The sequence below is a fragment of the Pseudomonas sp. TCU-HL1 genome, from assembly GCF_001708505.1.
Classification (GTDB): domain Bacteria; phylum Pseudomonadota; class Gammaproteobacteria; order Pseudomonadales; family Pseudomonadaceae; genus Metapseudomonas.
Genome location: NZ_CP015992.1, coordinates 6,173,715 through 6,230,583 on the forward strand (window position 1 = coordinate 6,173,715; position 56,869 = coordinate 6,230,583).

General features: G+C 64.4%; 50 protein-coding genes (2 of these 50 only partly in view). 21 read left to right on the top strand and 29 right to left on the bottom strand.

What is annotated here, in order from left to right; all coding sequences use genetic code 11:
• Positions 1-1,675 carry the 5' portion of a sodium-extruding oxaloacetate decarboxylase subunit alpha gene (oadA, locus tag THL1_RS28185; protein WP_069086312.1) on the bottom strand. It extends 131 nt beyond the left edge of the window, so the window shows 1,675 of its 1,806 coding nt (coding positions 1-1,675); the start codon lies at positions 1,673-1,675; its stop codon lies off the left edge, out of view.
• 16 nt (positions 1,676-1,691) lie between these two features.
• Complete coding sequence (locus tag THL1_RS28190; protein WP_069086313.1) at positions 1,692-3,107, bottom strand: acetyl-CoA carboxylase biotin carboxylase subunit; 1,416 nt, start codon at positions 3,105-3,107, stop codon at positions 1,692-1,694.
• 202 nt (positions 3,108-3,309) lie between these two features.
• On the opposite strand from THL1_RS28190, the gene THL1_RS28195 reads away from it, so the two are divergent.
• Complete coding sequence (locus THL1_RS28195; protein WP_162493756.1) at positions 3,310-4,257, top strand: LysR family transcriptional regulator; 948 nt, start codon at positions 3,310-3,312, stop codon at positions 4,255-4,257.
• On the opposite strand, the gene THL1_RS29390 is transcribed toward THL1_RS28195, so the two are convergent.
• Positions 4,199-4,420: a PA3496 family putative envelope integrity protein gene (locus THL1_RS29390; RefSeq protein WP_083246032.1), complete on the bottom strand. Its 222-nt coding sequence runs from the start codon at positions 4,418-4,420 to the stop codon at positions 4,199-4,201. The two genes, THL1_RS28195 and THL1_RS29390, sit on opposite strands and share 59 nt — an antisense overlap.
• 191 nt (positions 4,421-4,611) lie before the next feature.
• Between THL1_RS29390 and THL1_RS28200 the strand changes: the two genes are divergently transcribed.
• On the top strand, positions 4,612-4,986 hold the full coding sequence (locus tag THL1_RS28200) for a thioredoxin family protein (protein WP_069086315.1): 375 nt from the start codon (positions 4,612-4,614) through the stop codon (positions 4,984-4,986).
• Positions 4,987-5,003: 17 nt separating this feature from the next.
• On the opposite strand, the gene THL1_RS28205 is transcribed toward THL1_RS28200, so the two are convergent.
• Genes THL1_RS28205 through THL1_RS28220 form a run of 4 tightly spaced genes read right to left on the bottom strand, consistent with a single transcriptional unit; the run spans position 5,004 to position 8,502 of the window.
• The gene (locus THL1_RS28205) at positions 5,004-6,290 is read right to left on the bottom strand and encodes an NAD(P)/FAD-dependent oxidoreductase (protein WP_069086316.1); all 1,287 of its coding nucleotides are present in this window, start codon (positions 6,288-6,290) and stop codon (positions 5,004-5,006) included.
• Positions 6,287-7,030 carry an amino acid ABC transporter ATP-binding protein gene (locus tag THL1_RS28210; RefSeq protein WP_069086317.1) on the bottom strand — a complete coding sequence of 248 codons (744 nt, stop codon included), beginning with the start codon at positions 7,028-7,030 and terminating at the stop codon, positions 6,287-6,289. The genes THL1_RS28205 and THL1_RS28210 overlap by 4 nt, the downstream gene beginning before the upstream one ends.
• Entirely contained in the window at positions 7,027-7,683 is a 657-nt protein-coding gene (locus tag THL1_RS28215; protein WP_069086318.1) for an amino acid ABC transporter permease, read from the bottom strand. The genes THL1_RS28210 and THL1_RS28215 overlap by 4 nt, the downstream gene beginning before the upstream one ends.
• Positions 7,684-7,743: 60 nt before the next feature.
• A complete protein-coding gene (locus THL1_RS28220) occupies positions 7,744-8,502 on the bottom strand; it encodes an ABC transporter substrate-binding protein (RefSeq protein ID WP_069086319.1) in 759 nt (252 codons plus the stop codon).
• A 172-nt stretch (positions 8,503-8,674) separates the two neighbouring features.
• Here THL1_RS28220 and THL1_RS28225 point away from each other — a divergent pair, with 172 nt between their 5' ends.
• The gene (locus tag THL1_RS28225) at positions 8,675-9,451 is read left to right on the top strand and encodes an IclR family transcriptional regulator (protein ID WP_069086320.1); all 777 of its coding nucleotides are present in this window, start codon (positions 8,675-8,677) and stop codon (positions 9,449-9,451) included.
• Position 9,452: 1 nt separating this feature from the next.
• Here the strand turns inward: THL1_RS28225 and hexR are convergent, their stop codons facing one another.
• The gene (gene hexR / locus THL1_RS28230) at positions 9,453-10,319 is read right to left on the bottom strand and encodes a transcriptional regulator HexR (protein ID WP_069086321.1); all 867 of its coding nucleotides are present in this window, start codon (positions 10,317-10,319) and stop codon (positions 9,453-9,455) included.
• Positions 10,320-10,515: 196 nt separating this feature from the next.
• Here hexR and zwf point away from each other — a divergent pair, with 196 nt between their 5' ends.
• Positions 10,516-11,940: a glucose-6-phosphate dehydrogenase gene (zwf, locus tag THL1_RS28235; RefSeq protein WP_237234853.1), complete on the top strand. Its 1,425-nt coding sequence runs from the start codon at positions 10,516-10,518 to the stop codon at positions 11,938-11,940.
• A gap of 206 nt (positions 11,941-12,146) precedes the next feature.
• Complete coding sequence (gene yegQ / locus THL1_RS28240) at positions 12,147-13,472, top strand: tRNA 5-hydroxyuridine modification protein YegQ (RefSeq protein ID WP_069086323.1); 1,326 nt, start codon at positions 12,147-12,149, stop codon at positions 13,470-13,472.
• Positions 13,473-13,591: 119 nt separating this feature from the next.
• Here yegQ and THL1_RS28245 read toward each other — a convergent pair whose 3' ends face one another.
• Together THL1_RS28245 and THL1_RS28250 are read right to left on the bottom strand one after the other, a co-directional pair.
• Positions 13,592-14,731, bottom strand: a complete 1,140-nt coding sequence (locus tag THL1_RS28245; protein ID WP_069081451.1) for an IS481 family transposase — start codon at positions 14,729-14,731, stop codon at positions 13,592-13,594.
• 200 nt (positions 14,732-14,931) lie between these two features.
• The gene (locus tag THL1_RS28250; RefSeq protein WP_414703772.1) at positions 14,932-17,802 is read right to left on the bottom strand and encodes an EAL domain-containing protein; all 2,871 of its coding nucleotides are present in this window, start codon (positions 17,800-17,802) and stop codon (positions 14,932-14,934) included.
• Positions 17,803-18,017: 215 nt separating this feature from the next.
• On the opposite strand from THL1_RS28250, the gene uvrD reads away from it, so the two are divergent.
• The 3 genes from uvrD to THL1_RS28265 all read left to right on the top strand — a co-directional run bounded on the left by uvrD (position 18,018) and on the right by THL1_RS28265 (position 21,912).
• The gene (gene uvrD / locus THL1_RS28255; protein ID WP_069086325.1) at positions 18,018-20,198 is read left to right on the top strand and encodes a DNA helicase II; all 2,181 of its coding nucleotides are present in this window, start codon (positions 18,018-18,020) and stop codon (positions 20,196-20,198) included.
• Between the two features lie 153 nt (positions 20,199-20,351).
• Positions 20,352-20,927 (top strand): TetR/AcrR family transcriptional regulator, encoded by a 576-nt coding sequence (locus THL1_RS28260; protein ID WP_069086326.1) that lies wholly within the window; start codon positions 20,352-20,354, stop codon positions 20,925-20,927.
• Between the two features lie 124 nt (positions 20,928-21,051).
• Positions 21,052-21,912 carry a Tim44 domain-containing protein gene (locus THL1_RS28265; protein ID WP_069086327.1) on the top strand — a complete coding sequence of 287 codons (861 nt, stop codon included), beginning with the start codon at positions 21,052-21,054 and terminating at the stop codon, positions 21,910-21,912.
• 181 nt (positions 21,913-22,093) lie between these two features.
• On the opposite strand, the gene THL1_RS28270 is transcribed toward THL1_RS28265, so the two are convergent.
• The gene (locus THL1_RS28270) at positions 22,094-22,558 is read right to left on the bottom strand and encodes an aminoacyl-tRNA deacylase (RefSeq protein WP_069086328.1); all 465 of its coding nucleotides are present in this window, start codon (positions 22,556-22,558) and stop codon (positions 22,094-22,096) included.
• 281 nt (positions 22,559-22,839) lie between these two features.
• On the opposite strand from THL1_RS28270, the gene THL1_RS28275 reads away from it, so the two are divergent.
• Both THL1_RS28275 and THL1_RS28280 read left to right on the top strand, forming a co-directional pair.
• Complete coding sequence (locus tag THL1_RS28275) at positions 22,840-23,247, top strand: SMI1/KNR4 family protein (protein WP_069086329.1); 408 nt, start codon at positions 22,840-22,842, stop codon at positions 23,245-23,247.
• A gap of 137 nt (positions 23,248-23,384) precedes the next feature.
• Positions 23,385-24,524 carry an IS481 family transposase gene (locus THL1_RS28280; protein ID WP_069081451.1) on the top strand — a complete coding sequence of 380 codons (1,140 nt, stop codon included), beginning with the start codon at positions 23,385-23,387 and terminating at the stop codon, positions 24,522-24,524.
• A 160-nt stretch (positions 24,525-24,684) separates the two neighbouring features.
• Here the strand turns inward: THL1_RS28280 and THL1_RS28285 are convergent, their stop codons facing one another.
• Entirely contained in the window at positions 24,685-26,445 is a 1,761-nt protein-coding gene (locus tag THL1_RS28285; RefSeq protein ID WP_069086657.1) for a cation:proton antiporter, read from the bottom strand.
• 219 nt (positions 26,446-26,664) lie between these two features.
• Positions 26,665-27,327 carry a GntR family transcriptional regulator gene (locus THL1_RS28290; protein ID WP_069086330.1) on the bottom strand — a complete coding sequence of 221 codons (663 nt, stop codon included), beginning with the start codon at positions 27,325-27,327 and terminating at the stop codon, positions 26,665-26,667.
• Positions 27,328-27,592: 265 nt separating this feature from the next.
• Between THL1_RS28290 and THL1_RS28295 the strand changes: the two genes are divergently transcribed.
• The 4 genes from THL1_RS28295 (at position 27,593) to THL1_RS28310 (ending at position 31,908) form a co-directional block, all read left to right on the top strand.
• Entirely contained in the window at positions 27,593-28,984 is a 1,392-nt protein-coding gene (locus THL1_RS28295) for an aspartate aminotransferase family protein (RefSeq protein WP_069086331.1), read from the top strand.
• A gap of 71 nt (positions 28,985-29,055) precedes the next feature.
• Positions 29,056-30,423: a glutamine synthetase family protein gene (locus THL1_RS28300; RefSeq protein ID WP_069086332.1), complete on the top strand. Its 1,368-nt coding sequence runs from the start codon at positions 29,056-29,058 to the stop codon at positions 30,421-30,423.
• 103 nt (positions 30,424-30,526) lie between these two features.
• Positions 30,527-31,321 carry a substrate-binding periplasmic protein gene (locus THL1_RS28305; RefSeq protein WP_069086333.1) on the top strand — a complete coding sequence of 265 codons (795 nt, stop codon included), beginning with the start codon at positions 30,527-30,529 and terminating at the stop codon, positions 31,319-31,321.
• Between the two features lie 104 nt (positions 31,322-31,425).
• A complete protein-coding gene (locus THL1_RS28310; protein WP_069086334.1) occupies positions 31,426-31,908 on the top strand; it encodes an acyl-CoA thioesterase in 483 nt (160 codons plus the stop codon).
• Between the two features lie 1,010 nt (positions 31,909-32,918).
• Here THL1_RS28310 and THL1_RS28320 read toward each other — a convergent pair.
• From THL1_RS28320 to THL1_RS28330, 3 genes are all read right to left on the bottom strand, one after another.
• Positions 32,919-33,389, bottom strand: a complete 471-nt coding sequence (locus THL1_RS28320) for a copper chaperone PCu(A)C (RefSeq protein WP_069086336.1) — start codon at positions 33,387-33,389, stop codon at positions 32,919-32,921.
• A 101-nt stretch (positions 33,390-33,490) separates the two neighbouring features.
• The gene (locus tag THL1_RS28325; protein ID WP_069086337.1) at positions 33,491-34,864 is read right to left on the bottom strand and encodes a PepSY-associated TM helix domain-containing protein; all 1,374 of its coding nucleotides are present in this window, start codon (positions 34,862-34,864) and stop codon (positions 33,491-33,493) included.
• An 87-nt stretch (positions 34,865-34,951) separates the two neighbouring features.
• Positions 34,952-35,335, bottom strand: a complete 384-nt coding sequence (locus THL1_RS28330) for a DUF2946 domain-containing protein (protein ID WP_069086338.1) — start codon at positions 35,333-35,335, stop codon at positions 34,952-34,954.
• Positions 35,336-35,592: 257 nt separating this feature from the next.
• Between THL1_RS28330 and THL1_RS28335 the strand changes: the two genes are divergently transcribed.
• Positions 35,593-36,003 (top strand): DUF3301 domain-containing protein, encoded by a 411-nt coding sequence (locus THL1_RS28335; protein WP_069086339.1) that lies wholly within the window; start codon positions 35,593-35,595, stop codon positions 36,001-36,003.
• A gap of 120 nt (positions 36,004-36,123) precedes the next feature.
• Here THL1_RS28335 and THL1_RS28340 read toward each other — a convergent pair whose 3' ends face one another.
• A complete protein-coding gene (locus THL1_RS28340; RefSeq protein WP_069086340.1) occupies positions 36,124-36,999 on the bottom strand; it encodes an alpha/beta fold hydrolase in 876 nt (291 codons plus the stop codon).
• 113 nt (positions 37,000-37,112) lie between these two features.
• On the opposite strand from THL1_RS28340, the gene THL1_RS28345 reads away from it, so the two are divergent.
• The 4 genes from THL1_RS28345 (at position 37,113) to THL1_RS28360 (ending at position 43,328) form a co-directional block, all read left to right on the top strand.
• Positions 37,113-38,873, top strand: coding sequence for an ATP-binding protein (locus THL1_RS28345; RefSeq protein WP_069086341.1), 1,761 nt, complete (start codon positions 37,113-37,115; stop codon positions 38,871-38,873).
• The gene (locus THL1_RS28350; RefSeq protein WP_069086342.1) at positions 38,870-40,210 is read left to right on the top strand and encodes a sigma-54-dependent transcriptional regulator; all 1,341 of its coding nucleotides are present in this window, start codon (positions 38,870-38,872) and stop codon (positions 40,208-40,210) included. Before THL1_RS28345 ends, THL1_RS28350 begins: the two co-directional genes overlap by 4 nt.
• A gap of 75 nt (positions 40,211-40,285) precedes the next feature.
• Positions 40,286-41,431: an IS110 family transposase gene (locus THL1_RS28355; protein ID WP_069082015.1), complete on the top strand. Its 1,146-nt coding sequence runs from the start codon at positions 40,286-40,288 to the stop codon at positions 41,429-41,431.
• A gap of 589 nt (positions 41,432-42,020) precedes the next feature.
• Complete coding sequence (locus tag THL1_RS28360) at positions 42,021-43,328, top strand: MFS transporter (protein ID WP_069086343.1); 1,308 nt, start codon at positions 42,021-42,023, stop codon at positions 43,326-43,328.
• 207 nt (positions 43,329-43,535) lie between these two features.
• Here the strand turns inward: THL1_RS28360 and THL1_RS28365 are convergent, their stop codons facing one another.
• Positions 43,536-44,510: a CobW family GTP-binding protein gene (locus THL1_RS28365; RefSeq protein ID WP_069086344.1), complete on the bottom strand. Its 975-nt coding sequence runs from the start codon at positions 44,508-44,510 to the stop codon at positions 43,536-43,538.
• A 79-nt stretch (positions 44,511-44,589) separates the two neighbouring features.
• On the opposite strand from THL1_RS28365, the gene THL1_RS28370 reads away from it, so the two are divergent.
• Positions 44,590-44,949, top strand: coding sequence for an NADH:ubiquinone oxidoreductase (locus tag THL1_RS28370; RefSeq protein WP_069086345.1), 360 nt, complete (start codon positions 44,590-44,592; stop codon positions 44,947-44,949).
• Between the two features lie 30 nt (positions 44,950-44,979).
• On the opposite strand, the gene THL1_RS28375 is transcribed toward THL1_RS28370, so the two are convergent.
• Genes THL1_RS28375 through dksA form a run of 3 tightly spaced genes read right to left on the bottom strand, consistent with a single transcriptional unit; the run spans position 44,980 to position 47,265 of the window.
• A complete protein-coding gene (locus tag THL1_RS28375) occupies positions 44,980-45,624 on the bottom strand; it encodes a DUF1826 domain-containing protein (protein ID WP_069086346.1) in 645 nt (214 codons plus the stop codon).
• On the bottom strand, positions 45,624-46,832 hold the full coding sequence (zigA, locus tag THL1_RS28380) for a zinc metallochaperone GTPase ZigA (protein WP_069086347.1): 1,209 nt from the start codon (positions 46,830-46,832) through the stop codon (positions 45,624-45,626). Before zigA ends, THL1_RS28375 begins: the two co-directional genes overlap by 1 nt.
• 13 nt (positions 46,833-46,845) lie before the next feature.
• Positions 46,846-47,265 carry an RNA polymerase-binding protein DksA gene (dksA, locus tag THL1_RS28385; protein ID WP_069086658.1) on the bottom strand — a complete coding sequence of 140 codons (420 nt, stop codon included), beginning with the start codon at positions 47,263-47,265 and terminating at the stop codon, positions 46,846-46,848.
• Between the two features lie 67 nt (positions 47,266-47,332).
• Here dksA and folE2 point away from each other — a divergent pair, with 67 nt between their 5' ends.
• Complete coding sequence (gene folE2 / locus THL1_RS28390; RefSeq protein WP_069086348.1) at positions 47,333-48,226, top strand: GTP cyclohydrolase FolE2; 894 nt, start codon at positions 47,333-47,335, stop codon at positions 48,224-48,226.
• Here the strand turns inward: folE2 and cfaB are convergent.
• The 8 genes from cfaB to atpA all read right to left on the bottom strand — a co-directional run.
• The gene (gene cfaB / locus THL1_RS28395) at positions 48,211-49,401 is read right to left on the bottom strand and encodes a C17 cyclopropane fatty acid synthase CfaB (RefSeq protein WP_069086349.1); all 1,191 of its coding nucleotides are present in this window, start codon (positions 49,399-49,401) and stop codon (positions 48,211-48,213) included. The two genes, folE2 and cfaB, sit on opposite strands and share 16 nt — an antisense overlap.
• A 137-nt stretch (positions 49,402-49,538) precedes the next feature.
• Positions 49,539-51,389, bottom strand: coding sequence for a glutamine--fructose-6-phosphate transaminase (isomerizing) (glmS, locus tag THL1_RS28400; protein ID WP_069086350.1), 1,851 nt, complete (start codon positions 51,387-51,389; stop codon positions 49,539-49,541).
• 15 nt (positions 51,390-51,404) lie between these two features.
• Positions 51,405-52,175: a DeoR/GlpR family DNA-binding transcription regulator gene (locus THL1_RS28405; RefSeq protein ID WP_145928407.1), complete on the bottom strand. Its 771-nt coding sequence runs from the start codon at positions 52,173-52,175 to the stop codon at positions 51,405-51,407.
• Between the two features lie 142 nt (positions 52,176-52,317).
• Entirely contained in the window at positions 52,318-53,682 is a 1,365-nt protein-coding gene (gene glmU, locus THL1_RS28410; RefSeq protein WP_069086352.1) for a bifunctional UDP-N-acetylglucosamine diphosphorylase/glucosamine-1-phosphate N-acetyltransferase GlmU, read from the bottom strand.
• A gap of 105 nt (positions 53,683-53,787) precedes the next feature.
• Positions 53,788-54,213 (bottom strand): F0F1 ATP synthase subunit epsilon, encoded by a 426-nt coding sequence (locus tag THL1_RS28415; protein WP_069086353.1) that lies wholly within the window; start codon positions 54,211-54,213, stop codon positions 53,788-53,790.
• Positions 54,214-54,256: 43 nt separating this feature from the next.
• The gene (gene atpD, locus THL1_RS28420; protein WP_069086354.1) at positions 54,257-55,633 is read right to left on the bottom strand and encodes a F0F1 ATP synthase subunit beta; all 1,377 of its coding nucleotides are present in this window, start codon (positions 55,631-55,633) and stop codon (positions 54,257-54,259) included.
• Positions 55,634-55,663: 30 nt separating this feature from the next.
• A complete protein-coding gene (atpG, locus tag THL1_RS28425) occupies positions 55,664-56,524 on the bottom strand; it encodes a F0F1 ATP synthase subunit gamma (RefSeq protein WP_069086355.1) in 861 nt (286 codons plus the stop codon).
• A gap of 52 nt (positions 56,525-56,576) precedes the next feature.
• Positions 56,577-56,869 carry the 3' portion of a F0F1 ATP synthase subunit alpha gene (atpA, locus tag THL1_RS28430; RefSeq protein WP_069086356.1) on the bottom strand. It continues 1,252 nt past the right edge of the window, so 293 of the gene's 1,545 nt are visible here — the last part of the coding sequence; its start codon lies beyond the right edge, outside the window — the gene reads right to left on this strand; it ends in the stop codon at positions 56,577-56,579.

Here is a 56,869-nt window from a genome sequence, read left to right on the forward strand (position 1 = left end):
CCTGACCAGCCTTGACCACGTCGCCTTCCTTAACCAGCACGTCGACGATGTTGCCCGGCATGGTGGTGCTGACGTCGCCCGGCGCGCTGGCGCTCTTGCGCTTGTTGCCGGCGCCGCCGATGAACTCGTTCAGCGGCTCGAACACCACCTCTTCCGGCATGCCGTCGATGGCGAGGTAGAAGTGACGCTTGCCGTCGCTCTTCACGCCAACGCCGGTGATGTCGATGCGGTAGCTCTCGCCATGCACGTCAACCACGAACTCGGTCGGCACGCCTTCACCACCGACCGGGGCCGCGCCCTGGCCGTTCGGGATGGGCAGCAGCTCCTCGGGCTTGAGGGTGCCGGCGGCACGCTCTTCGAGGAACTTGCGGCCGATGTCCGGGAACATGGCGAAGGTCAGCACGTCCTCTTCGGACTTGGCCAGGCTGCCGATGTCGGCGCGCAGCTTGTCCAGCTCGGGCTTGATCAGGTCGGCCGGGCGCACGTCGATGACTTCTTCGTTGCCGATGGCCTGACGGCGCAGCTGCTCGTTGATCTCGCCCGGCGCCTTGCCGTAGCGGCCCTGCAGGTAGAGCTTCACTTCGTTGGTGATGGTCTTGTAGCGCTCGCCGGCCAGCACGTTGAAGAAGGCCTGGGTACCGACGATCTGCGAGGTCGGGGTCACCAGGGGCGGGAAGCCGAGGTCGGCACGCACGCGCGGGATTTCTTCCAGCACTTCGGCCATGCGGTTGAGCGCGCCCTGCTCCTTCAGCTGGTTGGCCAGGTTGGAGATCATGCCGCCCGGCACCTGGTTGACCTGCACACGGGTATCCACGCCGGTGAATTCGCTTTCGAACTGGTGGTACTTCTTGCGCACGGCGTGGAAGTACATGCCGATTTCCTGGATCAGTTCCAGATCCAGGCCAGTGTCATAGGGGGTGTTGCGCAGGGCCGCGACCATGGACTCGGTGCCCGGGTGGCTGGTGCCCCAGGCCATGCTGGAGATGGCAGTGTCGATGCGGTCGGCGCCGTTCTCCACAGCCTTCAGCTGGCACATGCTGGCCACGCCGGCGGTGTCGTGCGAGTGCACCACCACTTCCAGCGGCAGGGCGTCCTTCAGGGCTTTCACCAGCTCGCCAGTGGCGTAAGGGGTGAGCAGGCCGGCCATGTCCTTGATGGCGATGGAGTCCACGCCCATGGCGGCCATGGTCTTAGCCTGGTTCACGAAGGCGTCGATGGTGTGCACCGGACTGGTGGTGTAGCAGATTGTGCCCTGGGCGTGCTTGCCGGCAGCCTTCACCGCTTCGATGGACACGCGCAGGTTACGCACGTCGTTCATCGCGTCGAAGATGCGGAACACGTCGATGCCGTTGACCGCCGCCTTGGCGACGAAGGCGCGTACCACGTCGTCGCTGTAGTGGCGGTAGCCCAGCAGGTTCTGGCCGCGCAGGAGCATCTGCAGGCGGGTGTTAGGCAGGGCGGCCTTAAGCTTGCGCAGGCGCTCCCACGGGTCTTCCTTGAGGAAGCGCACGCAGGCGTCGAAGGTGGCGCCGCCCCAGACTTCCAGCGACCAGTAGCCGACCTTGTCGAGCTTGTCGCAGATTGGAAGCATGTCTTCGGTGCGCATGCGGGTGGCCAGCAGGGACTGGTGCGCATCGCGCAGGATGGTATCGGTGATCGAAATCTTCTTGCTCATGTTCTGAATCCTTCCCCTACAGGCCGGCGTGGGCGGCGATGGCGGTGGCGATGGCGATGGCCAGGTGCGACGGGTTGCGCTTGATCGAGTACTGGGTCAGCTCCGGATGGCTCTCGACGAAGCTGGTGTTGAACTCGGCGCTGCGGAACTCGGGATTGCGCAGGATTTCCTGGTAGTAGGGCGCGGTGGTCCGCACACCTTGCACGCGCATGTCATCAAGGGCGCGCAGGCCGCGGTCCAGCGCCTCTTCCCAGGTCAGTGCCCAGACGATCAGCTTCAGGCACATGGAGTCGTAATACGGCGGAATGGTGTAGCCGGTGTAGATCGCCGTGTCGGTGCGCACGCCGGGGCCGCCGGGGGCGTAGTAGCGGGTGATCTTGCCGAAGGACGGCAGGAAGTTGTTCTTCGGGTCCTCGGCATTGATCCGGAACTGCAGGGCGAAGCCACGGTGAATGATGTCGTCCTGCTTGACCGACAGTTCCAGGCCCGAGGCGATGCGGATCTGCTCGCGGACGATGTCGATGCCGGTGATTTCCTCGGTGATGGTGTGTTCCACCTGCACGCGGGTGTTCATCTCCATGAAGTACACCTCGCCCTCGGCGAGCAGGAACTCCACGGTGCCGGCGTTCTCGTAGCCCACGGCCTTGGCCGCGCGCACGGAAAGGTCACCGATGTAGGCGCGCTGCTCGGGGGTGAGCTGCGGGCTCGGTGCGATTTCGATGAGCTTCTGGTTGCGGCGCTGGATGGAGCAGTCGCGCTCGAACAGGTGCACGGTGTTGCCGAAGGAGTCGGCCAGGATCTGCGCTTCGATGTGCTTCGGGTTGACGATGCACTTCTCGAGGAAGACTTCTGCCGAGCCAAAGGCCTTGGTGGCTTCGGAAATCACGCGCGGGTAGGCCTGTTCCAGCTCCTCGCGGCTGTTGCAGCGGCGGATACCGCGACCACCACCACCGGACGTGGCCTTGAGCATCACCGGGTAGCCAATGCGCTCGGCCTCGCGCAGGGCCTCGTCGAGGTCGGCGACGTTGCCTTCGGTGCCGGGGGTGACCGGCACGCCGGCCTTGATCATGCTGCGGCGGGCTTCGGTCTTGTCACCCATGCGGCGGATCACTTCGGCGCTCGGGCCGATGAACTTGATCCCGCGCTCGGCGCAGATGTCCGCCAGCTCGGCGTTTTCGGAGAGGAAACCGTAGCCCGGGTGCAGGGCGTCGCAGCCGGTCTCGACCGCCAGGTTCACCAACTTGCGCGGGTTCAGGTACCCGGCCAGCGGGTCGTCACCGATGCTGTGGGCTTCGTCGGCACGCTTGACGTGCAGGGCGTGCCGGTCGGCATCGGAGTAGATAGCCACCGAGCGGATGCCCATTTCGGCGCAAGCGCGCACGATGCGGACAGCGATCTCACCACGGTTGGCGATCAGGATTTTCTTGATCACGAGTTTTCCCTCGACCAAGTGAACAGGCGAACGGCTGGGCCGGTCGTTGAGTGACCGCTGATCGTGAAGCGGTCGCGTCATTACCCTACGCCGCGGGCGGGAATAACCCCAATCAATAATTATTGGGGTATCCATTAGGATCGGCTTATAGTCAGCCACCCGCCCTCATCCCACGAGATCAAAATCGATGCGCAAGACCCTGCTGCGCATGACCCTGCGCCAGCTCCAGGTGTTCCGAGCCGTGTTCGAAAGCCGCTCCTACAGCCGCGCGGCCGAAGAAATGGCACTGACCCAACCGGCTGTCAGTCTGCAGATTCGCCAGCTCGAGGAGCTGGTGGGCCAGCCGCTGTTCGAGTACGTCGGCAAGAAGCTCTACGTGACCGACGCCGCCGAAGCGCTGATGCGCGCCAGCAGCGACATCTTCCAGCGCCTGGCCAGCCTCGACATGCAGCTCTCTGACTTGCAGGGTTCGCTGCAGGGCCAGCTGAACCTGGCGGTGGAGTCGAGCGCCAAGTACTTCGTGCCACACCTGTTCGCAGCCTTCCGCGAGCATCACCCGGACGTTAGCCTGCATCTGGTGGTGACCAACCGGGCCCAGGTGATCAAGCGCCTTTCGGACAACCGCGACGACCTGGTGATCATGTCCCTGGTGCCCCAGGACATGGCCCTGGAATTCCTGCCCTTCCTGAACAACCCCATCGTTGCCGTGGCGCCGCCGCACCACCCGCTGTGCAATGCCGCGAAGCTGACTCTGAAGGATCTGGAGCTCTACACGCTGCTGGTGCGCGAGGCCGGCTCGGGCACCCGCAAGGCGTGCGAGGAGTACTTCCAGCAGAAGCGCGCGCATTTCGCCCAGACCATGGAAGTGGCCTCGCTGGATGCGCAGAAGGAATGCGTGGTGGCCGACCTCGGCATCGCCCTGATCCCGCGACACGCGGTGAGCCTGGAGCTGGCGACCGGGCTGCTTCGGGAGCTGCCGGTAGAGGAATTGCCGCTGTACCGCAGTTGGTGCGCCGTGCACGCCAAGGGCAAGCGGCTGTCGCCGGTCGCCCAGGCGTTTCTAGGCTTTATCCGCGAAGAACGCGCACAGATCAGTGCACTTTCCCACCGCTTTTCCGGCGCGCTGCCTTTGACGACAACAGGTAGTTAGCCGCAATCAATTCGGGGTAGGGATAGTCCGAACATTCCATCTGCAGGCGGCGTTGCTCGCAGTGGTCTTCGATGGCGCGACGGAACTGCATACGCCGCTGGTCCTCCAGTTTGCGCCGGGTCTTGCTGTCCAGATGGGCGGATTCATCGTGAAAGCGTTGCATGGCATCTCTCCCTGGGTGGGGTTCGGAAGCAGGCTGGTAGGCGCAGGATCGCCCGCACCTGTGAAGCTTTCGCGAAGGCTCGGTGAATCTGGGGTGAAGCGAAGGTTTCAGGCTATCGGCGCGATAGCTGGACAGACCGTCGCGGCGGGACTTTGCTCAGCAGTTAACGGGCAACGTCGCTGGAGGACGCCATGAGCAATGCCGTCGAGTTCTTCCAACGCTTTCCGATCCAACGGGTGCGCGCCAGCATCCTCGATGACGTACTGGCCAGCGAACGCCAACGGCTGGTGCTGCTCTACCTCTGGCAGGACGACTGCCCGCTCTGCGACGTGGCCAAGCACGATTTGCTGCGCACCCAGACGCGCTGCCAATGGCCCCAGGTGCGCTGGCTGCACGACGAAGTGGAAGAAGACCCGGCCCTGGCCGTGCGCTTCGGCCTGCACGGGGTGCCGACCTTCATTGCGCTGTACCACGGCCGACCGCTGGGGCGGATTACCAGTTGGCCGGGCAGCGGGCCTTTCATCGATGCTATAGAGCGGCTTCTAGTCCGCCAGGGGCTGGCCTGAACGGCCAGCCGCGAACCTCAGAGCAGGGCGTCCAGCAGCCTGTACCAGGCGATCCCCGCACCCAGGTAGAAGCGCTGCAGGCCATGGAAAGGAATCGGCCTGATGCGCGTCACCGGGAAGGGAAACCCTTCGCCGCGCCCTGACAAGCGCGCCGCAAGGTGTCGTCCCAAGGCGGTGGAAAGGGCCACCCCCCGACCGTTGTAGCCAAGCAGGATGCTGACACCCGGGGCCGGCTCATGCACATGGGGCAGGAAGTCCTGGGTCAGTGCCACCCGGCCGCTCCAGCGATATTCGATGGGTACGCCCGCCAGCTGCGGGAACAGGCTCCCCAGGGAGCGCTCCAACAGCGCCCAATCAGCCTGGCGACTCGGCTCGACGAATGGCCCCCTCCCGCCGAGCAGCAGGCGTCCCTGGGCATCCTTGCGGAAGTACAGCAGCAGGCGACGCGCATCCGAACAGACCTCTCCCCCCGGCAGGATCGATTCGCGCAGCTCCGGCGACAAGGGCCGTGTGGCGATGATGAAGCTGTTGGCGGCGATCACCGTCTGGCGCAGGCCGGGCCAGAGATCGTCGGTGTAGCCGTCGGTGGCCAGCACCACCCGCTCGGCGCGCGCCTTGAAGCCCTGGGCGGTGGTCAGGCACCAGCCGGAACCCTCGCGTGCGAGGCCGGTCACCCGGCTGTGCCCATGGATGCAGGCACCCCGGGCCGTGGCCACGCGCGCCAGCCCGCGCGCATAGCTGAGGGGTTGCAGGCTGCCCGCCCGGGGATCGACCCAGGCCCCCAGGTAGTTGGAGCTGCCGATTCGCCTAGCGACAGCGGCCTGGTCCAGCAACTCCACCGCCACGCCCTGCCGCCGCCACTGTTCGGCGCGACGCTCGATGCCGCGTAGCGCGGCCTTTGAGGCGGCTGGCTGGACCCAGCCATTACGGCTGGCGTCGCAGTCGATGCCATGCCGCCCGATCAGGTCGAACACCTCGTCCGCCGCGTTGCCAACCACTTCGATCAGCGCGTCGCCGCGCTCGCCGCCGAACTGCTTGCGCAGCTCATCGGGGTCGTACTTCAGTCCGGGAATCACCTGCCCGCCGTTGCGTCCGGACGCGCCCCAGCCGGGCTCTCCGGCATCCAGCACGCAAACCCGCGTACCGCCGGCGGCCAGGTGCAATGCTGTCGACAGCCCCGTATAGCCGGCACCGACAATGGCGACATCGACCTGCTTGTCCTCCGCCAGGGCCGGGGTCGCCGGGCCGGCGGGCGCGGTGGCCGCCCAGAGGGAAGCCGGCAGCGACAGCTGCGGCGCATTCATGCAGGCACCCCGCTGTGGTTCAGCAGGCGCTTGAGGAATTCCTGGGTGCGCGGCTGCTTCGGCGCCCCCAGCACGTCATGGGAGGTCCCTTCTTCGATAATCCTGCCGCCGTAGAGGAAACAGACCTTGTCGGCCACCTCGCGGGCGAACCCCATCTCGTGGGTGACCACCACCATGGTCATGCCCTCATCGGCCAGTCGGCGCATCACCGCTAGGACCTCACCCACCAGTTCGGGGTCCAGGGCCGAGGTGGGCTCGTCGAAGAGAATCGCCCTGGGCCGCATGGCCAGGGCGCGGGCAATGGCCACGCGCTGCTGCTGGCCACCGGAAAGTTCGTCCGGGTAAGCATCCATGCGATGCGACAGGCCGACCTTTTCCAGCAGGGCACCTGCGTGTTCACGGGCCGCGCGGGGGTTTTCCTTCTTCACGTAGACGGGCCCTTCCATGACGTTCTCAAGGGCCGTGCGATGGGGAAACAGGTTGAAGCGCTGGAACACCATCGCCACCTGGGTGCGAATCTCGTGAATGGTCCTGGACTGGCGATCGACACGCTCGGAGGAAACCAGGACATCGCCCCGGTCATAGGTCTCCAGGCCATTGATGCAGCGCAGCAGCGTGGACTTGCCGGAGCCGGAGGGACCGATCAGGCAAACCACCTCCCCGCTCCTTACTTCGAGATCGATGCCTTCAAGCACATTGAGGCTGCCGAAGCTCTTGTGAACGCCCTTGATCTCGATCATGCCTTTTTCCTCATGCCGATCCGCGCCTCGAGGCGACGCAGTGCGAAAGACAGCGGCAGGCTCAGCGCCAGGTAGAGCAGAGCCACCAGGGTGTAGACGGTCATGTTCTCGAAGGTGGAGGAAGCGATCAGTTGGCCGGCGCGGGTCATCTCCGCCACCGTGATGGTGGAGACCAGGGACGAGTCCTTGAGCATCATCACCAGGGTGTTGCCATAGGGCGGCAGGGCGATGCGGAAGGCCTGCGGCAGCACTACCCGGCGCATTACCATGGCGCCGCGCATGCCGAGGGATTCGGCCGCCTCGATCTGCCCCTGGTGAATGGCCTGGATGCCGGCGCGGAAGTTCTCCGCCTGATAGGCGGAGTAGGCGATACCCAGGCCGATGACGCCTGCCTGCAAAGCTGTCAGTTGGATGCCGAAGTCCGGCAGCACGAAGTAGATGTAGAAGAGCTGCACGATGATCGGCAGGCCGCGGATGATATTGACCAGGCCGATGGCGAACATCGAGATGGTGCGAACCTTCGACACCATCATCAGGGCAAAGACCAGGCCGATCAGTGAACTGAGCAGGAAGGACCCGGCCGTGACCTGCAGCGTGACCACCGCCCCTTTCAGGAGAATGGGGAGGAAGTCCAGGGCGTTCTGGAAAAACATGGGAATACCCGAGGAAGGAGTTCAGGGAAGGCCCGCCGCGCGGGACGGGCCGCGCGGGGCTCAGTTGAGCTTCCACTTCTCGATGATGCGGTCGAGGGTGCCATCGGCCTTGATGGCGGCGATGCCCTTGTTGACCTGCTCCAGCGTCGTCGGCTCACCCTTGCGCAGGATCAGGCAGACCTCGCCCATGATCACCGGCTGGTAGCTGTCCACCAGACGTACCTTGTCGTGGGAGCCCTGGGCCATCTGGTAGGCAAGGATCGGGCGGTCGGCGAAACCAGCCTTGATTCGGCCCAGGGCCAGGTCGCGCATCAGGTCGGCGATGGAGTCGTAGCCACGCACTTCCTTGAAGATGCCGCGCTTGTTCAGTTCGTCAATGAACACGGTGCCCACCTGGGCGCCCACCACCTCGCCCTGGAGGTCTTCCATGCGGGTATAGGCTGTGCTGTCGTCCGCACGGACGATCAGGCCCTCGCCATAGCGGAACACCGGATCGGAGTACTGCACCACCTTCTCCCGCGCCGGGGTGCGCAGCATGGCGGCGGAGATCAGGTCGATCTTCTTCACCGTCAGCGAAGGAATCAGCGCAGCGAAGGTAGTCTGCTGGATTTCCACCTCGAAGCCACCGGCCTTGGCCACCGCCTGGGCGGCGTCGACCATCATGCCCTGGATGCTCTGACTCTTGACGTCGAGGAACGTGAAAGGAACGCCGGTAGCAGTAGCGCCGACCTTGAAGGTTTCGGCACTGGCGCCGAGGGATGCCGTGAGGCCGGCCACGAGGGCGCAGGCGCAGGTGAAGAGACGGAAGCGAGGATGCATGGCGGATCTCCCATTGGACGCTGCTTGTTGTCGTTGTGCGCTATGGATTGCCTCGTTGGTATCGGCAGGAGGCTTTCGACCGAATATAAACAATTTACAAAAATCGTAAAGAGATTTATAAATATCGTATATCGATATTCAAAGCATAAAAACACTCAAAGAGAGACAGGCCGTGAGCGAAAACGACAATGCCTTGTTCAATCAGTCACTGGAAAAAGGCCTGGCAGTGCTGCGCGCGTTCAATGCCCAGCGGCGCACCATGAACCTGGCGGAAGTGGCGGAAGCGGCGGGGATCAACAAAAGTTCGGCGCAGCGCATGATCCACACCCTCGAAGCCCTGGGCTACGTGTGCAAGCACTCGCAGACCAAGCGCTTCCAGCTCACTCCGCGGGTAATGGAGATCGGCTACAACTATCTGGCCGCCGACACCTTGGTGGACGTGGCCAACCCATTCCTCGCCGAACTGGCACAGATCACCGGGGAAACCACCAACCTCACTGAGCCCGACGGCCTGGAAATGGTCTACGTTGCGCGCTTCGTCGCGCCCAAGTTCATCCCCATCCACATGCCGATCGGCAGCCGCATTCCCATGTACTGCACCGGCTCGGGCCGGGCCTACCTGAGCGCGCTGGGGGATGACGAGGTGCGTGCGGCGCTGGAGGCCAGCGAGCTGAAGCGCCAGACTCAATTCACCCTCACGGGAACGGATGAAATCCTCGCCGAGATCGCGACGACCCGACGCAAGGGCTATGCGATCAACAACGAGGAACTCTTCCTGGGCGACATGACCATCGCCGCGCCGATTCTTGGCAGCCAGGGCCGGCCGGTGGCCTCAGTGCACGTGGTGGCGCCCACCAGCCGCTGGACGCAGGAAGACGCGGAACGTCGGCTGGCGCCGGCAGTGATCGAGTGCGCACGCGCAATCCGCACCTCGATCAGGACCCTCTGACTCAGTCCTCGGCGCTCTTCACCGATTTGGGCGACAGGCGCAGGCTGCGCAGGCTTCGCTTCACACTCTTGAGGTGGTTGACCAGGGTCGGGCCACGGGCCATGGCGACGCCCATGGCGAGCACGTCGATCACCACCAGGTGGGCGATGCGCGAGGTGAGCGGGGTGTAGATTTCGGTGTCTTCCTGCACGTCGATGGCGAGGTTCACCGTGGCCAGGTCGGCCAATGGCGTCTGGCTCGGGCAGAGGGTAATCAGGGTGGCGCCGGCCTCGCGCACCAGGTTGGCGGTGATCAGCAGGTCCTTGGAGCGGCCCGACTGGGAAATGCAGATGGCCACGTCCGAGGGCTTAAGGGTGACCGCCGACATCGCCTGCATGTGCGGGTCGGAATAGGCCGCCGCCGTGAGCAGCAGGCGGAAGAATTTGTGCTGGGCATCGGCGGCTACCGCACCGGAAGCGCCGAAGCCATAGAACTCCACCCGCTGGGCCTGGGCGCAGGCACCGATGGCACGCTGCAGGGCTTCGGGGTCGAGTTTCTCGCGGACTTCCATCAGGGTGTGCAGGGTGGTGTCGAATATCTTCAGGCTGAAGTCTGCGACCGAATCATCTTCATGGATCGCAAACTGGCCGAAGCTGGCTCCGGCGGCCAGGCTCTGCGCCAGTTTCAGCTTCAGGTCCTGGAAGCCACCACAGCCGATGGCGCGGCAGAAGCGGACGATGGTGGGTTCGCTGACCCCGACCCCCTGAGCCAGATCGGCCATGGAGCTGTGCATGACCGCAGCGGGATCGAGCAGGACGTGGTCGGCGACTTTCAGTTCCGACTTGCGCAGCAGGTGCCGCGACTGAGCGATATGTTGCAGCAGGTTCACAGGGCAGGCTCTGTCTGGAATGGGGGTTTTGCCGGTTTCTTCCGTCATGCAACGGGCCTCGACTCGGTTATGATCGACGCAACCGGGCTGTAGTGATCGTGTAGTTATACTACATGAGCCGCTTTTCCGCCCAGTTGAACCATCCTTTATCCGCGTGCAAGGAAGGGAGAGCGCATCCTTGACCAGCTCCTGCGACATGCTCGTCTTCGGCGGCACCGGCGACCTCGCGCTGCACAAGCTGCTTCCGGCCCTGTATCACCTGCACCGTGAAGGGCGCCTGCACCCGCAGATGCGCATCCTTGCACTGGCCCGCAATAGCCTTGATCGCGACGGCTATCGCGCGCTGGCCGAGCGCCGTTGCCGTGCCCAGGTCGCCCGGGCCGACTTCACCGTCGAGGCGTGGCGCGGCTTCTCCGAGCGCCTGGACTACTTCGCAATGGACGTGTCCCAGAGCGCCGACTTCGGCCGCCTGGCCCGCCACCTCGGACCCGATCCCGGCTGCGGGCGGGTGTACTACCTGGCCACCGCCCCCGACCTGTTCGAGGACATCGCCGCGCACCTCTCAATCGCCCGGATGGTCACCCCGCAGTCGCGCATCGTGCTGGAAAAGCCCATCGGCCATTCGCTGGAATCGGCCCAGGCGATCAATGCCGCCATTGGCAAGGTGTTCGACGAGTCCCAGGTGTTTCGCATCGACCACTACCTGGGCAAGGAAACCGTGCAGAACCTCATGGCCCTGCGTTTCGCCAATGGCCTGTTCGAGCCGATCTGGCGCGCCGGGCACATCGACCATGTGCAGATCAGCGTCTGCGAAACCCTGGGCGTGGAGAACCGTGGCGCCTACTACGACCACTCCGGGGCCATGCGCGACATGGTGCAGAACCACCTGCTGCAACTGCTCTGCCTGGTGGCCATGGAAGCGCCGGTGCGTTTCGACGCCGAGGCGGTGCGCAACGAGAAAGTGAAGATTCTCGAGGCGCTCAAGCCCATCTCCGGGCAGGACGTGCGCGACAAGACCGTGCGCGGCCAGTACAGCGCCGGCAAGATCGGTGGCCAGGAAGTGCCGGCCTACTACTTCGAGAAGAACGTCGACAACGACAGCGACACCGAAACCTTCGTCGCCGTGCAGGCGGAGATCGACAACTGGCGCTGGGCCGGCGTGCCCTTCTACCTGCGCACCGGCAAGCGCCTGGCGCGCAAGTACTCGGAGATCGTCATCCAGTTCAAACCGGTGCCCCACCGCCTGTTCGCCGATGGCGAGGCCAACCGCCTGCTGATCCGCCTGCAGCCCGAGGAGCGCATCAGCCTGCAACTGATGGCCAAGACGCCGGGCAAGGGCATGAACCTGGAAGCGGTGGAGCTGGACCTGAACCTGGCCAAGGCCTTCAGCCACCAGCGCCGCTGGGACGCCTACGAGCGCCTGCTGCTGGACGTGATCGAGGGCGATTCCACCCTGTTCATGCGCCGCGACGAAGTGGAAGCTGCCTGGCACTGGGTGGACCCGATCCTCGCCGGCTGGCACGAACACTACCAGAGCCCGCGCCCCTATCCCGCCGGCTCCACCGGGCCGGAACAGGCCCACAGCCTGCTGGAGCTGCACGGCCGCGCCTGGCACGACTGACCGCCCCTTACCGGCGACTGTAGGTTGGTCCGAGCGAAGCGAGGCCCAACGTTGCCCGGTCCAACCCCTGCCTGTTGGGCTTCGCTACGCTCTGCACCAACCTACAAAAGGCAGCCCGCTGCAATCCCATTGCTCCAGAGCAATAAAACCCACTCGCCCCCTCCCTAGAATCGCGCGTCCATCGCCCACCCTCAGCGAGCCGCGCCATGTACAGCCCCGAACTGCTCTCCCCCGCCGGTACCCTCAAGGCCATGCGCTACGCCTTTGCCTATGGCGCCGATGCCGTCTACGCCGGCCAGCCGCGCTACAGCCTGCGGGTGCGCAATAACGAGTTCGATCGCGCGAACCTGGCCCTCGGCATCGAGGAGGCCCATGCCGCCGGCAAGCGCTTCTACGTCGTGGTGAACATCGCCCCGCACAACGCCAAGCTGCGCACCTTCCTCAAGGACCTGGAGCCGATTGTCGCCATGGGCCCGGATGCACTGATCATGTCCGACCCCGGCCTGATCATGCTGGTGCGTGAGCACTTCCCCGCGATGCCCATCCACCTCTCGGTGCAGGCCAACGCGGTGAACTGGGCCAGCGTGAAATTCTGGCAACAGCAAGGACTCAGCCGGGTGATCCTGTCCCGCGAGCTGTCCCTCGACGAGATCGCCGAAGTCCGTCAGCAGGTGCCCGGGATGGAGCTGGAAGTCTTTGTCCACGGCGCCCTGTGCATGGCCTACTCCGGCCGCTGCCTGCTATCGGGCTACCTCAATCGCCGCGATCCCAACCAGGGTACCTGCACCAATGCCTGCCGCTGGCAGTACGGCGCCAAGCCCGCGCAGGAGGATGAACTGGGCCAACTGGTGCCCACGCTGGGTTGCGGCGCGCCAAGCGAGCGGCTGTTCCTGCTGGAGGAAGCCAACCGCCCTGGTGAGCTGATGTCCGCCTGGGAAGACGAACACGGCACCTACATCATGAATTCCAAGGACCTGCGCGCCGTGCACCATGTGGAGCGGTTGCTGCAGATGGGCGTGCACTCGCTGAAGATCGAGGGCCGCACCAAGTCGCACTTCTACGTGGCGCGCACCGCCCAGGCCTATCGCAAGGCCATCGACGACGCCTGCGCCGGACGTCCCTTCGACCGCACGCTGATGGACGATCTGGAGTCCCTGGCCAACCGCGGCTACACCGAGGGTTTCCTGCGCCGCCACGTGCATGACGAGTACCAGAACTACGAGCACGGCTACTCCCTGGCCGAGCGCCAGCAGTTCGTCGGCGAACTGACCGGGGTGGTGCGTCACGGGTTGGCGGAGGTGCGGGTGAAGAACCACTTCGCGGTGGGCGACCGCCTGCAGCTCATGACCCCGCGAGGCAACCTGGATTTCCGCCTGGAAGCCCTGGAAAACCGCTTCGGCGAACGCAAGGCAGTAGCCCCGGGCGACGGCCACGCCCTGTACCTGCCGCTGCCAGCGGGCGTGGACCTGGAAAACGCCCTGCTGCTGCGCTGGTTCGCCAGTGGTAACAGCCGGACTGCGGCGAGCGCCTGAGTCCACGCAGGGTGAACACCATGCGCACCAATTCCGTGTGCTGAAACTCCGGTGCGCACAGTGTTCAGCCGGGATAGATGGGTAACGCTTGTCGGGAGACATGGGTAACGGGTTGATGATCATGTCTTGCCCGGTCTCAAGTCGACTTGGCGCAGGGTCTTGTGGATGAACACCACATCGTAGACGCCATCGACGGCGGTGGGGCGGAGAGCGACGCGTTCCCCGTACAGCCCCCCGCCGACGAACAGGCTGCGTCCCTGGAAACTGACCTGGCCGACGCGGCCGACCTTGAGCACCCGGTCGCCCGGTTCGTAGTCCAGCTCAGGCAATTGCTCCGGGTAGCTGCGCCGGCTTGGCTGGTAGCGCGTGATCGGTGGCAGTTGGCCCAGCGCCTCATGCGGGCGGTCGTGGTTGTACTGCTCCCGCCAGTGCGCCATCGCCTGCTGGCAGTGCGCCAAGTCGCGAAACGAGCGCTGCAGTAACTCGCGCTTGAGTGTCTGGTGGAAGCGTTCCAGCTTGCCCTGGGTCTGCGGATGATGAGGGCGGCTGTGGCTGACCTCGATGCCGAGCCGCATCAGCCAGACCTCCAGGGCGGACAGGCCGCCCGCGATGTTCGAGCCCCAGGGCGGACCGTTGTCGGCGGTGATCCGGCGCGGTAGGCCATAGCGGCGAAAGACCTGGATCAGGTGCGGTCGAACCAGTTCGAGGCGCTCGCCCTCGCAGGCCTCCAGGCAGAGGGCAAAGCGTGAGTGATCATCCAACAGCGTCAACGGGTGGCAGCGCGACGAGCGGCCGTCGGCGAGCGGGAAGTGGCCCTTGAAGTCCATCTGCCAGAGCTCGTTCGGCTGGCAGTGCTCGAAGCGCTGCGTGGCCGGAGCTTCGGCCTCCTCGGCGTGGTAGCGCACCCGGCAACCATGGCGGCGGAGGATGGCGTCGAGGGTGCTGTGGTGGGGACGCTCGAACGCGGCCGGCAGCAGGCCGCGCAGCTTGCGGGCGCCCCAATACGGGAAACGGTGGTGCAACTGCACCACCGCCTGTTCCAAGTCCGGGTCGCTGCGCCCAGGGCTGTGCAACGGCCGGCGTGAGCGCTCCTGCAACCCCGCATCGCCGTGCTCGCGGTGGCGCTGTAACCATTTGTAGGCGGTTTTCGGGCTGATGCCGTAGCGCCGACACAGCTCCCGCACGTTGCTCTGCGGTTGTTCGGCCAACCGCACAAACTCGCGTCGAATCGACATGGTGGTGCACTCCTGCCACGGCATCGCTCGAACTCCAGAGTCGAAGGATTCCGTAAGCCTAAATGCGTTACCCATGTCTCCCGACACCCGTTACCTATGTCCCCCGGCTGAACACACAGCGCACCCTACCCGGTCCACCATCGAGGTCCCGCCCGACTCCGCTGGTGGATATGAAAAGCGATATCCACAACAACTTCGCGAGCAGAGCTCGCTCCTACACTGCCTCAACGCCAGAGCGCTGTTGCCTGTTCCCTGAGCAGCCGGGCAAACAGCGGTGCCTCCACCGGCGGGCTGATCAGGTAGCCCTGGATCTCGTCGCAGCGCTGGCCGCGCAGGAAGTTCAGCTGCTCCTGGGTTTCCACACCCTCGGCGACCACTTTCAGTTCCAGGCTGTGGGCCATGGCGATGATGGCGCGGGTGATCGCGGCGTCCTCGCTGCCGGCGGAGAGGTCGCGGATGAAGGTCTGGTCGATCTTCACACAGTCCACAGGGAAGCGCTTGAGGTAGCTCAGGGACGAATAGCCGGTGCCGAAGTCGTCGATGGCCAGCTTCACGCCGATCTGACGCAGCTGGTGGAAAGTGGAGATGACGTTCTCGACGTTTTCCAGCAGGTGGCTCTCGGTCAGTTCCAGCTCCAGCAGGCGGGCCTGCAGGCCGGTTTCGTCCAGCACCTGGCGCACCAGGCTGACCAGGTTGCCCTGGCGCAGCTGGTGCATGGAGAGGTTCACCGAGACGCGGATGTCCGCCAGGCCCTGGCGCTGCCATTCGCGGGCTTGCAGGCACGCCTGGCGCAGCACGAACTCGCCAATCGGGGCGATCAGCCCGGTCTCTTCGGCCAGGCCGATGAAGTCCCCCGGCGGCACCAGCCCCTGTTGCGGATGACGCCAGCGCACCAGCGCCTCGGCGGCATTCAGGCTGTTGTCGGCCAGGCCCAGCTTGGGTTGGTAGAAGACCTCCAGCTGGCCTTCCTCGATGGCCTTGCGCAGCTGGTTCTCCAGTTGCAGGCGCTCCAGGGTGCAGGCCTGGAGGTTGTCGGTGAAAAACTGGAAGGTATTGCCGCCCAGGTGCTTGGCATGTTGCATTGCCATGTTGGCCTGGCTGATCAGGGCAGAGATGTCGCGGGCATTTTCCGGCAGCAGGCTGATGCCCAGCGAGCCGCTGATCACCAGTTCGTGGCCGCCGACGGTCATCGGCATGCGCAGCTTGCCGAGCATTCGGCTGGCCTGGCGCGCCAGGCTGGCAACGCTGCCGTAGGCGTCGAGGATCACGGCGAATTCGTCAGCGGACAGACGCGCGATGGTGTCGGCCTCCGGCACCGCCTGGGTCAGGCGCCGACTGACCTGGCGCAGCAACTGGTCAGCCACTTCATGGCCGAGGCTGTCGTTGAGCACCTTGAAGCGGTCCAGGTCGATGTGTAGCAGCGCCAGGCTGTGGCCGCTCTGCCGCGCCCGCTGGCTGGCCTCGTGCAGGCGGTCTTTGAACAGGGTGCGGTTGGCCAGGCCGGTGAGCTCGTCGTAGTTGGAGAGGTAACGCAAGCGCTCCTCGGCCTCGCGACGGGCGGTGAGGTCGGCGAAGAAACCGACGATGTGGCTGACATTGCCGCGCGAGTCGCGCACCACGTTGAGCTGCAACCATTGGGGGTAGAGCTCGCCGTTCTTGCGGGTGTCCATCAGCTCGCCCTGCCAGCTGCCGTGCTGCTCCAGTTCCTCGCGGATCAGGTGGTAGCGGCGACGGGCCTCGCGGCTGCCGATCAGGGTAGCGACGCTGCGCCCGATCACTTCTTCCTGGCGATAACCGGTGACCTGGCTGAAGGCCTCGTTGGCCTGGATCACCCGGTAGTCCGGATCGAGGATGACGATCCCTTCGCTGGCCGCCTCGAACACCGTGGCCGCCAGGCGCTGTTCTTCATCCTGGAGCTTACGCGCGGTGATGTCGCGGCGGGTGCCGAGCATGCGCAGCACCTTGCCGTTGCCATCGCGCTCCACCACACGGCCGCGGTCTTCCACCCAGACCCAGTGACCGTCGTTGTGGCGCACCCGGTAGTCGATGGAGTAACCATCGGTGCGGCCCTTCAGGTGCTCCACCAGGGCCCGGCGCAACAGCGGCAGGTCATCCGGGTGCAGGCGCGGCTTGAGGTCGCTGATCACGCGGGTAACGTCATCGGCCTCGATGCCGAAGATGGCCTTGAGCTGCGAATGGTGGACTTCGTCTGTCTCCAGGTTCCAGTCCCACAGACCCAGTTCGCTGGCCTCCAGGGCCAGGGCCAGGCGCGCTTCGCTCTTGGAGAGCGCGTGGCTGGCATCGGCCAGCTCCAGGGTGCGCTGGGCCACGCGCATTTCCAGTTCGTCATGGGCCCGGCGCAGTTCGCGCTCGGCACGGCGGCGCTGTTCCACCTCGCGCGCCAGCTCTTCGTTGAGCCCTTCGGCGCGGCCCTTGGCCTGTTCCAGGTGGCTGATCAGCGCCTGGTTCTGGAAGCGTTGCAGCAGGCTGCGCTGCACCAGTCGGTTGACCTGCCAGGCCACCACCATCAGCGATGCGGCCAGAATCACCCCGAGCACTCCCCAGCCCCGCAGTAACGGCGTATCGCCCAGCAGCAGCCAGGCAATGGAGGGCAGCAGACAGGGCAAGGCAAAGGTGAGGAAAGCCGACAGGCTGACGGCGTAGGCGACGCTGGCCGACAGAATGGCCGCAGCGATCAGGCCGTAGACCAGCGCCTGCTGGAGAAAGGCATCGGGGGGCACCAGCGCCACGGCGGCGAAGGCCAGGGTCAGGCCGGAGGCTGCCGCTCCCAGGAGGAAGGCGCGGCGCCAGCGTGGGCAGGCCTGCTGCGACGGCAGTGCCTGCTTGAACGCGGCCACCTGGGTCAGGCGCAGGATGGCCAGCAGCACCAGCCAGACCAGCCAGCCGCCCAGCAGTAGGCTGTTGCCCGGGCCCCAGAGCAGATAGGCGCAGGCCAGGCCATTGAGCAGCATGAACAGGGTGGGGACCTGGGACCCCTGGTAAAGGAGGCGCGTGCGTTCGGCCGCAATGTCGGTCGCGAACTGCTGGCGAATCTCGCGGCTGTCGACCAGGGAAATCGCCTGGTCGGCGGGCATTGAATTAGCGGTCATAGGCTATTTTTTGTAGTGGTCTGCCTAAGCGAGCCCGGAGCTTACCCGAGCGGGGAGAAGCTGCAACAGGTTTATGTGCGAGGTTCCAGACGAGCGTCCCCGAACTTTCGGAGGGTCTCTGCGACGGGGATTGGCGACCGTCTGGCCGACCGCCCGGTCATCGGTTTGCCCTCCCCCTCCCACCTCCCTAGAATGCCGCGATGCGCGACGATCTCTCCCTCCTCCTGAACTCCCTCAACGACGCTCAACGCCAGGCCGTAGCGGCCCCGCTGGGGCGTCAACTGGTGCTTGCCGGCGCCGGTTCCGGCAAAACCCGCGTGCTGGTGCACCGCATCGCCTGGCTGATCCAGGTGGAGCAGGCCTCGCCGCACTCGATCCTGTCGGTGACCTTCACCAACAAGGCCGCGGCCGAGATGCGCCAGCGCATCGAGCAACTGCTGGGCATCAACCCGGCAGGCATGTGGGTCGGCACCTTCCACGGCCTGGCGCACCGCCTGCTGCGGGCCCACTGGCAGGAAGCAGGCCTTGCCGAGAACTTCCAGATCCTCGACAGCGACGACCAGCAGCGCCTGGTCAAGCGGGTGATCCGTGACCTCGGCCTCGACGAGCAACGCTGGCCGGCCCGTCAGGCCCAGTGGTTCATCAATGGGCAGAAGGACGAGGGCATTCGCCCGCAACACATCCAGGCCGGTGGCGACCTGTTCCTCGGCACCATGCTGAAAATCTACGAAGCCTACGAGGCCGCGTGCGCACGCACCGGCGTGATCGACTTCTCCGAACTGCTGCTGCGCGCCCTCGACCTCTGGCGCGACCGCCCGAGCCTGCTGGAGCACTACCAGCGCCGCTTCCGCCATGTGCTGGTGGACGAGTTCCAGGACACCAACGCCGTGCAATACGCCTGGCTGCGCCTGCTCGCCAGGGGCGGCGAAAGCCTGATGGTGGTAGGCGACGACGACCAGTCCATCTACGGCTGGCGCGGTGCGCGGATCGAGAACATCCAGCAGTTCTCCAGCGACTTCCCCGACACCGAGGTGATTCGCCTGGAGCAGAACTACCGCTCTACAGCAGGCATCCTCAAGGCCGCCAACGCCCTCATCGCCAACAACCAGGGGCGCCTTGGCAAGGAACTCTGGACCGAGGGCGAAGAAGGCGAGCCCATTGGCCTGTACGCCGCCTTCAACGAACACGACGAAGCCCGCTACGTGGTGGAAAGCATCGAGCGTGCGCTGAAGGACGGCATGGCCCGCAGCGAGATGGCCATCCTCTACCGCTCCAACGCCCAGTCGCGGGTGCTGGAAGAGGCGCTGCTGCGGGAGAAGATTCCCTACCGCATCTATGGCGGCCAGCGCTTCTTCGAGCGCGCCGAAATCAAGAACGCCATGGCCTACCTGCGCCTGCTCGACGGCCGTGGCAACGACGCGGCGCTGGAGCGGGTGATCAACGTGCCGCCGCGCGGCATCGGCGAGAAAACCGTGGAGAGCATCCGCGAGTTCGCCCGCGTCAATGAAGTTTCCATGTGGGAAGCGATCCGCCTGATGCTCGCCAACAAGGCCCTGCCCGGCCGCGCCTCCAGCGCCCTGGCCGCGTTCATGGAGCTGATCGAGAACCTCGCGGCCAAGGCCCTGGACATGCCCCTGCACCTGATGACCCAGACCGTCATCGAGCAGAGCGGCCTGGTGGCCTACCACAAGGACGAGAAGGGCGAGAAAGGCCAGGCCCGGGTGGAAAACCTGGAAGAACTGGTCAGCGCCGCCCGCGCCTTCGAGAACGAAGAGACCGAGGAAGACCTCACGCCGCTGCAAGCTTTCCTCAGCCACGCGTCGCTGGAAGCCGGGGAAACCCAGGCCGATGCCTTCGAGGACAGCGTGCAGCTGATGACCCTGCACAGCGCCAAGGGCCTGGAATTCCCGCTGGTGTTCCTGGTGGGCATGGAAGAAGGCCTGTTCCCGCACAAGATGAGCATGGAAGACCCGACTCGCCTGGAGGAGGAGCGTCGCCTGGCCTATGTCGGCGTTACCCGCGCCATGCAACGCCTGGTGCTGACCTACGCCGAAACCCGCCGGCTCTACGGCAGCGAGACCTACAACAAGGTCTCGCGCTTCGTTCGCGAAGTGCCGCCGCAGCTGATCCGCGAAGTACGCCTGAACAACAGCATCAGCCGCCCCATGGGTGCCGGCAGCCGCCACGGCTCAATCTTCGACGGCGCCGCCGTGCCCGAAACACCGTTCTCCCTAGGCCAGCGCGTCCAGCACACGCTGTTCGGTGAAGGCACCATCCTCAACTTCGAAGGCGCCGGCGCCCAGGCGCGGGTGCAGGTGAAGTTCGAGGACGAAGGCAGCAAGTGGCTGATGCTGGCCTACGCCAAGCTGCAGCCGCTCTGACCGGGACGCCCTCCTGCCCCCTGTTCTGTGGGAGCGAATTCATTCGCGAATGAATTCGCTCCCACAGGCTGTGAACCTCCACGGACTTTCCGCCCGTCCGATGCCCCGGCCGCGGCCGTGCGCTTGGCCATACTGACTGGCGGAGGTAAGTCCATGCCCCGCTCACCCAGCGCCCAACAAATTCTCGATTGTGCCCTCGACTTGGCCGACACCTGTGGCTGGGAGCGGCTGCACCTGTTCGAGGTCGCCAGCGAACTCGGCGTCGGCCTCGACGCCATCGCCAAGCACTACCGACAGAAGGACGACCTGGTTGAAGCCTGGTTCGACCGCGCCGACCAGGCCTTGCTGGAGCGTGGCAAGGGCAGCGACCTGGCGGGCCTGGACGCGGAAAAGCGCCTGGAAGAACTGCTGATGGCCTGGCTCGGCGCGCTGGCGGCGCACCGCTCGGTGACCGGGCAGATGTTGCTCTACAAGCTGGAGCCCGGCCACTTGCACTTGCAGATGCTGGGCCTGTTGCGGGTCAGCCGTACGGTCCAGTGGTGGCGCGAGGCGGCGCAGCGGGAAACCCTGCACCTGTGCCGCATCGCCGAGGAAAGCTTCCTCACAGGTGCCTACCTGCGCACCTTCGTCCATTGGCTGCGCCATCCCCTGGAGGACGCCGCCGACCTGCGCGCCCTGCTGCGCCGGCAACTGCGTTGCGGCCCCTTGGTATTCCTGCTGCGCAGATGAACGGTACGCCCGGAAAAGGCCGACAGAGCTGTCCGACAAAATCCCGAAACACTCTGCCCCTAGCTATCGGGCGACTGACTGTGCAGCATGGCGCGCGTAGATTCATAACCAAGAGAAGCCTCTGATGCGCCGATTTCTCAGTATTGCCCTGGCCCTCTGCGTCGGCCTGACGCTCAGCCTGGATGTCAACGCCGCCAAGCGTATGGGTGGCGGCAAGTCCTTCGGCTCCGCGCCGACCCACCAGACCCGCCAGGCAGCCCCCGCCCAGCAAACCCCGAACGCCGCCGCCCCCGCCGCCGCCGGCAAACCCGCCGCCGCCGCGAGCGGTGCTTCCCGCTGGCTCGGCCCTCTGGCCGGCATCGCCGCCGGTGGGTTGCTCGCCTCCATGTTCATGGGCGACGGCTTCGACGGCATGCAGATCTTCGACTTCCTGATCATCGGCCTGATCGCCTTCCTGATCTTCCGCTTCCTGGCCGCACGCAAGCGCGCCCAGCAGCAGGGTCAGCCCGCCATGGCCGGCCATGCGCCGTTCCAGCGTGAAATGCCGCAGATGCCGCAGCAGCAGGCGCCGATCTTCGGCAGCACCGCTCCGGTCGCCCAGCCGGCCTTCAATGCCCCGAGCTGGTTCAACGAACAGCGCTTCATCGAAGCCGGGCGCGAACACTTCCTGGCCCTGCAGCAGCACTGGGACGCGGCCGAGATGGACAAGATTGCCGAGTTCGTCACCCCGCAAATGCTGAGCTTCCTCAAGGAAGAGCGCGCCAGCCTGGGCGACGCCTACCAGTCCACCTACGTCGACAACCTGCAGGTGCAACTGGACGGCATCGACGAACTGACCGACAAAACCGTCGCCACCCTGACCTTCAATGGCGTTTCCAAATCCTCGCGCTTCGACCAGGGCGAGGTGTTCAGCGAAAGCTGGCGCATGGAACGCGTCAACGGCGACAACCAGCCCTGGCTGGTGGCGGGCATCCGTCAGAACTGATCGACGTTGCAACGAAGAACCCCGGGCCCGTCCCGGGGTTTTTCATTGGCGGAGTCCACCACCTCGCCGCCAGCGCCGGCGGGCGATCGAACGGCGGAACCAGAAGGGTGGCGGCACCGGCGGACGAACGCCCTTGGTGGCAGGGTCGTAGGATGGCACCGTCAGTGAATGGACGGCACCCTTAGTGGCAGAGCTCGCAGACTTCAGCATTTGGCACCAGCTTCAGGTACTGATCCATGCGCATGTGCACCAGGCTCTCGTGGTCACCGGCTTCCAGGTAGATGTCGCGCTGCCGGGTCAATTGCGGGTCCACCAGCATCTTCATGCCGTAAGGCTCGCCCAGCGCTGGCACGGCGCCAAGTTCACAGTCCGTGAACAGGCGGGCGAGGTCGGCCTCATGGGTGAGTTGCCAGAGCCTGGCATCCTTGCGCACCTTGCCCACGTCCAGATGCCGGCTGGCAGGCACCACCGCCATGAGGAAATGGCCTTGGCGGTCATCAAGGATCACCGTCTTGGCCAGGCGTTCCGCCGGTATGTTGGCGACCCGCGCCGACTCCAGGCTGGTAGCCGAGTGCGGGTGCGGTACCAGGTCGAACTGGGTATGGGCACGATCCAGGCTGCGCTGCAGGGTTTCGGCCATTCGCATGATGCACCTCCTGTGGATAACCGGGGGTTGGGCTGCCGTGGGGCAGCAATGCTGGTGCTCAAAGTTTAGCCAGCACTGCCGACGAGGACTGAAGCAGTTGGTGCTGAGCGCGTCCGCCTAAAGCAGTCTCGGGCCTAAGCGCGGCGCATGCCGATGTGGGGAATGCCGTCGTCGAGGTAGACATCGGTTACCCGCGAGAGGCCATAGCGGACCCAAGGCTTTTTTCTTCCCAACCCCGGCTACTGTATAAAGCGCGTCCCAATGCATGAGGGCCTGTCGCCATGGAAGAAGTCATCGAACAACTACGCGAACTCAACGAGCCGGTCCCGGTTCCCCTGGAGCTGCCGGACGAAGAGCTGCTGGTGGAGATCGAGGAGCAACTGCTGATCAACCTGCCCTTCGAGCTGCGCGAATTCCTGCTCAAGGTCAGCGACGTGGTCTATGGTCGCCTGGAGCCGGTAACCGCCTCCGACCCGCAATCCCACACCTTCCTGCCGGAAGTCGCCGCCGTTGCCTGGGACCTGGGCGTGCCGCGTGACCTGGTGCCACTCTGCCAGGACGGCCGCAACTATTACCTGGTCGATGGCGAAGGTGAAGTGGTGCTGTGGGATGGCGACGAGGGCGAACTCACCGACGAGAGCTGGGATTCAGTCTGGCACTGGGCGCGTGACGTCTGGCTGGCCAGCTAAGCCCGCCAAAATCTGCTGCGCGTCGGAGTAGCGTAGGGTGCGCCATGTGTTCAGCCGGGGGACATAGGTAACGGGTGTCGGGAGACATGGGTAACGCATTTAGGCTTACGGAATCCTTCGACTCTGGAGTTCGAGCGATGCCGTGGCAGGAGTGCACCACCATGTCGATTCGACGCGAGTTTGTGCGGTTGGCCGAACAACCGCAGAGCAACGTGCGGGAGCTGTGTCGGCGCTACGGCATCAGCCCGAAAACCGCCTACAAATGGTTACAGCGCCACCGCGAGCACGGCGATGCGGGGTTGCAGGAGCGCTCACGCCGGCCGTTGCACAGCCCTGGGCGCAGCGACCCGGACTTGGAACAGGCGGTGGTGCAGTTGCACCACCGTTTCCCGTATTGGGGCGCCCGCAAGCTGCGCGGCCTGCTGCCGGCCGCGTTCGAGCGTCCCCACCACAGCACCCTCGACGCCATCCTCCGCCGCCATGGTTGCCGGGTGCGCTACCACGCCGAGGAGGCCGAAGCTCCGGCCACGCAGCGCTTCGAGCACTGCCAGCCGAACGAGCTCTGGCAGATGGACTTCAAGGGCCACTTCCCGCTCGCCGACGGCCGCTCGTCGCGCTGCCACCCGTTGACGCTGTTGGATGATCACTCACGCTTTGCCCTCTGCCTGGAGGCCTGCGAGGGCGAGCGCCTCGAACTGGTTCGACCGCACCTGATCCAGGTCTTTCGCCGCTATGGCCTACCGCGCCGGATCACCGCCGACAACGGTCCGCCCTGGGGCTCGAACATCGCGGGCGGCCTGTCCGCCCTGGAGGTCTGGCTGATGCGGCTCGGCATCGAGGTCAGCCACAGCCGCCCTCATCATCCGCAGACCCAGGGCAAGCTGGAACGCTTCCACCAGACACTCAAGCGCGAGTTACTGCAGCGCTCGTTTCGCGACTTGGCGCACTGCCAGCAGGCGATGGCGCACTGGCGGGAGCAGTACAACCACGACCGCCCGCATGAGGCGCTGGGCCAACTGCCACCGATCACGCGCTACCAGCCAAGCCGGCGCAGCTACCCGGAGCAATTGCCTGAGCTGGACTACGAACCGGGCGACCGGGTGCTCAAGGTCGGCCGCGTCGGCCAGGTCAGTTTCCAGGGACGCAGCCTGTTCGTCGGCGGGGGGCTGTACGGGGAACGCGTCGCTCTCCGCCCCACCGCCGTCGATGGCGTCTACGATGTGGTGTTCATCCACAAGACCCTGCGCCAAGTCGACTTGAGACCGGGCAAGACATGATCATCAACCCGTTACCCATGTCTCCCGACAAGCGTTACCCATCTATCCCGGCTGAACACCATGCGCACCAGAGGTTGAACACCGCACCGACGCCGATTCCGCAAGCGGTGCGCGCAGCACACCCTACGATCGGCGTCGAATGCACGGCAGACGCCGCCCGTCAGCGCTGATGGTCCTGGTTCTGCTCCAGCGTCTCCATCAGCGCGATCTGCATCCGTGAATGCACACGGATCAGCCAGCGCCAGAGCAGCGCGCTGACCCCCGCCGCCAGCAGCGCGATCAGCATCAGCAGCTCAAGCGTCGGCAGGATGCTCGCTGACAGCGCCATCAGCAGCAGCATGATGCCCAGCAGCGAAAGCAGCGGGATCACCTCCGCGATCACCTTGCGCACCCGCTCGGTGTGGCGGCCAGCCTTGTCCGGGGTCACGCCCATTTCCGCCAGCAGCATGGAGAGCGCCTTGAGCTTGCGATAAGCGGCGATCAGGAAGGGCAGCGACAGCAGCAACGCACCGCCCCAGATCATCGCCTTCTGCTGGTTGGATTCGCTCACCCATTCACTCAGGTACTCGGCCAGGGTGCCGGCGAAATAGGCGCTGCCGAGGAAGATGGCCACCACCAGCGCCAGGTTCACCATCACCTGCAGCAGGATCTTGCGGATCATCCCGGCCAGCACCGCGCCCTGGCCCTGGGGCTGGATGCTGCGCAGCCAGTCACCGTAATAGCCGAAGACTCGCGCCAGTGGACGCGGCATCACCCTGGCCAGCTTGGTCGACAGCGGGTCGGCGGCGCGGATCAGGTAGGGCGTGAGCAGGGTGGTGATGGCCGACACGGCCACGGCCACCGGGTAGAGGAAGTCGCTGGTGACCTGCAGGGTGATGCCCAGCGCGGCGATGATGAAAGAGAACTCGCCGATCTGCGACAGGCCCATGCCGACGCGCAGCGAGGTGCGGCCGTCATTGCCGGCGATGAACGCGCCGAGGCCGCAGGAGACCATCTTGCCCAGCACCACCGCGAAGGTGATGACGACGATGGGCCAGGCGTACTCCACCAGTATCTTGGGGTCGATCAGCAGGCCGATGGCGACGAAGAAGATGGCGCTGAACATGTCGCGCACCGGCTCGATCAGCCGTTCGATCTGCACCAGTTGGCGCGACTCGGCCATGATCGCGCCGATCAGGAAGGCGCCCAGCACCATGCTGTATTCCAGTTTCACCACCAGCAGGCAGAAGCCGAAGCACAGCCCCAGCACCGTCACCAGCAGCATTTCGTTGCTCTCGAACTTCGCCACATAGGCGAGCAGACGCGGCACCAGCAGGATGCCAATGACCAGCGCGACGATCATGAACAGGCTGAGTTTGCCCACGGTGGCGAAGACTTCACCGGTTTCAACCGAGCCGCTCACGGCAATGCCCGAGAGCAGCGCGATGATACCGATGCCGAGGATGTCTTCGACGATCAGCACACCGAAGATGAGTTGCGCGAAGCGCTCGTTCTTCATCTTCAGATCGCCGAGCGCCTTGACGATGATGGTCGTGGACGAAATCGCCAGGATTGCGCCGAGGAACAGCGAATCCATGGTTTTCCAGCCGAAGTAGCTGCCGATCTCGTAGCCGATCCAGATCATCAGGATGATTTCCAGGAAGGCGGCGATGAAGGCCGTAGCCCCGACCTTGAACAACTTGGCCAGGCTGAATTCGAGCCCCAGGCAAAACATCAGGAAGATCACCCCCAGCTCGGCGAGGGTCTTGATGGTTTCCTCATCATGGATCAGCCCGAAGGGCGGAGTGTGCGGGCCGATGATGAAACCGGCGACGATGTAGCCCAGCACCACCGGCTGTTTGAAGCGGTGGAAAAGGATGGTCACCATGCCCGCGATCAACATGATCACGGCAAGATCCTGGATGAAAGCGATGGCATGCATGGCGGCGGACTCCTTTTCTGCAATGCGCGGCACAGCGGGCCCGCGCGCGGGCATCTCGCTTGGCTCCTAGGAAGCCAGGTAGGAATTAGGGAAGTTCATGCAAGGAACGTTCGCAGGTTATCACTGCGAACCGTCGCGCCAGGACGAGGCAATATGCCGTAACACTTGCCTGAAGGGTCCTCCGGGAGCGAGGCGGGCTCGCCCCCGCGGAAAGCCCGATCAGCCGCTGCGAGCCTGGGCGAAGTCCAGTTCCAGCAGGTTGAGGAGGAACTGGCCGAAGTAGGAAAGATCCTGCTCGATGGCGAAGCGCGCGGCCTTGCCGTCGCCGGCCCGCAGCGCCTTGAACGCGTCCTCGTGGAAGTCGTTGAGGCGCAATGACAGGTCCGCCTCGGTGAACAGGCGGTTGAAGAAAGGGCCGACCTGCAGCCAGAGGGTTTCGATGGTGCGCAGCAGCACCGGGTTGCCACAGGCGCCGTAGAGGACCCGATGGAACTGGCTGTTGTCGGTCAGGTAGCCCTGCACATCGCGCTGCTCGATGGCGATGTCCATACGCTCCATGCAGCCCCGCAGGATGTCCAATTCATCGGGGGTCAGCCGCCCTGCCGACGCTTCCACGGCCATGCCTTCCAGCGCCATGCGCACCTGGAAGATCTGCTTGAAACGTTCGCGGGTCATGGGCGGCACGCGCACCGAGCGCTGGGGCTCGCCCTCCAGGGCGCCTTCCGCCACCAGCCGCTGCAAGGCGGCACGTACCGGCATGGGGCTCGTGCCCCAGGCGGCGGCGAGGTCGCGGATCTTCAAGCGCTCGCCGGGTTTGAACTGGCCTGCCAGGAGGCCTTCGCGTAGTCGTTGGTAAAGCTGTTCCTGCAGGTTCTCGGCCATGGGCATATCACCGTGCAAGGGCCGGCGGCGCCGGCAGTTGGTTCAGGGTCAGGCTGCAGTTACGCATCGTTTTGGTCGCCTTCTATGGTTGGGGTTGCTGGATCAGGAACAAACAAGGTCCTACATCGTATTCCATCGGGTCTTTCGTTTGTTTATGTGATCACAAATACGCTTTGACGTTAAAATTATGGCCATGTTTTCGCAAGTATTGACATATTTGTGATCACAAAACAGGATGTGCAGAAATTCGAACGAGGTGTTCAACATGACTGCCAGTGGAATCAGCCAAGCTGCCGTAGAAATCTTTGCCGCCCGCGAGCGCGCCCGTTTCCTCGAGCGCAACCCGAAATCCGTCGCCCTCGCCGAACGTGCGCGCAAATCCCTCTACGCCGGCGTGCCGATGCACTGGATGGCCGACTGGTCCACGCCCTGCCCGCTGTTCGTGGAGCGCGCCAAGGGCGCCCGCTTCTATGATGTCGACGGCCACGAGTACATCGACTTCTGCCTGGGCGACACCGGCACCATGTTTGGCCACTCGCCGGAGCCGGTCGCGCGTGCCATCGCCGAGCAAGCCAACAACGGCCTGACCACCATGCTGCCGGGCGAAGACGCCGTGGTCTGCGGCGAACTGCTGGCCGAGCGCTTCGGCCTGCCCTTCTGGCAGGTAACCGCCACCGCCACCGACTCCAACCGCTACGTGTTGCGCTGGGCGCGCGCCATCACCGGGCGCAACACCTTGCTGGTGTTCGACGGCTGCTACCACGGCACCGTGGACGATGTGATGGTGCGCTACCGCGACGGCGAGACCGTGCACCGCTCTGGCCTGGTCGGCCAGGCCTACGACCTGACCCAGCACAGCCGCTCCATCCCCTTCAACGACATCGACGCGCTGGAAGCCGCGCTGGCCAAAGGCGACGTTTGCGCCCTGCTCTGCGAGCCGGCGATGACCAACATCGGCATGGTCCTGCCCGACCCGGGCTTCATGCAGAAGTGCCGCGAGCTGACCCGCAAGTACGGCAGCCTGCTGATCATCGACGAGACCCACACCATCTCCACCAACATCGGTGGCTGCACCCAGCTGTGGAACCTAGACCCGGACTTCTTCGTGGTCGGTAAACCCATCGCTGGCGGCGTGCCCTGCGGCATTTTCGGCTGCAGCGCGGACATGGCCGAGAAGATGCTCGCCTCGCGCCGGAAGGCCCAGGAAGACAGCCATGGCCACGGTCACAGCGGCATGGGCACTACCCTCTCGGCCAACGCCCTGGCCATGCACTGCATGCGCGCCAACCTGGAACAGGTGATGACCCAGGCCGCCTACGATCACATGCTGCCGCTGGCCAAGCGCCTGGCTGATGGCTTCCGCCGCCTGATCGGCAAATTCAAGCTCAAGTGGTCAGTGACCGAGCTCGGCGCCCGCAGCGAGTTCCAGTTCTGCCTGGTATCGCCGCGCACCGGCGCCGAGGCCGAAGCCGCCTTCCACGACGAACTGCAGATGGCCCTGCACCTTTACCTGATCAACCGCGGAATCCTCATCACCCCATTCCACAACATGACGCTGTGCTGCCCGGCCACCTCCGCCGCCGATGTGGACACGCTGATCGACACCCTGGACAAGGCACTCGACGAGTTGCTGGCCATCCCCGGCGCCCGCGAATGACCCGTAGGGTGCGCCGCGCGCACCAAAACCGAATGAAGGTGCGCACGGCGCACCCTACCGAGAGAACCACCATGCAATTCGCCGATCCCCAGGAAGCCCGCGACTTCCTCGCTCAACACCCCGAAGTGCGCAGCATCGAGCTGATGCTGATCGACGCCAACGGCATTCCACGCGGCAAGCTGCTGCACCGCGACGAGCTGCTGCCGATCTTCGAGAACGGCCGCCCGCTGCCCAGTTCCATTCTTTCCCTGACCATCCAGGGTGAAGACGTCGAAGCCAGTGGCCTGGTCTGGGAAGTGGCTGACGCCGACTGCTGGACCTTCCCGATTCCCGGCTCGCTGACCCTGCAGCCGTGGCGCGCCACCCCCACCGGCCAGGTGCAGGTGAGCATGCACCCGACCCAGGGCCTGCCGGCCACCCCCGGCGATCCTCGCCATGTACTGGCCCGTACCATCGACCGGCTCAAGGCCGATGGCTACCACCCGGTGATGGCGGTGGAGCTGGAGTTCTACCTGCTGGACAAGCAGCGCGATGCCAATGGCCGGCCGCAGCCGGCCCTGCAGGCGAACGGCGTGCGTCCCCAGGCGCCCCAGGTCTACGGTGTCTACGAGCTGGAACAACTGCAGCCGTTCCTCGATGACCTCTACGCCGCCTGCGAGGCCCAGGGCCTGCCGGTGCGTACCGCCATCTCCGAGTACGCTCCCGGCCAGTTGGAGCTGACCCTGGAGCACCGCTTCGACGCCTTGCGCGCGGTGGACGAAGGCATCCGCTACAAGCGCCTGGTCAAGGGCGTGGCCAATAAGCACGGCCTGGTTGCCTGCTTCATGGCCAAGCCTTTCGGCGACCTGGCCGGCAGTGGCCTGCACATGCACGTGAGCCTGGCCGATGAGCAGGGCAACAACCTCATGGCCAGCGAAGACCCTCAAGGCACCCCGCTGCTGCGCCACGCCATCGGCGGCATGATGGCCACGCTCAACGACGCCCTGGCGATCTTCTGCCCCAACGCCAACTCCTACCGCCGCTTCCAGGCCAACAGCTACGCACCACTGGCGAAAAGCTGGGGCGTGAACAACCGCACCGTGTCCTTCCGTGTTCCCGGTGGTCCGGCGAAGAGCCGCCACGTCGAACACCGCATCTGCGGCGCCGACGCCAACCCTTACCTGGCTGCCGCGGCGATCCTCGCCGGCATCCACAAGGGCATTCGCGAGCAGATAGATCCGGGTGAGGCCATCGTCGGCAACGGCTACGAGCAGGCCCGCGAAACCCTGCCCACCGACTGGCTCACCGCCCTGCGCAACCTGGAGCAGTCGAGTTGGGCGAAGGACGCCCTGGGCGAGGACTTCCTGCAGATATTCCTGGCCATCAAGTGGGATGAGTTCCGCCAGTTCGTCGGCGAAGTCGGCGAGCAGGACTGGCGCTGGTACCTGACCCACGCCTGATGGCAGACGCGAGGCCCAGCGCCCGGCCGGCCTGGCCGGTCGCTGAAGATTCCCCGCGCGCCTGCTAGGCTCATCGGCAGTCCCACTGTTCCAGGCCCGCTCAATGAAGGCTGCTCTCTGCGTGCTGCTATTCCTGAATCTTGGCATCTGCCACGCGGAGCCATTACGCGTTGGCCTGGAAAGCCAGGATTACCTTCCCTACTACCGTGCCCTGCCTGGCGACCCTGCCGAGGGCTACGCCATCGCGCTGCTGCAGCGCTTCGCCATCAGTCAGGGCCTGAGCCTGGAACTCGAAGCCCTGCCGATCAACCGCCTGCACCGCAATCTGCAGACCACGGATCGGCTGATGCTGGTATTCCCCGATAACCCGGCCTGGTCCCGCCAGCTCAAGGGCGATACCCGGATGCATTACAGTCGTCCGGCGATTCGCATCGTCGACGGCAGCCTGGTCCTGCGTGAACACTTGGGACGCGGGGCCGAGTCGGTTCGACGCCTGGGCACGGTGCGCGGTTTTACCCCCGAAGCCTGGCAGGAACGGTTACACAATGGCCAGGTGCAACTGGTAGAGGCCAGTGACATTGGCAGCCTGGTTCGCATGCTGCTCCGGCTGCGTATCGATGCCATCTACGCCAACCCCGAAGTGCTGCACCACTATCTGGACACCAACACCAACCTTGGCAGTGATCGCCTGCAACTGGACCCGGAGCTGCCCATGGCCCGGACCGCCTTCCACGCCAGCAGCCTGAATCACCCCGAGCTGCTCGAAGCCTTCGACCGCTTCCTCATCGAGCAGCGTGATGAGCTGGCGCAGCTGCGCCGCCAGCATGGCCTCGCCTGTGGCCCGAGCGACCTGGCAGAGGAAACTCCCGCCTGCCAGCAGCCCTCCGAAGCGCCCTGAAGCGTGGGTTATCCACAGCTGCTGAAGAAAACGCATCAATGCCTGTGGCGCTCCGGCAAGCGCCTGCGTCTATCCCAGACAGTCCCCAAACCGACGAGGCCAGCATGGAACCCGGAACCGCACAACTGTCGATGACCGTCCTCATGACCCCGGACATGGCCAACTTCTCCGGCAACGTCCACGGTGGCACCCTGCTCAAGTACCTCGATGAAGTCGCCTATGCCTGCGCAAGCCGCTACGCCGGTCGCTACGTCGTGACTCTTTCGGTGGACCAGGTGATCTTCCGCGAGCCCATTCACGTGGGCGAACTGGTCACCTTCCTGGCCTCGGTGAACTACACCGGCAACACCTCCATGGAAGTGGGCATCAAGGTGGTCACCGAAAACATCCGCGAGCGCTCGGTGCGCCATACCAACAGCTGCTTCTTCACCATGGTCGCCCTGGACGATGAGCGCCGTCCCGCGCAAGTCCCGCCGCTGCAGCCGCAATCGGCCGACGAAAGGCGCCGCTATGCCCAGGCCCAGCAGCGCCGGCAGATCCGCCAGGAACTGGAGAAGCGCTACCAGGACATGCGCGAGGGCAGCTAAGCCCTCGCGTCTCCACATTGTTCCCCAAAAGCAGTGGAAGGCCCTGTGGATAAGGTGTAGACCAAGCGCCAGGCCCCACACCACACGGCCTTCCCCATCATCTGGCGATTTTCTGAGCATTTTCAAACACTTGGCTTGTGCATTGCGCACAGTTACTGTGCAGCAGACTGTGGATAAGCTGTTTGGACTTCGCTGTACCCCGCACGATCCTTGACGTTCAGGGCATTGATCATTTACCGATCAGGCTGTCCACACTACGCCATATGAGCTATGGCCTGACCCGGCTCCCTTCCGTGAAAGACCTGTTCCAGAGCTGTTTCCCCCAGATTCAGTGGACGGAGCTGTGGATAAGTTGTCGATCAATTCCCCTGATCCAGTCCTGGCGCAGCTTTCCGTCGTGTGTGCACTTTTCGAGCAATATCAATGGGATAACCCATTCATTGCACACAATATCTGTGTAGCCATCTGTGGATAGCTTGTGAGGATGCAGCTGCAGGCCGCGGCTGGCATAGCCTGCACGGACATGCTCATTTTTCACCCATTTGAACTGACCCGCTCTCCTGTTGTGCATAACAGATCGCTCCACCTGCTCTTGCGAGGGCGAGAGCATCTCGCGAAAGGGCGTCAGGCTGGAGTTGCATGGCTGCGCTGCAACCTGCTGCCCCAGGGAATGCGCGGCCGTGGGTGATCTGTACACAAGGCGTCGAGACTTTTACCCAAATCCCGTGGATGCCGCTGTGGATAAGCTGTAGTTCGACCGCCAGACCCCAGACAGGCCGCGGTCTTCCGAACTCTGTTTATTTACTGTTCTATTTCAATCACTTAGCGGCCGCCTTGCACACATTATCTGTGCAGCCCGCTGTGGATAAGCTGTTGGGACTGCTCTACAGAGCAAGCCTGACGCGGCCTGCGCAGAATTGATCAATTCATGATCAGCGCGTGGTGAATGTCGCTGAAATAGGGCAGTGGAGGGCGGGAAGCCGCGGGGCCGGGTGGCCCCGCGCAGTAGGTCAGTGCTGGTGCTCGGCACCACCGGACGGTGCGCTCTTCTGCACGTGGACTTCCACGTCCAGGTCGCCGGCCTTCTGGAAATGCAGGGTCATGGGGAACTTGTCACCGTCGTTCAGCGGCTGCTTCAGGCCGAACATCATCAGGTGGTAACCGCCCTGCTCCAGGCGCGCTTCACCGTCAGCCGGAATGTCCAGGCCGCCGGGAACCTGCTGCATCTTCATCAGGCCGTCCTTGTGTAGGTGCTCGTGGATCTCGGTCTTGCCAGCGCGGGCCGTGTCGGCGCCGAGCAGCGTGTCGGCTTCCGCGCCTTTGTTGTGGATAACCAGGAAGGCGGCACCGTTCGGCGAAACTGCGGGTACGGCCATGGCCCAGGGATGTTCGATGTGCAGCGACCCCAGGTTGTATTCATGGGCGGCCAGGGTGCCGGAAACGCTCAGCAGGGCCCCCAGGGCCAGCAATGTCTTGCGCATGTTGCAACTCCATTCATTCGATTGACTGGCGCCCGCCCCGGCGGGCGCCGATTGCTCTTCCCTTGCGGACGCGGCAACAGCGCCGCGCCTGCATCACCAGGCTAGCCGGCCACTACCTTGCTGCCACCCAAGCGCGACAGCACCAGCCAGTCCAGCGACCAGACCGCTAGCAGGGACAAGCCCACGAGCGGGAATGCGATGCCGAGGCCGATCATGATCACCACCGCGGTTTTCCACAACGGCAGGTCATGCCGCAGGGACGGTACGCCGAAGCTGCCCTGCGGACGGCGCTTCCACCACATCACCAGGCCGCTTACCGCGCTGAGCAGGATCAGCAGGCAGACGCCGAACATGATCAGCTGGTTGGCCAGGCCGAAGAATTTTCCTTCGTGCAGCACCACACCCATTTCAACGCTCTTCGCCACCAGGCCGTAGTCGTGCCAGCGGATGTCGGCCAGCACCTTGCCGCTGTACTGGTCCAGGTGCAGCGTGGCGTCGTTGCGCGGGTCATCGGCGAATACGGCAATGCTGTAAACCCCGGTCGCCTCGGCCGGCAGGGTGATGCTGTAGCCTGGCACCACGCTAAGTTCACGGGCCGTATCCACCACCCGCTGCAAGCTCACCTGGCCGGAGCTGACGTGCATGCCGGCCATGTCATGGCCCTTGTGCGCCGCGTGCGGATCGGAAGCTGGCAGCAGCGTGTTTTCCACCGCCCAAGCCACGGTCTGGTCTTCGGCGGTGTTCAGGCTGCGAGCCTGCTGGTCGGATTTGGGCACTTCATTCCACATGGCCGCCGGGAAGCGGTTCCAGACATCGGCGAATTTCTCGCCCCAGAAGCCCGTCCAGGTCATCCCGGTGAGCAGCATGAACAGCAGCAGCAACGAGCTCCAGAATCCGGTCACCGCATGCAGGTCGCGCCAGAACAGCCGCCCCCGGCTGGCCAGGCGCGGCCAGAACACGCCACGCATGCCCTGCCCGCGCGGCCACCAGAGGTAGAGGCCGGACACCACCAGGACGATGGCCCAGCCAGCAGCCAGCTCGATCAGCCGATCACCCACCGTGCCGATCAGCAGCGTGCCGTGCAGTGAACGGGCGATGGCCTGGAGGTTGTTCTCGGCGTCCTGGGTGCCCAGCACCTGGCCGCTGTAGGGATCGACGAACAGGTTGGTCTTGCGCCCGCCCTGCGTGGCGACGAACTGTGCGCTGTGCCCGGCGTCTACCGGCGGCAGGTACTGGCTGACGCTGGCCTGTGGATAAGCCTGGCGCAACTTCTCCAATTGCTGGTCGGCGCTAAGGGTCTGGCCGGCAGGACGCACCTGCATCAGGTCGCTGTAGAGCCAGTTATCGAGCTGGGGTTTGAACAGGTAGATGCTGCCGGTGACCGCCAGCATGATTATGAAGGGGATGACGAACAGCCCGGCATAGAAATGCCAGCGCCACGCCAGATTGTAGAAAGAGACAGTGTTCTTCGACATTGTCGTGCTCCCTGATGAACCGGTGGCCGCGTGCCTGCGCGCCGGGACGGACCAGACGCTGCACAGCGGAAAAGAAGGTTGCGCGGATCAGGACAGCGCGAAGGGCGGTGCGCGGGTCAACGCGCCGGGGAAGACGGCCTGGGCAGCATGGCCTGCCCGTGGTGCCAGCGCCGCTTGCGGACTGGCAAGGCCAGCCAGGTCCAGCCCGTGCAATGAGGCCGGGTTCAGGGCCGGGGAATTGAACAACAGGGTGCAGTAGCCGCACTTGGCCCAGGACATCTCGTGGTCGGGCATCACCGGCTGATGGCCCGGACCGCCGTGCTCGGTGGCACAGGCCAGCTCGCCCATCCAGGGCGGCACGCCGACCGGTGCCATGTCCCGCGCCTGGGAGACCAACGGACCGACGAGCACCAGCAGCATGGCCAGAAGGCCAAGCCAGGCACCATGTTGTCGTGCTCTGCCGTAGGTCACAGCAAGGGTTCCATACCGGTCGGTCAGGGGGCGCCTATGCTAGCCAAGCACCTGCTTGCGATGAAGCCTAGCCGCTGGGACAGATGGCCGCAGGCCGGATGCCGGCGATTTCCAACCGCTCGGCTGCAAGGCAGCTTGCTCCGGCAATGCCCGAATCCGGGTGTCGGACACCAGGCCCGGGGAGAAATCGCGTCGAACGGACCAGCTGAAAACCCCCTGGGATGGTTTAAGCTTGGGCCTATGTCCTTGGAGTCATCATGCTGAGCCTGGCTGACGTTTTCCTACTGATGGTGTTCGCCGCCGGTGCAGCCTGGCTGTGGCGCGGCCATGGCGTGCGCGAACGCGCACTGACACTGGCCAAGCAGCACTGCGCACGGCTGGATGTGGAACTGCTGGACGGCAACGTGGCCTTCCGCCGGCTGGCCATGGTGCGCGATGCCAAGGGCAACCGTCGCCTGGCGCGCATCTACGGGTTCGAGTTCACCGTCACCGGCGAACAACGTCTGGCGGGCAGCATCCAGATGTTCGGCAACCACCTGGGCCGCATCGACCTTGAGGCCCATCCCTTCGAAGTCGATGCCGAAGCCCAGCACGCAGGCAAGGTTATCCAGCTGAACGAGTGGCGGCGTAACCACCCCAAGCCGGACGAGCAGCGTCGGGTGGATTAGCGGACACAAGCCATGGCTCGGGTGGACCACGCTTCACCGGTCCACCATTTGTGATCCGAAAGGGCTCCGATGGTGGATGTAAGAAGCGACATTCACCCTTGCCAGCCTCAGCAGCAGTGTTCATCCACGCAGCAGGAACTCGGCGGTGCGCTCGGCGCTGGCCTGGGGAAACTCCTGCATGAAGCAGTGGCCGCCCTCCACAACCTGGGCGCTGACGTGACCATTGAGGGCGGTCAGCCGCGCCACCGACTTGGCCACGAAGGGGTAGCTGTGCTGTCCGTGGAGGATCAGCGTCGGCGTCTCAAGGCGTCCGAGGGAAGGCCACAGGCGCTTCGGGAAGGAGCTGAAGATCTCCGCCTCGCGACTCGGCCGGCACTTGAGCTCGACACCGTTTTCCACAGCCTTGATGGCGTGATCCACGTAGCCCTGCAGCGCCTCGTCGGTCCAACCCTTGAAGATGCCGCGGCCATGCAGGCCGTTCCAGGCGGCCTGGTGGTCGGCCCAGTGGTTGCGCCGCGCCAGTGCGCGGCTGGCCATGGTGGTGCGGCGGTGCAGCCCGAGGACTTCGGAGAAGGCCATCACGCCGATCATGGCCGGCGTGAAGATGACCGGGTCGAGCAATACCGCACGCCTGAACAGCGCCGAATGACGGGCCAGGATGAGGCTGGTCAGCACGCCGCCGAAGCTGTGCCCCAGAGCCACTCGCGGCACCTCGCCAAACAGGCCACGCCCGGCCTCGAAGGCCTCCACCGCCAGTTCGGCATTGCGGTTCCAGCCGAGGAAGCGGCCGCCGTGATCACTGTCGCCATGGCCCTGGACATCGCACAGCCAGAGGTCGAAGTCTTCCGCCATCGCTTGCAGCAACGGCGTGTAGGTACGACCGCAGAAACCATTGCCGTGAAGGAAGTGCAGCAGCGGCTTGCCGGAGGGCTGGCTATGCCAGCCGCGCAGGGTGAATCCGGCAGAAGTCGAATGGGACCAGGGGATCAATTGCATCGAACGTGCCTTGAAATGACTGGGCGCAGTGTATCCGCTGGCATCGCGCAAAAGCAGGGGCACGCGGCTGGCCGTGCTATCGTCGGCGCCTCGCTTCCCCCGGATACCTCGCCTTGATCTCCCGCTCCCTGCGCATCGCCCTGCTGATCCTGCTGCTGCTCGCCGGGTTGCTCCTGGCGATGCATCTGGCCGGTCGCCAGGCCGAACACCAGGCCCTGCGCGATGAGGGCAAGCAGGTCCGCGAGCAGCTGAGCCTTTACGCCGGCAGCCTGCGCACGCTGATCGAGCGTTTCCGCGCCCTCCCCGCCGTGCTGGCACTGGACCCGGAAGTGCGTGCCATCCTCGAAGGGCCTGTGGATAACAACCAGCAACACCTGCTCAACCTGAAACTGGAACAGATGAACCGCGCCGCCGGCTCCACCACCCTGGAGCTTCTGGATCGCGACGGCCTCGCCGTGGCCGCCAGCAACTGGCGCCTGCCCACCAGCTTCGTCGGCCACAACTATGGCTTCCGTCCGTACTTCGCCGAAGCACGCAGCCATGGCAGCGGCCGCTTCTATGCAGTGGGCGTGACCAGCGGTGTTCCGGGCTACTTCCTGGCCAGCGCGGTGCGCGGCGAACAGGGTGAGTTCATCGGCGCGATCGTGGTGAAGCTGGAGTTCCCCGAACTGGAGCAGGAATGGGGCCATCGGCCGGACATCATCCTGGTCAGCGATGCGCGCGGCGTGGTGTTCATCGCCAACCAGCCGGGCTGGCGCTATCGCGAGCTGCAACCCATTTCTGCCGAGGGCCGAGCCGAAATGGCCGCCACCCGACAGTACGACAAACAGCCCCTGGCGCCACTTATCCACAACACGCGGCTCGAATTCGGCACAGACAGCCGGCTGGCGCGAGTCGATGGACCCGCCGGTCGCACCGACTACCTCTGGGAAAGCCTGCCGCTGCCCAGCGAAGGCTGGACCCTGCACCTGCTGCGCACCCCGCAGGACGCAGCAGGCAGCGCCCGTGCCGCGAGCCTGGCCGCCGCCGGTGCCTGGCTCGCGGTGTTCTTCCTCGCCCTGTTCCTGCACCAGCGCTGGCGCCTGGCGCGCATCCGTCAACGCAGTCGGGAAGAACTGGAGCAACTGGTGGAACAACGCACCGCCGCCCTGCGCACCGCCCAGGACGGCCTGATCCAGGCCGCCAAGCTCGCCGCCCTAGGGCAGATGTCAGCGGCCCTGGCCCACGAGATCAATCAGCCCCTCACGGCTCTGCAGATGCACCTGGCCAGCCTGCGCCTGATGCTCGGCAACGGTCAGCTGGAGCAGGCCCACAAGGCGTTGGCACGCCATGATGAGCTGCTGCAACGCATGGCCGCGCTCACCGGCCACCTCAAGACCTACGCCCGCAAGACGCCCGGAGGGCTGCGCGAATGCCTCGAACTGGGCAACGTTGTGGATAAGTCCCTGCAACTGCTGGCGCCCAACCTGCGCGACGCCCAGGTGGAAATCAGCCAGACGCTGATGATTCCTGCCTGGGTGTCGGGTGACGCGATCCGCCTCGAACAGGTGCTGGTCAACCTGTTGCGCAACGCGCTGGACGCTGTAGCAGGCCATCCGCACCCGCACCTGTGGATAACCCTGCAACGGGAACACGAGCACTGGTTGCTCGAAGTGGCCGACAACGGCGGCGGCATCGCCCCGGACGACCTGCCACGGGTCTTTGACCCCTTCTTCACCACCAAGCCAGCGGGTGCTGGCCTGGGAATCGGACTGGCGGTGTCCTACGCCATCGTCCACGAACTGGGTGGCACCCTGAGCGCCGCCAACCAGGGCGAGGGCGCGGTGTTCAGCCTGCGCCTGCCTGTGGATAAAGCCAAAGAGGAACAGCCATGACGGCCCAGGTGATTTTCGTCGACGACGAAGCGGCGATCCGCGAAGCCGTACGCGAGTGGCTCGAGCTTTCCGGTTTCGAGGTGCGCGTGGAGGCCAGTGCCGAAGACTGCCTGAAGCGTCTCGACGCAGCGTTTCCAGGCGTGGTCATCAGCGACCTGCGCATGCCCGGCATGGATGGCATGGCGCTGCTCCAGGCGGTTCAGGCACTGGACCGCGAGTTGCCCTTCCTGATGGTCACCGGCCACGGCGATGTGCCCCAGGCGGTGGAAGCCATGCGCCTGGGCGCTTACGACTTCATTGAGAAGCCCTTCACCGCCGCGCGCCTGCTGGACAGCCTGCGCCGGGCGCTGGAGAAGCGTCAGCTGGTGCAGGAAAACCGCCGCCTGCGCGTTCAGGTCGACCTCAAGGACCAGCTCGATGGCCGCCTGCTCGGGGTTTCCAGAGCGCTGCTACAGCTGCGCCGCCAGGTGCTGGAACTGGCCCGCACCCCGGTGAACATCCTGCTGCGCGGAGAAACCGGCAGCGGCAAGGAAATGGTCGCGCGCTGCCTGCACGACTTCGGCCCCCGCGCCGGCAAGCCCTTTGTGGCACTGAACTGCGCCGCCATTCCGGAGAACCTGTTCGAAAGCGAGCTGTTCGGCCATGAAAGCGGCGCCTTCACGGGCGCCCAAGGCAAGCGCATCGGCAAGATCGAACATGCCCATGGCGGCACCTTGTTCCTCGATGAGATCGAAAGCATGCCACTTGCCCAGCAGGTGAAGCTGCTGCGGGTGCTGCAGGAGCAGCGCCTGGAACGCCTCGGGTCGAACCAGAGCATCGCTGTGGATATCCGCGTGGTCGCCGCCACCAAGCCGGATCTGCGCGACGAGGTCCGCGCCGGGCGCTTCCGCGAGGACCTGCTCTACCGCCTGAACGTTGCCGAACTGCAACTGCCGGCTCTGCGCGAGCGTCGCGAAGACATTCCTCTGCTGTTCGAGCATTTCGCCCGGCAGGCCAGCGAGCGCCTGGGCCGGTCGCAACCGACGCTGACCCCGACGGAACTGGCGCAATTGCTGGCCAACCCCTGGCCGGGCAACGTCCGTGAACTGGCCAACGCCGCCGAACGTCATGTGCTGGGGTTATCCACAGGCCAGGCCGAGCGAACCGAAGGCGAGCCATCGCTGGCCGAGTTGATGGAAGTCTACGAAGTGCAGTGCCTGCGCCAGGCGCTCGCGCGTTGCCAGGGCGATATCAAGGGGGTGATGACACTGTTGCAACTGCCGCGTCGCACCCTCAATGAAAAGATGGCTCGCCACGGCCTGGCGCGCAGCGAGTTCCTGCCGGGCGACGAACTGTAGATCCTATGCAAAGGCCGCCCGCACGCCGATTCTTAATCCGGGGGATAGAAGGTTTGGCCCAGAGGAGGAATCGACATGCGAACGGCCTACGTTGAACAGCATAGTGCGAACGAACCGGTCTTGGCAGTGGCGCTGGAGTTGGCCAGGGCCAGTTGGAAAGTGGCGCTGAGTGATGCCCGGCGCGCCCCCCGGCTGAAGACAGTCGACGCACCGCAACCCCTGGCGCGCCTGGAGCAGGTGGTGCAAACGATCGCGGAGACGCGCGCGCTCTGGGCGTTGCCAGCGTCCGCCAGAGTGGTCGTGGTGTATGAAGCGGGCCAGGATGGCTTCTGGCTACAGCGCGCCTTGCAGGCGCGTGCGCTGGAGGTCCTGGTGATCGATCCAGCGAGCCTGCTGATGGCGCGGCGGAGGCGTCTGGCCAAGACTGACCGGCTGGACGCCTTGCGCCTGGTGGAGGCCCTGCTGGCCTGGCTGCGTGGCGAGCAGCGGCGTTTTCAGGTGGTGTGCCCGCCCAGCGTCGAGGACGAGGATCGCCGGCACTGGGGGCGCGAGCGCCAGCAGTTGCAGCGCGAGCTGCAGCAGCACCGCAACCGGATCGAGAAGCTGCTGGCGACGGTGGGCTGCTGGACCCGGCTGGATCGTGCCGGCCGCCAACAACTGGCCGAGGGCACGCTGCAGGACTGGGCTGGCCAGGCGCTGGGGGCGGCGCTGCAGGCCCGCCTGCAGCGGGAGCTGCAACGCTGGCAGGAGGCCCGGACCCAGCTGCGGCGGCTGGAGCACGAACACGCGCAGCGCTTCGGCACCCGCCAGGCCGAACAAGTGGCGCGACTGAGCCAGTTGCGCGGCATCGGCACCGTCGGCGCCCGGCAACTGGTACTCGAGCTGTTCTGGCGGCAGTTTCGCAACCGCCGTCAGTTGGGGGCCTGCGTTGGCCTGGTGCCCTCGCCCTACGACAGCGGCACGCTGCGGGTCGACCAGGGCATCAGCAAGCAGGGTAATCCCCGGGTCCGCGCGCTGCTGGTCGAACAGGCCTGGCTATGGCTGCACTACCAGCCGAACAGCGCCCTCAGCCACTGGTTCGCCAAGAAGGCCGGCGGTGATTGCCGTCGCAGTCGACGGGTAGCGATCGTGGCCCTGGCGCGACGCCTGGTGATCGCCTTGTGGCGCTACCTGGAGCGCGGTGAGCTGCCGGCGGGTGCAACACTGAAAGCCGTGCCCTGACACCACCACTCAGCCAGCGAGCCGCGACGAAAGAGTTACGCAGTCAACACGCCCGTAATTCGCCCGGGTCATCAGCGCGATGACCGATCTTGTAGAAAGGGTGTGGTGCAAAGGGGTATGCCTGAGCGCAACGCGCAAGCAGGATCGTGTTGGTCCTCGTGACCAGCGGATAGAAGGTGGTGAGACGCTAGGTCTCACGAGCAGCATGCCCCGCTGCCTTGATGCGTGCCCCAAGTCATGAATCGGAGGAACAGGCCTTGACACCGAGATCTTCATAGAAGGGGCGAATTCATTCGCCAAGGGCGGCATCGCAGCCCTCTGACAGCTCAAAGGGCGAACCTGCGGTCCGCTTGGCGATTGAAATCGCCCCTACAAGGATGCGGCCACACCGGTGCCTTCGCGATCGGCGGAATCTTGCTCATCACCCCAGGGGCATCGGCAGGTTTCCGCGCATGAACCTCGCCTGAATCCACTGAAACCTCTCTATTCCGGGCCTTTCCTCCCCTGGCACAGCTCCTGCTATGTGCCTGGCGCACTGGCGCGGCTTCGGTCAGCGCCCACAACAACAACTACGCGTCGAGGAACGATGATGGATAACTCCAGCACCCTGGCTGCCTCTGCAGAACCCCGCACGACATCGCAACGCATCAAATCGATTTTCAGTGGCTCGGTGGGCAACCTGGTCGAGTGGTACGACTGGTACGTGTACGCCGCCTTCTCGCTGTACTTCGCCAAAGCCTTCTTCCCCCAGGGCGACATGACCGCCCAGTTGCTCAACACCGCCGCGATCTTCGCCGTGGGCTTCCTGATGCGCCCGATCGGTGGCTGGCTGATGGGTATCTACGCCGACCGCAAGGGCCGCAAGGCCGCCCTGCTGGCCTCGGTGCTGCTGATGTGCTTCGGCTCGCTGATCATCGCCCTGACCCCGAGCTATGAAACCATCGGCGTCGCCGCACCGATCCTGCTGGTCGTCGCGCGCCTGTTGCAGGGCCTCTCGGTAGGCGGTGAATACGGCACCTCGGCCACCTACCTGTCGGAGATGGCGACCAAGGAGCAACGCGGCTTCTTCTCCAGCTTCCAGTACGTGACCCTGATCTCCGGCCAGCTCATCGCCCTGGCGGTGCTGATCATCCTCCAGCAGACCCTGACCACTGAACAGCTGGAAAGCTGGGGCTGGCGCGTGCCCTTCTTCATCGGCGCCCTGTGCGCGGTCGTGGCCATGTTCCTGCGTCGCGGCATGGAAGAGACCGAGTCCTTCACCAAGAAGAAGGACAAGCCGAAGGAAAGCCTGCTGCGCACCCTGATGCGCCATCCCAAGGAAGTGCTGACCGTGATCGGCCTGACCATGGGCGGCACCCTGGCCTTCTACACCTACACCACTTACATGCAGAAGTACCTGGTGAACACCGTGGGCATGAGCAAGGACGACTCGACCATGATCTCGGCCGCCACGCTGTTCCTCTTCATGCTGCTGCAGCCCATCGTCGGCGGGCTTTCCGACAAGATCGGCCGTCGCCCGATCCTGATCGCCTTCGGCGTGCTGGGCACCCTGTTCACCTACCCAATCCTCAGCACCCTGCACACCATCGAGACCTGGTGGGGCGCGTTCTTCCTGATCATGGCGGCGCTGATCATCGTCAGCGGCTACACCTCGATCAACGCCGTGGTGAAGGCCGAACTCTTCCCCACCGAGATCCGCGCCCTGGGCGTAGGCCTGCCGTACGCACTGACCGTTTCCATCTTCGGCGGCACCGCCGAGTACGTGGCCCTGTGGTTCAAGAGCATCGGCATGGAAAGCGGCTTCTACTGGTACGTCACCGCCTGCATCGCCTGCTCGCTACTGGTGTACGTATTCATGAAGGACACCCGCACCCACTCGCGGATGAACCAGGACTGATCCCTCATCCGGATCGACACGAGACGGGCCCTTCGGGGCCCGTTTTCATTGGTGGCGGAATGCCCGGCTGAACACACAGCGCACCCTACTTCGACACCTCTCCAGTAGGGTGCGCCATGCGCACCGATTGCGGGTTCACGCCGCGTGCCCCAACCGCGCGAACTGGCGTAAGAGCGGGCTCTGCCCGCAACGCCGTCCGGCGCGATCCTAAGCCTCCTCCTCCAACCGGCACGCCGCCATGCCCGCCTTCAGCGCCGCCTCGTCCTGAGGCCCGGCAAAGATCAGCTCCAGGCGCGAATCTTTGCGCCATTCACTGGCCTGCCAGTGGATCGGCGCGCCATCCAGGGCGTTGCCGGAAAGCCAGCCAGCATTGGTTTGCAACACCAGCTTGGCGCGGCGCCAGGGCAGGTTGGTGAGCCATTGCTGCACGCGCATCAGCTCGAACTGCTGGCTCGGATGCCAGCGCCAACCGATGCTCCAGCCGTCGGCACTGGCCTGGATCTGGCAGATCGGTTCGCCCTGATTCCTCCACAAAACATGGGGTTTATCCACACCTGTTGGTAACTCGCTGATACCAACAGGTTTTCCAGCGTGTGCATGAATGCCTGGAAGCTCCTGGATATCTAGCCGCCCGTGTGTCGTCCACAGGATAGGTACAGGGGGTAGTTTCGCGGAAAGTTGTTCACAGGCGGCCGAATCCAGGTTTTCGGCCTTGTTCAGTAGCACCAGGCCAGCATCCAGAAGCGCCTCTCGCTGGCTGTCCGGTAGGGGTTGGCCCGCAGCCAGCGCCGCCGCGTCCAGCACCACGACGCTCGGCTGTAGCGCCAGAACGCCCTCCCAAGGGGCTTCGCGTAGCTGTCGCAGTAGCTCGACGGGGTGTCCGAGTCCGGAAGGCTCGATCAGTAGCCGGTCCGGGCGTGACTTGCGCAGTAGCCGGGCTAGGCCGACCTGGAACGGCGCGCCGTTGACGCAACAGACACAGCCGCCTGCCACTTCCGCAAGTGCGATGCCGTCGTCGTCACGCGTCAGCAGTGCCGCGTCCAGACCAATCTGGCCAAACTCGTTGATCAATACCGCCCAGCGCTCAAAGGCGGGCCGCTGCGCCAGCAACTGACGGATCAGGCTGGTCTTGCCGGCCCCCAGGGGGCCGGCAATGAGATGGGTAGGGATATGTGTGAGCATCTTCCTATGGTGCTGCTTCACACACGTCTTAGAAAGCGCCGTGCTAGAGTCGCGGCCTTCATTGCCTGGAAGTCCTCCGATGCGTGCCTGGTTGCTGCCCTTGCTACTGTTGCTGTCCGTCGACGTCCACGCGGAAGCCTGCGTGGTGCACAGCCAGGGCGACGGGCTGGATGTGAAGCTCTGCCAGGAAAACCGTAGCATCCCTAAGCAGCTCTTCCGTGACGGCTTCTGCAAGCCGGAGATAAAGGGCCAGAAAGTGGAAGTGAGCTTTGTGGATAACTGCCCTGTCGGTGCTTTCGGCGTCTGCCGCGATGCGAAGGTGAGCAACCAGCCCTATCGCCAGGACATCCACTACTACGGCGTGGCCAGTGACGCGCGCTACCTGAAACCCTTCTGCGAGACGCAAAGCCAGGGCAAGTGGGAAAAAGACCGCTCCTGAGCCTCGTTGGGGGGCCTCAAATCGCGCCGCCTACCCCAACCAATCCAGCGTGAGCAAAAGCCTGCTCTCACCCGGCGCCGGCTGCGGCGATCTGTGGATAATTCCACGACCTTCGTTGCCTAGCCACTTCTCCCCCTTGAACAACGCCACATGCCCCGCCGCCAGCTGCTGGTTATCCACAACCTGCAGGGGTTCCTCGGATGGATCGCCAAGGCGTGAGCGCGGCATCTCGTCTTCCTGCAGCCATTGGCTCCCGACCCCGGAGTACGTGGTGATCAACCGCAGCGGTACATGGTCGACGTGAAAACGCGGGCACATGGCCTTGTCCAGGCGACGCAGGCGCAGGCCGACACGTCGGGCATCGAGCAGGCAGGCAAAGGCCCGCACCAGCCAGCCAACGTCGGCAACGAATCCCTGATAACCCTCCAGATCAGCGAAGCGGGCAGCCAGGCCACTGAGGTCGGGTTCGGCATCGGTAGCGCCCAGCTCCAGTGTCAGGGACTCGGCCAGAGCATCGCCCAGGCCCAGCAGACTATTGGCGAAGCCTTGCACATGCAGGGGCAGGCGGCGCTGCCAGACCGCGAGATTGACCTCGTCCCGCAACGCTTCGCTGAGGATGTCCGGGCTCTCCCCCAGTACCTGGCGGGGAGGTAGCAACCACTGCCGCGCCAGCATCAGGCGGCCTCCTCGTTGTGCCAGGGACCGAAGGGGTCGGGTAGGAGGGACCAGCGTTCGGGTCCTTCGGCCATCTCATCGTCATCCAGCAGGCAGGCGTCCAGTTCGGCACGCAGGCGCGCGAAGTCGATGCCCTGGCCGATGAACACCAGTTCCTGACGGCAATCGCCAACCTCGGCGGTCCAGTGCTGGAGAACGGCCTGCAGTCCGTCCTGATCCTCTGGCCAGCGCTCGCGGGGCACGAAGCGCCACCAGTGTCCGGCCAGGCCATGGTGCATCAGCCCGCCGGCCTGGGACCAACTGCCCGCCTCACGGTAGCGGCTGGCCAACCAGAAGAAGCCCTTGGAGCGCAGCAGGCGGCCGTTGAGCCACTCGCGATTGAGGAAGCGGAAGAAGCGCTGCGGATGGAAGGGCCGCCGCGCGCGGTAGGCCGTCGAGGCGATGCCGTACGCCTCGGTCTCGGGTACATGCTCGCCACGTAGTTCCTTGAGCCAGCCCGGCGCCTGTGCGGCGCGGTCGAAGTCGAAGCGGTGGGTGTCGAGCAAGCGTTTCAGATCGACCTGCCCCATCACCATCGGCAGCACGTCGGCCTCGGGGTTGAGCCGCTGCAGGATGGCCATCAGCTCGTCGCGTTCAGTGCTGGAGATGAGGTCGACCTTGCTGATCAGGAGCACATCGGCAAACTCCACCTGCTCGATCAGCAGGTCGCTGATCGAACGCTCATCGTCCATGCCCAGGCTCTCGCCGTGGCTGGCCAGGCTTTCCGCAGCCTGGTAATCACGCAGGAAGTTCACTCCATCGACCACCGTGACCAGCGTATCGAGACGCGCCACGTCACAGAGGCTCTGCCCGTGTTCGTCACGGAAGGTGAAGGTCTCGGCCACCGGCAGCGGCTCGGAGATACCGGTGGACTCGATCAGCAGGTAATCGAAACTCCCTTCGCGCGCCAGACGGCTGACCTCTTCCAACAGGTCTTCGCGCAGCGTGCAGCAGATGCAGCCGTTGCTCATCTCAACCAGGCGCTCCTCGGCGCGGTTCAGGCTCACGTCGCGTTGCACCTCGCTGGCGTCGATGTTGATTTCACTCATGTCGTTGACGATCACAGCCACGCGCAGTTGGTCGCGGTTCTTCAGCACATGGTTGAGCAGCGTGCTCTTGCCGGCGCCGAGGAAGCCGGACAGTAGGGTAACGGGTAGGCGTTGGTCCATGGTGGGTGTCCTTTCAGGCGTGGCGCTGGTGGCGCTCTCGTTGTTCCTGGCGCTGCTTGGCTTCAAGGCAGAGCGTCGCGGTGGGGCGCAACAGCAGGCGGCGCAGGCCAATAGGCTCGCCACTCTCTTCGCACCAGCCGTACTCGCCGCAGGCCAGCCGCTCCAGGGCGTCGTCAATCTTGTCCAGCAGGCGCTTCTCGCGCTCCAGCAGGCGCAGTTGCCACAGGCGCTGTTCCTCACGGCTGGCCAGGTCAATTTCATCGCTGACCGGCTCGACCTCACGCAGCGCGCCTAACTCAGAGTCGATGCGTTGGCAAAGCGCTTCCCGCTCGCGCATCAGCAAGTCGTGGAAGAACGCCCGCTGGGCATCGCCCATGTAGGCGTCATCAGGTTGGGCGAGCAGCGCCTCGCGGTTGAGCAGGGTGTCTGGCATGGTGGCATTCATTCGATGTCTTTATTGTTATAACATAACTTAAGCACTCAATTTCAAGAGCAGACCGATGAACGCCATCACCCTTCCGGATATCGCCGCCCAAACCACATCGCCGACGCTGCCGCTGGACTGGGTCGGCATGTGCGGCGTCGCCCTACCGCTGATCCTGGAAGGCCGGTGCATCACCGCCCATGCCGATGCGGGTGTAAGCCTGGATGACGCCGGCGCCCGAGGCATTCACATGTCGCGGCTGTACCTGGCACTGGAGGCACTGGAACGGGAGGAGCTGACCACGGGTGCACTACGCCGAGTACTGGCGCGCTTCCTCGATAGCCACCTGGGCCTCTCCACTCGCGCCAGCATCCGGCTTCAGGGCAAGGCCTTGTTGAAGCGGCCAGCCTTGGTAAGCCCCCTGGCCGGATGGAAGGCATATCCCTTCGAGGTCAGCGCACGCAAGGATCGATGGGGGTTTCACGTGGAACTTCATCTTGAGCTGGCCTATTCGTCCACCTGTCCGTGCTCCGCCGCCCTCGCTCGGCAACTGATCCAGCAACGCTTCAGCGAGGACTTCGCCAACCGGCCACTGGAACTGGAGCAGGTGCTGACATGGCTGGGAGGCAGCCAGGGCATCGTCGCTACGCCACACAGTCAACGCAGCAGCGCACAACTCTGGGTGCGCCTGGGCGCGGGTGAGGATATCCCGCTGCGCCGGCTGGCCGACTTGGCGGAGCAGGCCCTGGGCACTGCGGTGCAAACGGCGGTAAAGCGTGCGGACGAACAGGCCTTCGCCCTGGCGAATGGCCAGAACCTGATGTTTTGCGAAGATGCTGCAAGGCGCCTGAGCGACGCCTTGCAGGGGCAGGATTGGCTGACGGGCTTCCGGTTGCGCGTCGTGCACGCGGAAAGCCTCCACGCGCACGACGCCGTTGCCGAGTACCGCTGGAACTACTCGGCGGAGTAGATATCCCCGCGACTCCACGGTAATTCATGGGAGCCGCTGGCATGGGGTTTGGTCGCAAGAATCTGATGCAGGTTGATCCAGCCCTTCTGGAAGGCATGGGAGCAACCCGCCAGGTACAGCCGCCAGATGCGCAGGGCCTGTTCCGGCACCAGCCTGGCCGCCTTGGCGAGGTTGGCCTCCAGGTTGGCGCTCCAGATTTCCAGGGTGCGCGCGTAATGCAACCGCAGGCTTTCCACATCCACCACCTCCATGCCGGCCAGGCTCAGCTCGGCCACCATGGTGGACAGGTGCGGCAGCTCGCCATGGGGGAAGACGTAGCGGTTGATGAAGTCGCCAGCACCGCGTCCCACCGGACGGCCGTCCGGATGCCGGGCGGTGATGCCATGGTTCATGACCAGCCCACCATCGCGTACCGCGCCGAACAGGCGCTCACAATACACCGGCAGGTTGGCGTGACCGACGTGCTCGAACATGCCGACACTGACCACCTTATCGAAGCGGCCGTCCTGGGGCAGGTCGCGGTAGTCCAGCAGTTCCAGCTGGACCTGGTCGCTCAGCCGGTCGGCCTTGACCCGCTTACGGCCCAGTGCCAGCTGCTCACGGCTCAGGGTGATGCCAAACACCTTCACGCCGTATTCCCGGGCCGCGAAGCGCGCCAAACCGCCCCAGCCGCACCCCACATCCAGCAGGTACTCGCCAGCCTTGAGACGAAGCTTGCGGCAGAGGTGATGCAGCTTGGCCTGCTGGGCGCTGTAGAGGTCCTCGGTGCCGGTGGGGAAATAGGCACAGGAGTAGACCATCTCGCGGTCGAGCCAGAGGGCGTAGAAGTCGTTGGACAGGTCATAGTGATAGGAGATGGCTGCGGCATCGGTAGCTTTGTCGTGGAACCCGCGCGCGGGCGTCGTCTCATCCTCCTCACCGACCAGCGCCTCGCTCAGTGCATCGCCTATCCGGATCACCTCTAGGATCGGCCCAGCCAGCTCCAAGCGCCCTTCCACGTAAGCGGCCCCCAGCGTGCCGAGGCTCGGCCGGGTCAGTAGGGAAACCGCACTGGGGTCCTTCACCGTCATGGTCACGGTCGGATTCGGGCCGAGATCGATTTCCTTGCCGTCCCAAAGCTGCAGGCGTAACGGCAGTTTCAGGTCGCGCAGGACCGGTGGAAGTTGCGCAAGCATGGGAACTCCTCCTTTACCAAGAACACTGGAAAGGTAGACCACCTTGGGCCGTTGTCAGGCGATCGAGTTGATAGCCGCCAATAATCTGGATAACAAAAAGCCCGGCGAACCGGGCTTTTTCAGCTCGAAGTGCCTAATTATTCGACAGTTACAGACTTCGCGAGGTTTCGCGGCTGATCGACATCAGTGCCTTTGAGCACGGCAACGTAGTAGGACAGCAGCTGCAGCGGAATGGTGTAGAGGATCGGCGCCAGAGCGTCGTCGATGTGCGGCATCGCCACCACATGGGTACCCTCGCCATTGTCGATCCCGGCCTCACGGTCAGCGAAGACTATCAGCTCACCACCGCGGGCACGTACTTCCTGCAGGTTGGACTTGAGCTTCTCGACCAGCTCGTTGTTCGGCGCCACGGTCACCACCGGCATGTCGCTGTCCACCAGGGCCAGCGGCCCGTGCTTGAGCTCACCGGCAGGGTAGGCCTCAGCGTGGATGTAGGAGATTTCCTTGAGCTTGAGCGAACCTTCCATTGCCACCGGGTACTGGGCGCCACGGCCGAGGAACAGGGTGTGGTGCTTCTCGGCGAACAACTCGGCGACCTTCTCGATGGTCTTGTCCATTGCCAAGGCCTCACCCAGGCGAGTTGGCAGGCGGCGCAGCTCTTCCACCAGACCAGCTTCCACGCCCGCTTCCAGGGTGCCGCGTACCTGGCCCAAGGACAGGGTCAGCAGCATCAGGCCAACAAGCTGGGTGGTGAACGCCTTGGTGGACGCCACGCCAATCTCTGGACCGGCCTGGGTCAGCAGGGTCAGGTCGGATTCGCGCACCAGAGAGCTGGTGCCGACGTTGCAGATAGCCAGGCTGGCCAGGTAACCCCGTTCTCCTCTGGAAAACTCCTTGGCGTTACGCAGGGCGGCCAGGGTGTCGGCGGTCTCGCCGGACTGGGAGATGGTGACGAACAGGGTATCCGGCTGCACCACCACCTTGCGGTATCGGAACTCGCTGGCCACTTCGATCTGGCAAGGGATGCCGGCCAGACCTTCCAGCCAGTAACGGGCGACCATGCCGGCGTGGTAGCTGGTACCGCAGGCCACGATCTGCACATTGCGCACCTTGGCGAAGAGTTCGGCGGCGCGTGGGCCGAACGCGTTGACCAGCACATGGTCGGCGCCCAGGCGGCCTTCCAGGGCGCGTTGCACCACCTTGGGCTGCTCATGGACTTCCTTGAGCATGAAATGGCGGAACTCGCCCTTGTCGGCGGCTTCGGCGCCTTCGTGGTACTGAACCTGCTCACGCTGCACAGCGCGGCCCTGCTGATCCCAGATCTGCACGCTGTCGCGGCGGATTTCGGCGATGTCGCCCTCTTCCAGATAGATGAAGCGGTCGGTGACCTGACGCAGGGCGAGCTGGTCGGAGGCGAGGAAGTTCTCGCCCAGGCCCAGGCCGATCACCAGCGGGCTGCCACTGCGAGCCGCGAGCAGGCGATCCGGCTGGCTGGCGCTGATCACAGCCAGGCCATAAGCACCGTGCAATTCCGGCACCGCCGCCTTCAGCGCATCGGCCAGGTCAGGAATGGTCTTCAGCTTGTGATGAAGCAGGTGCACGATGACTTCGGTATCGGTGTCCGAAGTGAAGACGTAACCGAGGTCCTTGAGTTGCTCACGCAGGGCTTCGTAGTTCTCGATAATGCCGTTGTGCACCACGGCCAGTTGGTGAGTGGAGAAATGCGGGTGGGCATTGCGCTCGCTGGGTGCACCGTGGGTGGCCCAGCGGGTGTGGGCGATGCCCAGGCGACCGATCAGCGGCTGTTCGGCCAGAGCCTGCTCCAGCTCGGCAACCTTGCCCACGCGGCGGCGGCGGTCCAGTTGGCCGTCGTTGGTGAAGACGGCCACACCGGCGCTGTCATAGCCACGGTATTCAAGGCGCTTCAGGCCTTCGACCAGGATTGGGGTGATATTGCGCTCGGCGATTGCGCCAACGATGCCACACATGGCTGTTCTCCTCTCTCAATCAATGCGCGCGCAGATCAACCTGATCCCGCGCGCAGCTATCTGTTCACGCGCTTCGGCAGAAAGGCGCTCATCGGTAATCAGGGTGTGGATGCTGCTCCAGGGCAGCTCCAGATTGGGAATGCGCCGCCCAACCTTGTCGGACTCGGCCATGACGATCACTTCGCGGGCCACTTCGGCCATGACCCGCGAGAGGCCCAACAGTTCATTGAAGGTGGTGGTGCCACGCTGCAGGTCGATGCCATCGGCACCGATGAACAGCTGGTCGAAATCGTAGGAACGCAGGACCTGTTCAGCCACCTGGCCCTGGAAGGACTCCGAGTGCGGGTCCCAGGTACCTCCGGTCATCAGCAGGACCGGCTCGTGCTCCTGCTCGCGCAGGGCGTTGGCGACGCTCAGGGAGTTGGTCATGACCACCAGGCCGGGCTTGTGTCCGAGTTCCGGAATCATCGCCGCAGTGGTGCTGCCACTGTCGATGATGATGCGCGCGTGCTCGCGTATACAGCCGACGGCCGCGCGGGCGATGGCGAGCTTGTAGGACGACACCGGCTGGTTACCTTCGCCGATCAGCTCCTGCGGCATGGGCACAGCACCGCCGTAGCGACGCAGCAGCAAGCCGTTCTTCTCGAGGGCAGTGAGATCCTTGCGGATGGTCACTTCGGAAGTGGCGAAGGCTTTGGCCAACTCGTCGACACTCACCTCGCCCTGCTCGTCGAGCAGGGCGAGGATCGCGTGGCGGCGTTGAGGAGTATTGCGTTTCGTCATCAACGAAAGTTTCGTTTCGAAAGATAATGGCGCGAATCAAAACCTAACGAAGCTTTTGCGTCAACCCCGAAAACGACAAAAGGCGGCCTTAGCCGCCTTTTTCGTATGGTTCATGAGTTATCCACAACCCAGGTTTTCCGCAACCTTACTTCTTGATTTTCAGCGGGCGCTTCCAGCCTTCGATGTTGCGCTGCTTGGCGCGGCCGACGGCCAGACTGTTGGCTGGCACATCCTGGGTGATGGTGGAGCCGGCACCCGTGGTGGCGCCATCGCCCAGGGTGACCGGGGCCACCAGGGAGCTGTTGGAACCGATGAAGACATCCTCGCCCATTACGGTGCGGAACTTGTTGGCGCCGTCATAGTTGCAGGTGATGGTACCAGCGCCGATGTTGGTCCGCGCGCCGATCTCGGCGTCGCCCAGGTAAGCCAGGTGACCGGCCTTGGCGCCCTCACCCATAACGGCGTTCTTCAGTTCAACGAAGTTGCCCACATGGGCCTTGGCCCCCAGCACCGCGCCGGGACGCAAGCGGGCGAACGGACCGCAATCGGCACCCTCACCCAACTCGGCACCTTCCAGATGGCTGTTGGCCTTGACCACCGCGCCACGGCGCAGGGTGGTGTCCTTGATGACGCAGTTGGGGCCGATCTGCACACCGTCCTCGATCACGACAGTACCTTCGAGGATGACATTCACGTCGATCAGAACGTCGCGGCCCACGGTGGCTTCCCCACGCAGATCGAAACGCGCCGGGTCCAGCAGGGTCACGCCCTGGGCCATCAGGCGGCGGGCAGCGCGCTTCTGGTAGTGGCGCTCCAGTTCGGAGAGCTGGATGCGGTCGTTGGCACCCTGCACTTCCATGGCGTCATGAGGGTGCTCGGTGGCCACTACCAGGCCGTCGGCGACGGCCATGGCGATGACGTCGGTCAGGTAGTACTCGCCCTGTGCGTTGTTGTTGGATAGACGGCCCAGCCAATCGGCCAGGTGCTTTCCAGGCACCGCGAGGATGCCGGTGTTGCCTTCGCGAATGGCGCGCTGTTCGGTGGTAGCGTCCTTGTGCTCGACGATGGCCTTCACCACGCCGGCAGCGTCGCGAACAATGCGGCCATAACCGGTGGGGTCATCCAGCTCGACGGTAAGCAGGGCAAGCTGGTCGTCCCGCACCTTTTCCAGCAGGCGCTGCAGGGTTTCAAGTTCGATCAGCGGCACATCCCCGTAAAGAATCAGCACGCGCTCGGCGGACAACTGCGGCAGGGCCTGGGCGACAGCGTGGCCCGTACCCAGTTGTTCGGCCTGGAGGACGAAGTTCAGGTCGTCTGCTGCCAGCCGCTCGCGTACGGTCTCGGCGCCATGGCCGATGACTACGTGGATGCCTTGGGGCTGGAGCTTGCGGGCGGTGTCGATGACGTGGCCGAGCATGGCCTTGCCGGCCACCGGGTGCAGGACCTTGGGCAGGGCCGAACGCATGCGCGTGCCCTGGCCGGCGGCGAGGATGACGATATCGAGGGACATGGAGGGAATCACCGAATCAGGCTGGTAAGCGAAAACCGGAATGCCGGAAAAGAAAAAGGGTAGCCAAGGCTACCCTTTTACCTCTCTGCAATGAAGTGCGGTGGATCAGCCGCCGAACTTCTTGCGGATCTGCTGGACGGTGCGCAGCTGGGCTGCGGCCTCGGCCAGTCGAGCAGCAGCGGCCGAGTAGTCGAACTCCGCGCCCTTCTCGTGCAGGGCCTTCTCAGCAGCCTTGAGGGACTCCTGAGCAGCAGCTTCGTCCAGGTCGCTGGCGCGTAGCACGGTGTCGGCAAGAACCTTCACCATGTTCGGCTGGACCTCGAGGAAACCACCGGAGATGTAATACACCTCCTCCTCACCACCCTGCTTGACCAGGCGGATGGGGCCCGGCTTGAGGTCAGTGATCAGCGGGGCGTGGCCCGGCGCGATACCCAGATCGCCGAGGTTGCCGTGCGCAATCACCATCTCCACCAGACCGGAGAAGATCTCCGCTTCGGCGCTGACGATATCGCAATGGACAGTAATAGCCATACGCTTGCCTCACGTAAGCGCCCGTTGCCGGGCGCTCAGGGGGTTACAGTTTCTTCGCTTTCTCGATGGCTTCTTCGATGCCGCCGACCATGTAGAACGCCTGCTCGGGCAGGTGGTCGTAGTCACCGTTGAGGATGCCTTTGAAGCCAGCGATGGTGTCCTTCAGCGACACGTACTTACCCGGGGAACCGGTGAAGACTTCGGCCACGAAGAACGGCTGGGACAGGAAGCGCTGGATCTTACGAGCACGGTTAACGAGCTGCTTGTCCGCTTCGGACAGTTCGTCCATACCCAGGATCGCGATGATGTCCTTCAGTTCCTTGTAACGCTGCAGAACGTACTGGACGCCACGAGCGGTCTCGTAGTGGTCCTGACCGATCACCAGCGGGTCCAGCTGGCGGGAGGTCGAGTCCAGCGGGTCAACGGCCGGGTAGATACCCAGGGACGCGATGTCACGGGACAGTACGACGGTGGCGTCCAGGTGGGCGAAGGTGGTCGCCGGGGACGGGTCGGTCAGGTCGTCCGCAGGAACGTATACGGCCTGGATGGAGGTGATCGAGCCGGTCTTGGTGGAGGTGATGCGCTCCTGCAGAACGCCCATTTCCTCGGCCAGGGTCGGCTGGTAACCCACAGCGGACGGCATACGACCCAGCAGCGCGGATACTTCGGTACCGGCCAGGGTGTAACGGTAGATGTTGTCGACGAACAGCAGAACGTCGCGGCCTTCGTCACGGAACTTCTCGGCCATGGTCAGGCCGGTCAGTGCAACGCGCAAACGGTTGCCCGGCGGCTCGTTCATCTGGCCGTATACCAGGGCCACTTTGTCCAGAACGTTGGAATCCTTCATCTCGTGGTAGAAGTCGTTACCCTCACGAGTACGCTCACCCACGCCGGCGAACACAGAGTAACCGCTGTGCTCGATCGCGATGTTACGGATCAGTTCCATCATGTTTACGGTCTTGCCTACACCGGCGCCACCGAACAAGCCGACCTTACCGCCTTTGGCGAAGGGGCAGACCAGGTCGATTACCTTGATGCCGGTTTCCAGCAGCTCGTTGCCGCCCGCCTGCTCGGCATAGGACGGAGCGTCGCGGTGGATAACCCAGCGCTCTTCTTCGCCGATGGGGCCGGCTTCGTCGATGGGGTTGCCCAGCACGTCCATGATGCGGCCCAGGGTCGCTTTACCGACCGGGACGGCAATGGCCTTGCCAGTGTTGGTGACGCCCAGGCCACGCTTGAGGCCTTCGGTCGAACCCATTGCGATGGAACGAACCACGCCGTCGCCCAGCTGCTGCTGAACTTCCAGGGTGGTTTCGACGCCGCTGACATTCAGCGCGTCGTAGACGTTCGGCACCTGATCACGCGGGAATTCCACGTCGATAACGGCGCCGATGATTTGAACGATACGTCCGCTACTCATATCTGGTTCCTCTAAATATATGAACCGGTCTTAAACCGCGGCAGCGCCGCCGACGATTTCCGAAATCTCTTGAGTGATCGCTGCCTGACGCGCCTTGTTGTAGATCAGCTGGAGGTTGCTGATCAGGTCACCGGCGTTGTCGGTAGCGTTCTTCATCGCGATCATCCGTGCCGCCTGCTCGCAGGCGTTGTTCTCTACCACGGCCTGATACACCTGGGACTCCACGTAGCGCACCAGAAGACCTTCGAGGATCTCCTTGGCATCGGGTTCGTAGAGGTAGTCCCAGTGATGCTTCAACTCTTGATCCGGGTCGGCCACCAGCGGAACCAGTTGGTCCACGGTCGGCTTCTGCGTCATGGTGTTGACGAACTTGTTGGAGACCACGAACAGGCGATCGATACGGCCATCCAGGTATGCATCGAGCATGACCTTGACGCTGCCGATCAGGTCGTTGATCGAGGGTTCCTCGCCAAGGTGGCTGATGGCTGCAACGACGTTACCGCCGTAGTTGCGGAAGAAGGCCGCACCCTTGCCACCAATCACGCAGAGGTCGATCTCCACGCCGTCCTGGCGGTAACCCGCCATGTCTTTGACCAGAGCCTTGAACAGGTTGATGTTCAACCCGCCGCACAAACCACGGTCGCTGCTCACCACCACGTAACCGACGCGCTTGACTTCACGCTCGATCATGAAGGGATGGCGGTATTCCGGGTTCGCGTTGGCCAAATGACCGATCACCTGGCGGATGCGCTCCGCGTAGGGGCGGCTGGCAGCCATGCGCAGTTGAGCCCTGCGCATCTTGCTGACCGCCACCTTTTCCATGGCGCTGGTGATCTTCTGCGTGCTTTTGATGCTCGCAATCTTGCTGCGAATCTCTTTTGCGCCTGCCATGTAACACCTATCGGGTTAGCAGGCGGGGGGCCTTTCGACCCCCCGCTGCGGCTTACCAGGTTTGGGTGGCCTTGAACTTCTCGATACCAGCCTTGATGCCGGCGTCGATCTCGTCGTTGAAGTCACCCTTCTCGTTGATCTTCGCCAGCAGTGCGGCGTGATCACGGTTGAAGTAGGCGATCAAGGCTTGTTCGAAGGCGCCGATCTTGGCGAGCTCGATGTCCTGCAGGAAGCCACGCTCGGCGGCGTACAGGCTCAGCGACATGTCGGCGATGGACATGGGCGCATACTGCTTCTGCTTCATCAGCTCGGTAACGCGCTGACCATGCTCGAGCTGTTTGCGAG

Excerpts from the sequence above, each read along its gene's own strand:
- folE2 (WP_069086348.1), top strand. The coding sequence starts at position 47,333 with ATGAACGCCATCACCCTTCCGGATATCGCCGCCCAAACCACATCGCCG.
- THL1_RS28270 (WP_069086328.1), bottom strand. The coding sequence starts at position 22,558 with ATGCGAATGGCCGAAACCCTGCAGCGCAGCCTGGATCGTGCCCATACC.
- yegQ (WP_069086323.1), top strand. The coding sequence starts at position 12,147 with ATGTACAGCCCCGAACTGCTCTCCCCCGCCGGTACCCTCAAGGCCATG.
- THL1_RS28215 (WP_069086318.1), bottom strand. The coding sequence starts at position 7,683 with ATGTTTTTCCAGAACGCCCTGGACTTCCTCCCCATTCTCCTGAAAGGG.
- THL1_RS28285 (WP_069086657.1), bottom strand. The coding sequence starts at position 26,445 with ATGCATGCCATCGCTTTCATCCAGGATCTTGCCGTGATCATGTTGATC.
- THL1_RS28360 (WP_069086343.1), top strand. The coding sequence starts at position 42,021 with ATGGATAACTCCAGCACCCTGGCTGCCTCTGCAGAACCCCGCACGACA.
- THL1_RS28415 (WP_069086353.1), bottom strand. The coding sequence starts at position 54,213 with ATGGCTATTACTGTCCATTGCGATATCGTCAGCGCCGAAGCGGAGATC.
- THL1_RS28350 (WP_069086342.1), top strand. The coding sequence starts at position 38,870 with ATGACGGCCCAGGTGATTTTCGTCGACGACGAAGCGGCGATCCGCGAA.
- THL1_RS28205 (WP_069086316.1), bottom strand. The coding sequence starts at position 6,290 with ATGAATGCGCCGCAGCTGTCGCTGCCGGCTTCCCTCTGGGCGGCCACC.
- THL1_RS28250 (WP_414703772.1), bottom strand. The coding sequence starts at position 17,802 with ATGCCCGCCGACCAGGCGATTTCCCTGGTCGACAGCCGCGAGATTCGC.
- THL1_RS28265 (WP_069086327.1), top strand. The coding sequence starts at position 21,052 with ATGCGCCGATTTCTCAGTATTGCCCTGGCCCTCTGCGTCGGCCTGACG.
- THL1_RS28335 (WP_069086339.1), top strand. The coding sequence starts at position 35,593 with ATGCTGAGCCTGGCTGACGTTTTCCTACTGATGGTGTTCGCCGCCGGT.
- THL1_RS28275 (WP_069086329.1), top strand. The coding sequence starts at position 22,840 with ATGGAAGAAGTCATCGAACAACTACGCGAACTCAACGAGCCGGTCCCG.
- glmU (WP_069086352.1), bottom strand. The coding sequence starts at position 53,682 with ATGTCCCTCGATATCGTCATCCTCGCCGCCGGCCAGGGCACGCGCATG.
- zwf (WP_237234853.1), top strand. The coding sequence starts at position 10,516 with ATGCTCGTCTTCGGCGGCACCGGCGACCTCGCGCTGCACAAGCTGCTT.
- THL1_RS28375 (WP_069086346.1), bottom strand. The coding sequence starts at position 45,624 with ATGCTGGCGCGGCAGTGGTTGCTACCTCCCCGCCAGGTACTGGGGGAG.
- THL1_RS28220 (WP_069086319.1), bottom strand. The coding sequence starts at position 8,502 with ATGCATCCTCGCTTCCGTCTCTTCACCTGCGCCTGCGCCCTCGTGGCC.
- THL1_RS28365 (WP_069086344.1), bottom strand. The coding sequence starts at position 44,510 with ATGCTCACACATATCCCTACCCATCTCATTGCCGGCCCCCTGGGGGCC.
- THL1_RS28310 (WP_069086334.1), top strand. The coding sequence starts at position 31,426 with ATGGAACCCGGAACCGCACAACTGTCGATGACCGTCCTCATGACCCCG.
- THL1_RS28320 (WP_069086336.1), bottom strand. The coding sequence starts at position 33,389 with ATGCGCAAGACATTGCTGGCCCTGGGGGCCCTGCTGAGCGTTTCCGGC.
- atpG (WP_069086355.1), bottom strand. The coding sequence starts at position 56,524 with ATGGCAGGCGCAAAAGAGATTCGCAGCAAGATTGCGAGCATCAAAAGC.
- THL1_RS28280 (WP_069081451.1), top strand. The coding sequence starts at position 23,385 with ATGCCGTGGCAGGAGTGCACCACCATGTCGATTCGACGCGAGTTTGTG.
- THL1_RS28340 (WP_069086340.1), bottom strand. The coding sequence starts at position 36,999 with ATGCAATTGATCCCCTGGTCCCATTCGACTTCTGCCGGATTCACCCTG.
- THL1_RS28245 (WP_069081451.1), bottom strand. The coding sequence starts at position 14,731 with ATGCCGTGGCAGGAGTGCACCACCATGTCGATTCGACGCGAGTTTGTG.
- THL1_RS28210 (WP_069086317.1), bottom strand. The coding sequence starts at position 7,030 with ATGATCGAGATCAAGGGCGTTCACAAGAGCTTCGGCAGCCTCAATGTG.
- THL1_RS29390 (WP_083246032.1), bottom strand. The coding sequence starts at position 4,420 with ATGCAACGCTTTCACGATGAATCCGCCCATCTGGACAGCAAGACCCGG.
- glmS (WP_069086350.1), bottom strand. The coding sequence starts at position 51,389 with ATGTGTGGCATCGTTGGCGCAATCGCCGAGCGCAATATCACCCCAATC.
- atpD (WP_069086354.1), bottom strand. The coding sequence starts at position 55,633 with ATGAGTAGCGGACGTATCGTTCAAATCATCGGCGCCGTTATCGACGTG.
- THL1_RS28305 (WP_069086333.1), top strand. The coding sequence starts at position 30,527 with ATGAAGGCTGCTCTCTGCGTGCTGCTATTCCTGAATCTTGGCATCTGC.
- zigA (WP_069086347.1), bottom strand. The coding sequence starts at position 46,832 with ATGGACCAACGCCTACCCGTTACCCTACTGTCCGGCTTCCTCGGCGCC.
- THL1_RS28290 (WP_069086330.1), bottom strand. The coding sequence starts at position 27,327 with ATGGCCGAGAACCTGCAGGAACAGCTTTACCAACGACTACGCGAAGGC.
- THL1_RS28295 (WP_069086331.1), top strand. The coding sequence starts at position 27,593 with ATGACTGCCAGTGGAATCAGCCAAGCTGCCGTAGAAATCTTTGCCGCC.
- THL1_RS28325 (WP_069086337.1), bottom strand. The coding sequence starts at position 34,864 with ATGTCGAAGAACACTGTCTCTTTCTACAATCTGGCGTGGCGCTGGCAT.
- THL1_RS28370 (WP_069086345.1), top strand. The coding sequence starts at position 44,590 with ATGCGTGCCTGGTTGCTGCCCTTGCTACTGTTGCTGTCCGTCGACGTC.
- THL1_RS28300 (WP_069086332.1), top strand. The coding sequence starts at position 29,056 with ATGCAATTCGCCGATCCCCAGGAAGCCCGCGACTTCCTCGCTCAACAC.
- cfaB (WP_069086349.1), bottom strand. The coding sequence starts at position 49,401 with ATGCTTGCGCAACTTCCACCGGTCCTGCGCGACCTGAAACTGCCGTTA.
- THL1_RS28355 (WP_069082015.1), top strand. The coding sequence starts at position 40,286 with ATGCGAACGGCCTACGTTGAACAGCATAGTGCGAACGAACCGGTCTTG.
- dksA (WP_069086658.1), bottom strand. The coding sequence starts at position 47,265 with ATGCCAGACACCCTGCTCAACCGCGAGGCGCTGCTCGCCCAACCTGAT.
- uvrD (WP_069086325.1), top strand. The coding sequence starts at position 18,018 with ATGCGCGACGATCTCTCCCTCCTCCTGAACTCCCTCAACGACGCTCAA.
- THL1_RS28200 (WP_069086315.1), top strand. The coding sequence starts at position 4,612 with ATGAGCAATGCCGTCGAGTTCTTCCAACGCTTTCCGATCCAACGGGTG.
- THL1_RS28260 (WP_069086326.1), top strand. The coding sequence starts at position 20,352 with ATGCCCCGCTCACCCAGCGCCCAACAAATTCTCGATTGTGCCCTCGAC.